Source organism: [Empedobacter] haloabium (assembly GCA_008011715.2).
GTDB lineage: Bacteria > Pseudomonadota > Gammaproteobacteria > Burkholderiales > Burkholderiaceae_D > Rugamonas > Rugamonas haloabia.
On the sequence record CP136508.1, the window covers coordinates 3,906,790 to 3,964,460 of the forward strand.

Consider the following 57,671-nt stretch of genomic DNA (forward strand, 5'->3'; position numbering starts at 1 on the left):
CCAGAACTCGGCCACGTCCTTCAGGTACTGGTAGCGCAGGTCATCCTCGCGCCGCGTCAGCGCCAGCTTGCCGTCCACGTAGTAGCGTGCCGTCAGCGCGCCCGGCTTGCCGTCCGCGTCCGCCAGCCGCAGGTCGCGCTTCATCGGCCCGTAGGGTCGCGCGTCGCCGAAGCGCGAGATGCCGTTGTTGTCCCACAGGACGCCGTAGTTCTTGTCCGAGACGACAAACGGCACGGCGATGTCCATATTATGCTGCTGCAGCAGCACGTCCTCGCCGTTCAGGTTCATCTGGCCGTTCTGGTGCTGGCCGGTGCCGTAGAAGGCATCCTTCGTGCCGTGGTTGAAGCCCTGCTTCACCGTGACGAAGGGCTTGCCGCCCAGGGTGACGGGTGCGATGCTTTCACTGGCCTGGCGCAGGAACACGCCGCCCTTCGGATCGGCGAAGCGCACCTGCCCATCCGCCAGCGAGACCGTGGCAACGACGCTCTTGGCCGCCAGCACCACGTCATTGCCCGCCTTCTTTACCGTGAACGCGCAGGCGCACGGCTGCGCCACCGTCATCATGGACGGTGTCAGCTGCTTGCCGGCCTGGTCCACCTTGACGACGTGGACGATATGGTCGGCCATGAGTTCCAGCCGGATTTCCTTCGCCGCGCCGCCATCCGGCAGCACCGTCACGCCGCTGGCCGTCTGCTGGAAGGTGCCGGCCCAGGCCGGGCCGCAGGCCAGCGCGAGCGTCGCGCAGGCCAGGCTGATCGTCTTCATCTGCATTGTCTGTTGTCCCCTGTTTTAATAAGTGCCCAGTTTCACGCGCAGCACCGCCGGGCGTGCCATGAAATTGAGGCCGTAGTCGGTCTGGTCGCCATTCCAGTTGCGCTCCATGACCCAGCGGCCCTGGCTGTCGAACTGGCCCTCCTCCACGCGCGCATACATCGACGGCTTGCCGGCATTGGCGCCGGCGCCCTCGAACTTGATACGGGCGTGCTGGCCGACGACGATGAATTCGTTGTCGCCGACCTGGGCGACGGCCACGCCGCCGTTCGGCGCCTCGGTGCCGGCCGGCTTGTCCTGGATGTGCTTGAAATACTGGGCCTCGCCGAACTGCCACTCGCGGAACGACACCGTGGCCTTCCAGCCGCGCAGCGCGATGGTTTGCGGGGCGCGATCGTCGCCCTCGGCCACGCCGCGCGTGCGTCCCTCGAACGCCCACTGTGCCCACTGCCGCGCCATCGGCCGGAACGCGCCGAAGATCGTGCCGAACGGGGCCACCATCGTGCGATCCGTCGCCTTGGAGCCCAGCGGGAAATTGCTGTAGTCGGCGTAATCGATGCCGAACGGCGCGAAGCCGATGCCGCCCCGTCCCAGCACGGCGAACGCGTAGCGCGGATAGACGGTGGAATTGCCGATCTCCGGCACGAACAGCGCGTTGTCCGGGCGCTGGAACTTGTCCAGCGTGGCCATTACCTTGGGCGAGGCCGGCTCATAGATATCCGGCCCCGCCACGTCGATGTGCGGCGCGGCGGCCTTGTAGATGCCGATCACGTCGTAGGTCGGTCCGCCGCTGGCGAAGTTCTTCCGCCACGGCGCCAGCGGCTCGACCGGATCACGCAGCGCGTTGTTGACGAACATCGGCAGGTCGTACACGGCGCGCCCGGCCTTGGCGATCTCCTCGATGTAGCTGGCGATGGCCCAGGTGTGGAAGTACTGCTCGGCGTAGTCGCCGTATACCTGCTGCCAGGTACCGCTGGCGGCGCCCTGCACGGGTGACTTCTGCTGCTTCAGCACCGCAGCCGGCACCGCGCCGGCAAAGGCCTTCTGGCCCGCCGGGCTGTAGTCGCGCGCGTAGCCGTAGGTGCCGACCTCGTTCTGCACCTGCACCATGATCACGGTATGACGGTCGCCGTCGATCTGCTTCAGGTGTGTCATCAGCCGCACGAACGCGTTGCGGTCGGCCTTCAGCGTCTCGGTCCCGTGCGGCGACAGGCAGTAGATCGGCTTGCCCTGCTGGTCGAGCATGCGCGGGAAGCGCGCGTTGTCGAACTTGACCCATTCCGGCACGTAGCTGGGCCCCGTGTTCTTCCAGGTGCCGAACCACAGCAGCACCAGGCGCACGTTGCGTTCGCGCGCCTGCTGTACCAGGGTGTCGACGTAGCCGAAGTCGAATTTGCCCTCGGCCGGCTCGATCTGCTCCCACGCCACCGGAATCTCCAGCGTGTTGGCGTTGGCGTCCGCCAGCGCGGCCCAGACCTTGGGCAGCGCCGCCACGTAGTTGCTGGAGTTGTGCGCCTGCGCGCCCAGCATCAGGTAGGGCGCGCCGTCGACCAGCAACGCGTGGCGACCGTCCTGCGTGACGAGACGGGGCAGCTCCACCGCCGCGGCCTGGAACGCAGCCGCCAGCGCGGCCGCGGCAATCAGTTTAGAAAACGTTTTCATACGCATCTCAGAAAGCATAGCGCAGTTGTGCCGTATAGCGCCGGCCGGACACGAACCAGGCCCGTCCCATCATGCCGATCCCTTGCTGCATCAGCTGCTTGGCCTTGGCGTCCGTCAGGTTCTGTGCTTCCACGCCCAGCGAGGTGCGCTCGTCGAGCTGGTACGACAGCGAGCCATCGAGCTGGCCATAGGCGTCGGACCACAGCGGCAGCGCCCAGCCGACATTGCGCTGGCCGAAGGTCGGGCTGGCGGGATTGGTGTCGGTGCCGTCGCCACCGCGGGTGCCGTTGACGTTCAGCCCCTGCAGGTTCTTCGAGCGCCAGCTCCAGGCCAGGCGCGCCGACCACGGCCCCTTGTCGTACAGGAGGGCGAGGTTGTACGAGTTGCGCGACAGGTATTGCAGCGGCAGGTTGCCGAAACCGCGGCCGTCCGTGTCGCAGCCGTTCTGGTTCAGGTTCAGGTTGGCCGCCGTGTTGCCGCCCGAGCAGTAAGGCGAGAAGGTGGGGCGGTACGGCTTCGTATTGCTGTCCACGAAAGTGTAGTTGACCTGCACCCCGAGGCCGGACAGCGCGCCGGGCAGCTTGTCGAAGTACTGCTGGTAGGCGATCTCCACGCCGGTGGCGCGGCCGCTGGCGCCGTTCACCGGCCCCGTGACCGTGAAGTTCTGCATCGTGCCGTTGACGTCCGGGATCTGGTAGTCATAGGTTTGCTGGACGATGACGTCCTTCAGCCGCTTGTTGAACACTGCGACCGTCAGCGAATTGGAACGGCCGAAGTACCACTCGGCCGTCAGGTCCACCTGCGTGGCCGTGGTAGGGCGCAGCAGCGGATTGCCCTTGCCCTCGCCCGTCAGGGTCATGCTGTTGACGACGGTGCGGTTCTCCAGCGGGAAGTTGGTCAGCTTGACGTCCTGCGTCAGCGTGGCGTAGCCCTGCAGGTCCTTGAAGTCGGGCCGCGAGATGGCTTTCGACAGCGCGAAGCGGAACTGCAGGTCGTCGCGCGCCTTCATGCGCAGGTTCAGGCTGGGCAGCACGTTGTGGTACGAGTTCTCGTATTGCTGGTCCGCGGAGAAGGCGGGAATCACCGGCACGGCAGGTCCCGGCACGGTGTTCCCCGGCGGGACCGTGACCGACGGCGGCGTGAACACCGTATAGCCGCGCGCCTCCATCTCCGTCTTCACGTAGCGCACGCCCACGTTGCCGTCGACCGGATACTTCCAGTCGTCGAAGCCGAAGCGCAGCTGGCCGAACAGCGCCTTCGTTTTCTCCGACTGCTCGTTGATGCCGGAGGGGTTGCCGCCGAACTTGGCCGGGCTCCAGGTGGCGCAGTTCTGTGCCTGGCCGGTGCGCGCGGCGCGCTCGGCGCACAGGATGTTGTGGAACTCGTGCAGCGCCGCGTACGAACCCGGGAAGCCGGTGGCCCACGAGGTATCCGGGAACACGAGCGATGGCACGTTCGCCTTGCCGTTGAAGAAGTTGGGGAACGTGGTCAGGTGCGTGGCGCCCGAGAAGCGCGGGTCGGCCAGCCAGGCCAGGTTGTCGATATTGTTACCGAGCTGCCAGGTCTGCGAGATCGGCGACCAGTTGTAGTCGGGGTTCGAGGTCTCGTTGACGGAGTCGCGTTTGGCAAAGCGCACGCCGAAGCGCAGGTCGCGCAGGAATGGATGGTCGAAGGTGTACTTGGCGTCGCCCTTCCACGCCTTCGAGCTGGCGTCGCTGCGGTCGAGGTGCTCCTGCGTGAAGGCCCAGTAGTAGCTGTTCGGATTGGCCAGGTAGGCGCGCTGGGCATCGGTGAAGACCAGGTTCGGCACATTGCCGGACAGGTCGATCTGCTGTTCCGGCATCAGCACGCCCGTGGCCACGGTGGAGTCCAGCCCGCGCGTCTTTGCCTTGATGCGCTGCAGGTCGGAGGTGAACGACCAGCGCTCATTGGCACGCCACGTCACGTTCCACGAGATGTCGGTGGTGTCCGACTTGCGGGTGGCGATGCGGGTGTCGTCGCCGAAGTTGATGCCAGGGTCGACGCGGTCGAACATCGTGCCGGTCAGCAGCGCCCCGGACGGGCTGTAGGTGGCGCCCGGCCGCAGGCCGATATTGTAGGGGTTGGACGCGGCGAACAGCGCCTGCTCGTCCCACTGCATCTCGTACTTCGACTTGAAGTACGTCAGGTGCGAGCGCAGGTCGGCGTTGGCCTTCCACTGCAGCGCGCCGTACAGGCCCTGGCGCTTGCGGTCGAAGTTCAGGGTGCGCCATTGCGTGCCTTTCGGCACCCACACCGTCTTGCCCGGCTCGATGTCGTTGCGCGGGTAGTACGGCTCGACCTGGAAGCCATCCGTGCGGGTGCCGCTCTCGGAGTAGGCGTAGTCCACCAGCGCGCCGATCTCGCCGATGCCGGTCTTCCAGCGGTTCGACAGCAGCGCCGAGCCGGACGGCGACCATTTGCCCTTCCGCAGTTCCGAATACGTCGACTGGGCCGAGATGCCGACCTTGGCGCCCTTGAAGTCGAACGGCAGCGCCGTGCGCAGGTTCACGAGGCCACCGATGCCGCCCTCGATTTGCTCGGCGGACGGGTTCTTGTAGACATCCAGGCCCGCCATCAGTTCGGGCGGCACGTCTTCGAAATTGAGCGAGCGGCCGCCGTTGGCGGAGAACGAGTCGCGTCCGTTCAGCTCCGAACGCACCAGCGACAGGCCGCGAATCGACACGCCCGAGCCTTCCACCGAATAGTGTTCCGGGTCGCCGCGGCTCATGGTGCGGTCGATCGTCACGCCGACCACGCGCTGCAGCACCTCGGTGACGGAGCGGTCGGGCAGCTTGCCGATGTCCTCGGCCACGATCGAGTCGACGATCTCGTCGGAATCCTGCTTGATCTTCTGCGCCGACTCGATCGAGCCGCGCTGGCCCGTGACGACGACGGTGACGGGGGCATCGGCCGCCTGGCCGGCCTGGGCATGGGCGCCCTGCGACGACATCATGGCGATCTGCGCGGCAGCCAGCGCGATCGCGGTCAGCTTGAACTGTTTCAAAGCGTCTCCTCGTTTTATTCGTGACGAACCTGCTGTTGTGCGCAACATTGTGTGTTCGCGGCTTGCATGGGGCAATTGCGAAAATCACCAAAGCTCGAAACGATATTTCACCGGGCTTGGACTCGGGCTGCCGTCGATGAAAACCGGGGTCAGTCCCCTGCGGGGACAGACCCCAAGCCTTGATGCGCCGGGGGATCCTCGCCAGCCGTCTCACTGGCGTCTCGGGCTCAGGGTCTGTCCCTCCAGGGACTGACCCTGGTTTTCATCACCGGCAGCAATGCAGCGTTCCCCGGCGTTACCCGCAGCCGCGTGGCCTTGCCGGCGTGGCGAACCAGTACGGTGCGTGGACCGCCGGCCACCGCCCGGATCGTCGCCGCCGTCAGCTGGCCACCCGCCCACGCGATATCGACCTCGTAGCCACCCCGTGCGCGCAAGCCGCGTACCGCGCCATCCGGCCACGCCGGCGGCAGCGCCGGCAGCAGGTCGATGGCGCCGTCATGCGATTGCAGCAGCATCTCGACGATCGCCGCCGTGGCGCCGAAATTGCCGTCGATCTGGAACGGCGGGTGCGCGTCCAGCAGGTTCGGATACACGCCGCCAGCGTTGTTGTGCTCCGTACCCTGCGACGCCTGCGCGGCAGCGCGCACACCGGGCTTGGCCAGCAGCCCGCGCAGCATCGTGTAGGCGCGTTCGCCGTCGTGCAGGCGGGCCCAGAACGCCATCTTCCATGCCATCGACCAGCCCGTGCCGGCGTCGCCGCGCGCAGCCAGCGACTTGCGCGCGGCCGCGGCCAGCGCCGGCGTGCCGAGCGGCGTGATCTGCCGGCCCGGGAACACGCCGAACAGGTGCGACACGTGGCGGTGCGTGTCCGTTGGCGTATCCAGCACCGGGTCGTGCTTCTCCTCCAGCCATTCCAGCAACTGGCCCCAGCTGCCGACACGCGGACCGGCCAGGCGATCGCGTGCCGCCGCCACTTGGCGCGCGAAGGCAATGTCGCCCAGGATGCGCGCCGCCCGCGCCGTGTTGTCGAACAGGTCCCACACCAGTTGCTGGTCGTAGGCCACGCCATCCTCGACGGGGCCGTGCTCGGGCGACCAGCCATTCGGCGCCACCAGCCGGCCATCCGGCAGGCGCTTCAGGTAGTCCAGCCAGAACCGGCTCACTTCCTTCATCAGCGGGTAGGCCGTGGTGCGCAGGAACGCCCGGTCCTGGGTGAAAGCGTAATGTTCCCAGAAGTGCTGCGCGTACCAGGCATTGGCTGTCTTGTTCCAGCGGTAGCCCGTGTAGCCGAACGGGTTCGATTCCGTCCGGACCGTCCAGCCGCGCACGGGCCGGCCGTCGGCGCGCCGGAACGACTCGACCGGCTCGGCTTCCGCTGGCTGGCTGGCGTCGCCCGCGTTCGACGGCGGCGGACCGTGGCGCGCGCTGTCGGCCACCAGTTGGCGATAGGCCGGTACCAGCGCCTGCACGAAGCCGAACAGGGGCTGCGCCAGCTCGGACAGGTTGGCCGTCTCCGCCGGCCAGTAGTTCATCTGGATGTTGATGTTGGTGTGGTAGTCGGCGTTCCACGGCGGCGTCAGGCTGTTGTTCCACAGGCCCTGCAGGTTGGCCGGCAGCGGCCCGCGCGAGCTGGCGATCAGCAGGTAGCGGCCATACTGGAACAGTTGCGCCTCCAGTTCCGGGTCCTGGCCCTGTGCCGTATAGGCTTCGATGCGGCGGTCCGTGCTGAGCGCGCGGCGCTCGGGCGCGCTGGCGCCGACATCGAGGGCGACGCGCCCGAACAGCGCGCGATGGTCGCGCTCGTGCGCGGCCTGCAGCGCTTGCCAGCCTTGCGCCGCCGCCCGCGTCACCTGGGCCGTCACGCGTGCCAGCGGATGTTCGCCCTGGAAGCGGCGCGCGGCGTCCGGCACGTAGCTGGTGCCGGCGCCCAGCACCAGGGTGACGCTGTCGCAGCCTTCGAAGCGGATGGCGGCTTGCTCCATCGTCACCTTGCCGCCTTGGTGCAGCACCTGCACCTGGCTGGCGTAGTCCATCGCATTGGCGGATGGCGGCTGATGCGCCGGCGTCCATTGGTTGCCCAGTTCCGGCGTGACGACGAAGCCGGCCAGCGAGCCGGTGGCGTAGAGGCGGTCGCCTGCCACGCGCACATGGGCGCCGTGCATGTCGGTCAGGCGCACCATGCCACTCTGGGCGCCGGGGCGGTCGGCCGTCAGGCGCACGGCGATCACGTCCGCCGGATGGCTGGCCAGCACTTCGCGCGTGTAGCGCACGCCGGCGTGCGTGTACGTGACCGTGTGCAGCGCGCGTCCCAGGTCCAGCGTGCGGCGATAGTCGGTGGCGTGCTCGTGGCCGGGCAGCTCGACGTACAGGTCGCCGAACGGCTGGAACGCGCCCATGGTCTTCTCGTCGCCGGTCCACAAGGTGATGTCGTTGAACGCCAGCTGCTCGCGGCCCGGCTGGCCGAACACCATCGCGCCGATGCGGCCATTCCCGACCGGCAGGGCCTCGCGCTCCCAGCCTTCGGCCGTCGCGGCGGCGGGGCGGTCGTAGCGCAGGGTCAGGTCGGGTGCCGCGCACGCCTGCGCCGCCGCCAGCACGGCGGCCGCCGCGAGCAGCCGTGCCGTCACGGTGCGACCACGCCATCCCGGCGCTGACTGGCCAGCAGTCGTTGCAGCACGGGTTCCATCGCCTCGCCCCACAGCGCGTAGCCGCGCGCGTTCGGGTGCAGCAGGTCCGGCATCACGTCCTTTGGCAGCACGCCATGCGCGTCCAGGAACGCAGGCGAGACGTCGTGGTAGAACACGTGGCGGTGGTCGGCCAGGCCGGCGATGATGCGGTTGATGTCGTCGTTGATGCGGCGCTGGCGGCTGTCCGGCCGGGCGTCGCGCGGGAAGATGCCCAGTACCAGCACCTTCGATTCCGGCAGCCGCTGGCGCAGCTCGGCCACGATGCGTTCCAGGCCGGCGGCGGTCGTGCGCGGGTCTTCCTGGCGGTGCCCCGTGTTGTTGGTGCCGGCCATCAGCACCACGACCTTGGGCGCCAGGCCGTCCACCTCGCCATGCTGGAGCCGCCACAGGATGTTTTCGGTGCGGTCGCCGCTATAGCCCAGGTTCAGAGCATGGTAGCGCGCGTAGCGGCGCGCCCACTCGTCCTTGCCCTCCTTTTCCCAGCCCTGCGTGATGGAGTCGCCCAGGAAGACGATCTCGGGCAGCGTGCCGCTGGCGCGGCGCGCGGCGATTTCCTGCAGCTTCTGCTGGTGGCGCGGCAGCCACCAGTCCAGCGACCAGGGCTCGCTGAGCGGCTCCGGCGTGACGGACACCGTGCGGTAGTCGGGGCAGCCGGCGTTGGGTTTGCCGTGCTGCCGGAAGCGCACGTTGGCGACGGCCACCTCGCCGGAGCCGTTGGCCTCGATCGAGAACGGCCGGCGGATCGCCGAAAAATCGTCGCCCGCGCGCATGAAGCAGGACAGTGCGAATTCGAGGTGCCGCCAGCCCTTGCCGGCTTGCGCGCGCGACTGCAGCACGTATGGCACCTTGCGCTCGCAGTCCTTGCCGCAGCCCAGCTGGATATGGATGCCGCCCTTGCTCATCGCGCGCACGTCCAGGTCGAAGGCCAGCACGCCATCCGGTGCATAAGGTCGCAGGTCGCGCGCGCCGGCCCGGTCGTTCTCGTCGCCTTCGATGCGCAGGCTGGCGTACCAGGTGTCGCGAAAGTCCAGCACCAGCGCGTCGCGCTGGCCGGCCTTGACGGCAGCGACGCGCACGACGGCGGACGGCTGCTTCGGGTTGGGCGGCACGGTGATCGAGCGGCCCGTCAGCACGGCCTGGCCCTCGGAATGCGCGGCGCTGACGTGCCAGCCGGGGGCGGGCTTGCCGTTGTAGACGTTCAGGTCGGGCGTCGCGGCGTGCGCGTGCAGTGCGGCCAGGGCGAGCAGGCCGGCTGGGAGGATGCTGGGCATTGCGTATCCAATGGATGAGAGAGAACCCGAGGGGTCGGGCACCTGATTGCGGCTCGCAGGGCCGCGATCAGGTGCCCGACCCCGGTGCTTCTTACTTGCCGGCGAGCTGCGCGCTGGTGTAGAAGCCGTCCTTGACCAGCAGGTCGACATTGTCCTTGGTCAGCGCGGTCGGTTTCAGCAGCAGCGAGTCGACCTTCTTGAAGCCATTGTCGTACTGCGAATTGAACGCCGGTTTCTCCTTGCGCACCAGCTGCACCGACAGCTTGGCGGCCTCGCTGGCGATGGCCTTCAGCGGCTTGTACACCGTCATCGACTGGGTCCCGGCCACCACGCGGCGCACCGCGGCCAGATCGGCATCCTGGCCGGACACCGCGACCTTGCCGGCAAGTTTCTGCGCGCCCAGCGCCTGGATCGCGCCGCCAGCCGTGCCATCGTTGGAAGCCACCACGGCGTCGATCTTGTTGCCGTTCGCCGTCAGCGCATTCTCCACGATCGCCAGCGCCTCGCTCGGACTCCAGTCCTTGACCCACTGCTTGCCGACGATCTTGATGGCGCCCTTGTCCACCAGCGGCTGCAGCACGGCCATCTGGCCTTCGCGCAGGATCTTGGCATTGTTGTCGGTCGGCGCGCCGCCCAGCAGGTAGTAGTTCCCCTTCGGTACCCGCTCCACCAGCGCGCGCGCCTGCATCTCGCCCACCGCCTTGTTGTCGAACGAGATGTAGGCGTCCAGGTCGGCGTTCAGGATCAGCCGGTCATACGAAATCACCTTGATGCCCGCTTTCTTGGCTTCCTTGATAGCGTTACCAAGAACGGTCGCGTTGTAGGGCACGATGACGATCGCGTCGACGCCGCGCGCGATCAGGTTCTCGACCTGCGAGATCTGTTTTTGCTCGTTGCCGTCGGCCGACTGCACGAACACCTTGGCACCCAACTGGGTCGCGGCCGCCACGAAATAGTCGCGGTCGCGCGCCCAGCGCTCCAGCCGCAGGTCGTCGATCGAGAACCCGATTTTCGGGTTTTTCGCGTCGGCGCTGGCCGTGCCGCTGGCCAGCAACAACATCGATGCCGCGACGGCGGCCGCCATGATTCTTTTCATGCTTGTCTCCTCTTGGGTTGGTTATTCAGCATTGCAGCGACAGCCGGTACACGGTGGTCTGCCGGTACACCTGGCCGGGGCGCAGGATCACGGCGGCCGCGAACTGGCCGTTGAGCTGGTCGGGATAGGCGCCCGCCTCCAGGCAGAAGCCGTCGTGGCGGGCATATGGCTGGCGGCTGCGTCCCTGCACGCCTTCCAGGCAGTTGCCGCTGTAGAACTGCAGTCCCGCCTCGGTCGTCGCCACCTGCAGCTGGCGCCCGGAGCCGGGGTCGTACACGCGCGCGACGGTGCGCAGCGCCTGGGCGCCGCCGGGCGCGCCGTCGGACAGGCAATAGCAATGATCGAAGCCACCGGCCAGGTGGATCTGCGCATCCGGCCAGCGCAGGCGCGGGCCGATCGCCGCCGGCTGGCGGAAGTCGAACGGCGTCCCCCCGACGGCGACGCGGCCGACCGGGATGCCGGCCGGATCCACCTGCAGGTAGTAATCGGCGTCGATCTGCAGCATGTGGTCGCCCACGTCGCCGACGCCGCCGTTCAGGTTGAAATACGGGTGCGACGTCAGGTTCAGCGGCGTCGGTGCGTCCGACGTGGCCTGGTATTCGATCGACAGGCAGCCGTCGTCGTCGAGCTGATAGAACACCTGCACCTCGACGTTGCCGGGAAAGCCGCCCTGCCCGTCCGGCGACACATGGCGCAAGGTCAGGCCGCCGTGCGCCAGCACGCCGCGCCAGTGGGCGCAGTGGAAGCCGGTATCGCCGCCGTGCAGGTGGTTGCCGCGGTCGTTGACGTCCGCCTGCACGGGCCGGCCGTCCAGCATGAAGCGGCCGTGCGCGATGCGGTTGGCCCAGCGCCCGATGATGGCGCCGAAGTACGACCGATTGTGGCGGTACTGGGCGTCGCTCGGATAGCCGAGCAGCACGTCGGCCATGCGGCCGTAGCGGTCCGGCGCCCACCACGACACCAGCGCGGCGCCCCGTTCGCTGACGGTGACGCGCATGCCGTAGGCGTTACGCAAGGTGAACAGCTGGGCCTCGGTGCAGGGCATGGGAACGGTCGGTGCGGATTTGAAGTTCATACCTGCGCTTTCAGGCTTGGAGATCGGGGATGCCCAACGTGGGCAGCCCCAGTGCCGGCGCGCCGCCGCGGGCGCGCTCCTGCCAGGCGCGCGGGGTGCAGCCCAGTTCGCGCTTGAAGACCGAATGCATGTACTGGCTGGACGTGAAGCCGCATTTGATGGCCACGTCGGTCAGGTTGCAGTCGCCCCGGTCGAGGTAGGCGATGGCCGCTTCCAGGCGCAGGCGCAGGATCTCGTCGTGCACGCTGCAGCCCAGCTCCTGGCGGAAGTAGCATTCCAGGGTGGAGCGCGAGATGCCCACGTAGTCGGCCACCTGGTCCGTCTTGATGCCCTGGCAGGCGTACTGGCGGATGAAATGGCGTGCCCGCATCACGTGCGGATGCTTGGCGCGTTCGTGCTTGCTGGAGGCCAGCACGTTGATGCCGGCCGGCGGCACCAGGATGCGGGTGTCGGCCAGGCGCACCCCGTGCAGCATCTGGTCCAGCAGGTGGGCCGCCGTGCGCCCCATCTCCTCGGCGCCCTGGATCACGGAACTCATCGGGATGCGCGTCAGCATGCGCGCCAGCGGGTCGTTGTCGATGCCGATCAGCGCAACCTGTTCCGGCACCTCGATGCCGGCCAGGGCGCAGGCCTGCAGCAGCTGGCGCGCGCGGGCGTCGGTGACGGCGATGATGCCGACGGGTTTGGGCAGGCTGTGCAACCAGGCGATCTGCTGCTCCACTGCCTCGTTCCACAGCGGCGCGCTGGTGCACTGGCCACGGTAGACCTCCGGTTCCAGCTTGTCGCGCTTCATCAGGCGGCAGAAGGCTTTTTCGCGTTCCTGCGCCCAGCGGTTTTCCTGCGCTTCGGGCAGGCTGAACAGGGCCAGGTTGCGCAGGCCGGCCTCGATCAGGTGGTCGTAGGCTAGCTTGATCAGCTTGAAATTGTCGGTAGCTACGTACGGTACGCCGGGCGGGTAGTCGGTAGCGCTCTCATAAGAGCCGCCCACCGCCACCACGGGCACGCGGCAGGCGGCCAGCGCGTCGGCCACGGCAGGATTGTCGAAGTCGGCGATGATGCCGTCGCCCTGCCACTGGTCGATGCCGGACAGGCGGGCGCGAAAATCCTCTTCCAGGAACAGGTCCCACGCGGTACGCGTGCTGGCCAGGTAGCCGGCGATCCCCGTGATGACTTCGCGGTCGAATATTTTATTGGCATTGAAAAGCAGCGCGATGCGATGCGTTCTCAGCATGGTTGTCTCCCCTCACTCCGAGTTGCACCATTGTAAAGTTTTATGCTGGTGCCGTAGCGGGCCGTGTTGCATTTTGCTTACATCGGGCGTGGGTTTCAATTATGAAATCCAACGACTGCCATTGCGATTCTGGGTACGCCTTCCAGCCTGGAATCGGCGCATTGGGCTGCTCAACCGTGCAGCCTTGGCCTGTGCGCCCAGGAGTGCTAGGCTTGACGGTGCTGAAACAATTCAGCAATGAATAACAAGACACAGGAGACAGCATGCAGCAATCCAGTTACGTCCATGGCGCCCACGACGTGCCGCTGATCGGCGCGACCATCGGCCGCCATCTGGCCGACGTGGCCGCGCGCCACGCCGACAACGAGGCCCTGGTGGTGCCGCACCAGGGTATCCGCTGGACCTACCGCGAGTTCGACGCCCGCGTGACGGCGCTGGCGGCCAACCTGCTGGCGCTGGGCCTGCGGCCGGGCGAGCGGATCGGCATCTGGTCGCAGAACTGCGCCGAATGGGTGCTGGTGCAGTTCGCCACGGCCAGGGCGGGCCTGATCCTCGTCAACATCAACCCGGCCTACCGCCGCGCCGAGCTGGAGTACGTACTGGACAAGGTGCAGTGCAGCGCCCTGGTCCTGGCCCCGTCGTTCAAGTCGAGCGACTACCTGGCGATGGTGCGCGATGTGGTGCCGGAGCTCGCTGCCGCGCGTGACGGCATGGTACGCAGCGCGAAGTTGCCGGCACTGCGCCACGTGATCCGGCTGGGCGCGGGCAGCACGCCCGGCATGCGCAACTTCGACACCCTGCTGGCCGCGCCGGAGGCCGCCTTGCTGGAGCGCCTGCGCGCGCTGGATGACGAGTTGCAATTCGACGACGCCGTCAATATCCAGTTCACCTCCGGCACCACCGGCGCGCCGAAGGGCGCCACGCTGACCCACCACAACATCCTGAACAATGGCTTCTTCGTCGGCGAGGCGATGCGCCTGACGCCGCGCGACCGCCTGTGCATCCCGGTGCCGCTGTACCACTGTTTCGGCATGGTGCTGGGCAACCTCGCTTGCGTGACGCATGGCGCCACGATGGTGTTCCCGGGCGAAGGCTTCGAGCCAAAGGCGGTGCTGGCGACGGTGCAGGCGGAGCGCTGCACCGGCCTGCACGGCGTGCCGACGATGTTCATCGCACTGCTGGACCATGCCGACTTCGGCCAGTACGACCTGGCGACCCTGCGCACCGGGATCATGGCCGGCTCGCCCTGCCCGGCCGAGGTGATGAGCCGCGTCATCGAACGCATGCACATGAAGGAGATCACGATCGCCTACGGCATGACGGAAACGTCGCCGGTCAGCTTCCAGAGCTCGGTGGACGATCCGGTGCTGCTGCGCGTCACCACGATCGGCCGCGTGCATCCCCACCTGGAAGTGAAGATCGTCGATGCGGACGGGCGCATCGTGCCGCGCGGCGCCACGGGCGAGCTGCTGACGCGCGGCTACTCCGTCATGCTGGGCTACTGGGGCGACGAGGAAAAGACGCGCGAAGCGATCGATCCTGCCGGCTGGATGCACACGGGCGACCTGGCCGTGATCGACGCGGACGGCTTCGCGACCATCGTCGGCCGCTCGAAGGACATGGTGATCCGCGGCGGCGAGAACATCTATCCGCGCGAAGTGGAGGAATTCCTGTACCGGCATCCGATGGTGCTGGACGTGCAGTGCGTCGGCGTGCCGGACCAAAAATACGGCGAGGAGCTGTGCGCCTGCATCGTCGTGCGGCCCGGCCACGTGGCCGACGAAGCAGCGATCCGCGCGTTCTGCAATGGCCAGATCGCGCACTACAAGATCCCCCGCTACATCCGCTTCGTCGAGGCGTTCCCGATGACCGTCACCGGCAAGATCCAGAAGTACCTGCTGCGCCAGCAGATGGCGGCCGAGCTGGAAAAAGCCCGCACTCCTTGAAGCATCGGGGACAGGCCCGCTTCTGCGAGTCTGTCCCTCGGGCTTCCTCCGCATGACTTCCAGCACTCCCAAGCCGGGCCGCGCGCGGCATACAATGCCGTTCCGCCAACGAAAGCCTTGCCCATGTACCGACTCGTGACCGACCTGCGCGTGCGCCGCATGCCGCCGTGGATCATCGCCACCGCGATCGCGGCGCTGTTCGCCCTCCTGCACATCGCCGCCATCCTGGCCGCCGGTCCCGGCCAGACCCCGCTGCACAACCCCATCGGCCTGGCCACCATCACGGTCGTGCCACCGCTGACGATCGGCAGCCCGGAGCCGGCCCGCATCCAGGCAGTGTTCCAAACCTACACGCTTGGCAAGCTGCTCGCGGTGCTGGCGATGACGGCCGCCGTGGCCGTGGCCTGCCGGGCGCGGGCCAGGCGCCGCACGATGGCGCTGGCGCTCCAGCTGGCCTGCGTAACGGTGCTCGACGCCCTGCCCTTGCACGTGGTGCTGGCGGTGCAGCTGGCGATGCTGCTGCCGTGGCGTGCCGGCCTGGCATGGCTGGCCGCGCAGTACCTGCTGGGCGTGCTGGTGGACACCGCGCTGGTGCTGGACCTGGCCGGCCGCGAGCACACGCCGCCGCAATGGGCGCTGCTGGCCTACCTGTCGGCCGAGCGCACCGTGCTGGCGGCCGCCTTCCTGATCGGCCGCCTGGTGCAGCGTGAACACCGCCTGCGCGCGACGCTGGCGCACGCGCACGCGCAGGTGCTGGCGACCCAGGCGCTGCTGGGCGAAACGGTGCGCGGCGCCGAACGCCTGCGCATCGCGCGCGACCTGCACGACAGCATCGGCCACCACCTGACGGCGCTGAACCTGCACCTGGACCTGGCTACGCGCCAGGCCGGCACCGGCGCGCCCGCACTGGCGACGGCGCGCGCCGTCAGCGCCGACCTGCTGGCGCAGGTGCGCAGCGTGGTCTCGCACACGCGGCACGACCAATCGATCGACCTGGCGGAGGCACTGCGCGCGCTGTGCGCCGGCCTGCCGACGCTGCCGGCCAGCTTGCATATCGAGCCGGCCGCGGCACGCCAGCCGGCGCCGGTGGCGCATGCGCTGTACTGCTGCATGCAGGAGGCGATCACCAACGCGCTGCGCCACGCCTGCGCCAGCCGCCTGACGGTGGAGCTGCTGCACGACGACAGCCGCACGCTGGCGCGTATCACGGACGACGGCCAGGGCGGGTCCGCTCTTGTCGAAGGCAATGGCTTGCGCGGCATGCGCGAACGGCTGGCCGAACTGGGTGGAGCGCTGCAGCTCGAAGCGCGCAGCCCGGGGCTGGCGGTCGTGATGACCGTGCCGCACCGCGGGAGCGCGGCATGATACGCGTTGCCTTGATCGACGACCAGACCCTGGTACGCAGCGGCATCCGCGGCCTGCTCGACCTGACCGAAGACATCCGCGTGGTGGCCGAGGGCGCGGACGGCACCGACGCGTCACGCCTGCTGGCCCGGCATGAGGTGGACGTGCTGTTGCTGGACGCGCGCATGCCCGGCTGCGGCGGCATCGAACTGCTGCGCGCGCCACCCTTGCCGCTGCCGCCGACGATCGTGCTGACCACGTTCGACGACGACGCGGCGCTGTTCGATGCGATGCAGGCCGGCGCACGTGGCTTCCTGCTGAAGGATATTTCGCTGGAGCGGCTGGCGGACGGCATCCGCGCCGTGGCGGCCGGGCAGACCCTGTTCCGGCCGGTGCTGACGGAACGCACGCGCGCCTCGTTCCGCCGCGCCCAGCCGGGCGAAGCGACGCGTGCCGTGCTGACGGCACGCGAAACGGAGATCCTGGCGCTGATGGCGGCTGGCCTGTCGAACGGCGAGATCGCCGCGCACGTGGGCTCCAGCGAGGGGACCGTCAAGAATCACGTGTCGAGCGTCTTGTCGAAACTGGGCGTGCGCGACCGCGTGCGCGCGGTGTTGCGGGGCATCGAGCTGGAACTGATCTGATGCCCCTGCCCCATCAGTAATCGAAGCGCAGGCCCAGCTGCAGCAGCGAGTGCGACATGTGCGAGCGGCGCGTGGCCACCTTGCCGTAGCTGGCCACTTCGGCGGTGGCCGCCACGTGCGGCGTGAACGCATACTCGACACCCAGCGCCGCCATCGGTCTGACCTTGTGCGCCTTCTCGGTCGCATTGCCCGTCTCCGTCACTTCCAGCGTATTGCGCGCGACGCCGGCCTTGGCATACCAGGCGACCGACTCGCTCAAGGGCCGGCGCCAACGCGCCGCCACGTAGCTGGCGCCCGATTCGGCCGACGACGACCTGCCGTCATGGGCGAAGTCGGCATCCATCAGGCGCGCGTGGCCCGCTTCCACAGCCCAGTGCTCGTCGATGCGCCAGCCGGCATGCACGATGACGGGCGACTTGCGCTCCGACGGGCCGACCGATACGCCGCTGACGGGGTCCCGCCAGTGCTGCGAGCCGCGCGAGCCGGTGGCGATGCCGCCGTAGGCCTGCGCCAGCGCGGCCGATGTCGAGAGAGTGAGTACGAGCGCGAGGGCGCCCTTGGCGTAGCGATGCATGATGTCCTTTCACGTGCGCCGCGACCGGACGTTCCGGCCGCACGGCTTCGCCAGTGTAGGGATGCCGCGGATGCGGCGCATGTGCCGTTCGTCATGGGTGCCTGATACCAGGGGTCTCGATGGCCAGCGGTAGACTCGACTACCTGTTGGCCAAGCACCACTGCCCGTCCTTCTTCTCGACCAGCTCGTGCCCCGCCCATCGTTCCAGGGCTGGCAGCAAACCAGCTTGCGAGAAAAAGTACATGCTGTCGGACGGTTTGCCATTATCGGCCCAACCGTGGATGCGGTTGTTCCGATGTTCGGCACCACCGAAGGTGAATCTGACCGTGGCGCCGTTGCGCAACTTGAGGAACACGCCGTTGCGCAGAACGAAGCGGGTGACGTCGCCATCGTCGCTTTGCAGGTTGCTCTTCAAGACATCGAGCAGCGCGGCGATCCGCCCAGGGTCTTCGCTGACATGGCAGCCGGATGCCAGCAAGGTCGTTTCCGTTGGCGCTTTCCTGTAGAAGACGCCCGATGGCGTCAGGGCGATCCTTGCGCTCACCACCTCGGCAGCATCGGGGATCAACTTCGCGACGTCCACGCCTTGCGCGCTTGCCGCGCCGGCGTTGAAGGCCAGTGCGATGGCGGCGCTCCCGACGCGCCAGGTTCGATGGATCGGCATACCTACCTTACTCAGTGAAAAATAAAGCATAGCATGCCGACCCCAGGGAAATTCTCGCCAAATATCCCGGTCATCCGCGCACGGACAACTCACGTGGCCGCAGGCTGAACGGCCTTACTGCACGTTCAGCGGCGCCGGCAAGCGCACCAGGATGAACTCGTCGTCATCCGGCCGGTTGCGCTTGCGCGAGCCGGAGCCGCCCGGGTAGTTGTTGTCGTTGACAAGCATCAGCGTGGAGCGATCGACGATGCGCACCGCTTCCACGCACTCCATCGGGAACGTGAAGATGCCGTCGATGGTGGCGGCGCCGCCCAGCTTGCGCGGGTCGGCGATGCGCATCAGGTCCACCACCAGTTCCTTGACCAGGTAGCCGTTCGCATCGACCTTGTTCAGGTCGATCTTGTAGACCTTCTTGACCCTGGCCGCGACCCGGTCGGCGCCGCTGGCCGGGAAGCCGGCACGGGCGTCGCCAGCGCCGCGGTCCTTCTCGACGACCAGGAATTCGTGATCGTTGATGGCCGTCATGTCGTTGACGCTGAAGATCTCCGGCACCGTGGCGCCGGCGGCATTGACGTAGCTGCCCGCATCCACGCGATACGAATACGCGACCGGCAGGTAGGCGTTGCTGGCGATGTCGAACACGTTCAGGATGCGGCGCTGCGGATCGGTATCGGTGCTCAGGTCCTTTTCCAGCAGCGTGTAGATACGCGTACGGGCCGGGTTGATCGTCATGCTCTCGAAGCCGCCGGAGTTGGGCAGGTTCGGCGCGGCGCTGCCCAGGGTGGGATTGCTCGGCGATTGAATGAACGGATTGCCGCCCAGTTTGAGCGTGTTCGGCAGCGGCACGGCCTTGGCCAGTACCTTGCCGGTGCGGTCGGTCTTGACGAGGAAGGGGCCGAACTCGTCGCCGAACCAGAAATTGCCGTCGGCGTCGATGACCATCGATTCCAGGTCGAGGTCACCGCCCGTCAGCAGGCGGCCCGCCTTGATCGCCGGGTCCACCGGCAGTACCGCGCCGGACTGCGTGGTGCCCGGGTAGTTGGCGCCATCGGCCACGATGGCGAAGCCCAGTTTGCGGTCCGGGTCGCGCAGGCGCATATGGCTGTTCGCATCGAAGCCGGCCAGGTTGTCGCAAGTGGTGAAGTTCGCCGGCGAGACCTTGCCGGACACCCAATCGGGCTTCATCGCGTACACGTGCAGCAGCGCGTTCGGCGAGGCCGGCTTGCTGCCGAAGCCATTGTCCTGCATGACGTAGAAGCAGCCGGCGGCCGGACCGTTGGCCAGCGCCGAGAAGCCCTGCATCGGCTGCTTGTTGGCGAACGGCAGCGTGTAGCCGTAGGTCGCGGTGGCGCTGGTGTAGTCGGCGCCGCTGATGTAGTTGCCGCTGGTGGGGCCATCGACATAGGAGTCGGCCGGCAGGCTGGCGAAGCCGATCAGCGTGGGAACGGCGACCGGCTCCGAACCGGCCGGCCCGTCGCCGCCGCAGGCGGCAAGCGTCATGGCGACAATGGCGGAGAGGATGATGGACGATGTGCGCAGTGTCGGCTGTTGCATGGTCACGATTGGTAGTTCACGGACCGTGCAGTCTAGGGCCGGGGCATGACGGTGTGATGACAGCCGCCCTGGTTTACGGTCAGAACACCACGCCCGCCACCAGGATGATGTTGGCGTACGGCGTGCATTCGCCGGTGCGCACGATGGCACGCGCGCTTGCGGTGAGGCGCTTGAACTCGTCGTGCGGCACGCTGTCGCGTCCCGGCAGGCCAAGCGCGGCGATCCCCGCGGCCACCTTCATATTCTTGGCGGCCAACTCGTCGGCCAGCACGTGACGCTCGACCTGCATCTCGGCCAGCACCGTGGTCAAGGTCTGCAGGAAGCCTGGCACGCCATGCGTCAACGCCAGGTCGATCACCGGCACGCCAGGGGGCACGGGCAGGCCGGCATCGCCGATGACGACCATGTCGCCATGGCCCAGCGAGGCGATCAGCCGCGACAGCGCGATATTCAGGACAGGGCCTTTTTTCATGTGGGTTCCAGCTCGTTCAGGTAAGGGATGGAAGTCTGGGCGCCGTGGCGCGTGACGCCGATGGCGGCGGCGCGCTGGCCCAGGTCGATGGCGCTGGCGGGATCGGCGCCGCCCGCCAGCGCGGCGACGAAGCCACCGATGAAGGTGTCGCCGGCGGCCGTGGTATCGACCGCCGTGACGGCGCGCGCGGGGCAGTCGCGGCTGCCGTCCGCCAGCGCCGCGTGCACGCCCTGCGCGCCCAGCGTGACCAGCACGTTGCGGCAGCCCATGGCCCGGAGGGCGGCGGCGCTGCCCGCATGGTCGTCGGACGCGGCGGCACCGAGCAGCATGGCGGCTTCGATCTCGTTCGGCACCAGGTAGTCCACCTGGGCCAGCAGGCCCGCCGGCAGGCGCGCGGCCGGCGCCGGATTGAGCACCACCGTCTTGCCCATGCCGTAGGCCGTGGCGATCGCGTGGCGCACCGTGTCCAGTGGCGTTTCAAGCTGCAGCACGACGATGCTGGCGCGCGCCAGCAGCGGCAGCGCGGCATCGATGTGCGCCGGGGTCAGCTGGTCGTTGGCACCGCCGGCGATGACGATGCTGTTCTGGCCGTCCGCATCGACCAGGATCGAGGCGACGCCGGTCGCCACGCCCGGCAGCACGCTGACGTGGTCGACGTCGATGCCGTCCGCGGCCAGCGCCGCGCGCAAGGTCGCGCCGAACGCATCGTCGCCGACGCAGCCGATCATTGCCACTGCGCTGCGGCCGAGGCGGGCGCAGGCCACGGCCTGGTTGGCGCCCTTCCCGCCCGGGATGGTGCGGAAGGCGCCGCCGCTCAGCGTCTCGCCCGGCAGGGGCATGCGCGGCACGCGCAGGACGAGGTCCATATTGATGCTGCCGATGACGACGATCATGGCTTGGTTCCTGGTGAAGTAGTCGAGGATGGGTGGGCGCCGGCCACGCTGGAGCCGCGCACGTTGAGCACGGGGACGATGCGGCGCCGCTGCGGCGGCTGCTCCGGCGTGGCGATGCGTTCGAGCAGGCAGGTCGCCGTGATGTTGCCCAGCGCGCGCGTGCCCTGCGACACGCTGCTCAGGGGCGGATGGACGAACTGGGCCAGGTCGATATCGTCGAAGCCCACCACGGCCAGCTCGGCCGGCACCGCGATGCCCAGTTCGGCGGCGGCGCGCAGCGCGCCGATCGCCATCATGTCGTTACAGCAGAACAGCGCGTCGGGACGCTGGCCGGCCGGCCGCGCCAGCAGGCGCAAGGCCGCCGCGTAACCGCCGGCGCTGCTGAAATCGGCCGTCTCGCACAGGCTGTCGTCGAGCGTGCCGCCCAGTGCGCGGCGCAGGCCGGCGATCCGCTGCTCGGACACTTCGAGCTCGCGCGGGCCGCCGATGCAGCCGATGCGTGCGCGGCCCAGCGCCAGCAGGTGCTGGCCGGCCAACTCGCCGCCGGCCAGGTTGTCGACGCCGACCACGTCGTACTCCAGCCCTTCCGGCGCGCGGTCGATGAATACGGCCGGCACGCGCCGCTGGCGCAGCAGTTCGGCGTCCGTCTGCGCCAGCGCCGCCATGATCAGGCCATCGCAGCGCTTGGTCAGCAGTACGTTCAGGTAGTCGCGCTGCTTGGCCGGATCGTCGTCCGAATTGCACAGGATGACGCTGTAGCCGGCCGCCCAGCAGGTGTCCTCGATGCCGCGCGCCACCTCCGAAAAGTACGGGTTGCTGTTGTTCGGAATGATCATGCCGATCGTGCCCGTGGTCTGGCTGCGCAGCGAGCGCGCCAATGCGCTGGGCACGTAATGCAGCGCCGCGGCGGCGGCCAGCACGCGCGCGCGCGCGGCCGGGCTGACCGGGCGGGTGTCGTTCAGCACATGCGAGACGGTGGTGTAGGACACCCCGGCCGCCTGCGCCACTTCCTTGATGGTTGCCATGTTCGGTTACACGTCAGGCGCGTTCGCCGCGGCGGCGGTAGGTGTCCAGCACCACGGCGGCGACGATCACCAGCCCCGTGACGATGCGTTTCATCGGCTCGCTGACGCCGATCTGCGCCAGGCCGGCCTCCAGCACCGAGATGATCAGCACGCCGATGAAGGTGGCGTAGACGGAGCCGCGTCCGCCCATCAGGCTGGTGCCGCCGATGACGACGGCGGCGATCACCTGCAGCTCCATGCCGACACCGCCGTTCGGGTCGGCCGCTTCCAGGCGCGACACCTGGAACAACGCGCCCAGGCCGGACAACAGGCCCATCAAGGCGAACACCAGGATCTTGGCGGGCCGCGGGTTGATGCCGGACAGGCGCACCGCTTCCTCGTTGGTGCCGATGCCGATCCACTGGCGCCCCAGCACCGTCTTGGTCAGCACCAGCTGGCCGATGACGGTCACCGCGATGGCGGTCAGGAAGGCCGGCGACATGCCGAGGAAGATCGGCGCGCTGATGCCGTCCACGGCGCTGCCGATGTATTCGGTGCGCGAATCGGTGACCTGGTAGGCGGCGCCGCGTGCCATCTCCAGCACGCCCAGCGAGACGATGAACGACGGGATGCGCCAGTGGACCGAGATCATGCCGGTGACCAGGCCGCACAGCGCGCCCACCAGCAGGCCAAGCAGGCTGGCCAGGTAGACCGGCCAGCCCCAGCGCACCGTCGCCATCGACAGGAACGAGGCCGCGAGCGCCATCACGGAACCGACCGACAGGTCGATGCCGCCGACGATCAGGATGAAGGTCATGCCGACCGCCATCACGACCAGGGTCGGGATGTCGTTGGCCAGCGTGCCGAGGGTGGAGAGCGTCAGGAAGTTCTCGCTCAGGTAGGCGAACAGGCAGCACATCAGTACCAGCGCGCCGATCAGGCCCGCGTAGTTCTTCAGGTCGGCCATGCCGCGTTTCAGGTAGGTAGTAGGCATAGTTCTCTCCCGCGGCGTGTCAGGCCGCGGCGGTGGAATGATCGGAAGGGGCGGCACCGCCCTGCGTCAGGTAGCCGCTGAAGGCTGCGGCCAGCAGCTGGTCCTGGCTCCAGGCGCCGCGCTCGAAGGTATCGGCGATGCGGCCCGCGCTCATCACCGCGATGCGGTCGCAGATCAGCATCAGTTCGCGCAGGTCGCTCGAGACGATGACCAGTCCCTTGCCCTGGCGTGCCAGGTCGGCGAGCACGTTGTAGATGTCGAACTTGGCGCCGATGTCGATGCCGCGGGTAGGCTCGTCGAACAGCATCACCGGGCAGTCGCGGTGCAGCCAGCGCGCGATCACGACCTTCTGCTGGTTGCCGCCGGAGAGTTCACCGACGGCCTGCTGGCCGTCGCGCGAGCGCACACCCAGCTTGCGGATGTAGTCGCCGGCCAGCGCGTGTTCCGCGCCATGGTCGATCCAGCCGGCCGTGCTGACCGCGCCCAGCGTGGCCAAGGTCGTGTTGACGGCAATCGACTGGCGCAGCAGCAGGCCCTGCCCCTTGCGGTCCTCGGTGACCATGGCGATGCCGGCGCGGACGGCGGCCCCGGGCGAGTCGAGGCGCGCCGGCGCGTCGTCCGCCCCGACGATTACGTGGCCGGAATCGGCCCGGTCGGCACCGAAGATCAGGCGCAGCAGCTCGGTGCGGCCCGAGCCGACCAGCCCGGCGATGCCGAGGATTTCGCCGGCGCGCAGGTCGAACGAGGTCGGGTGCACGACCCCAAGCCGGCCCAGCTCGCGCACGCGCAGCAGCGGCGCGCCCAGCGTGCGACCGGACAGGTCGATCTCGGCGTCGGCCGCGCGGCCCACCATCAGGCGCACCAGGTCGGCGCTGCTGTAATCGCCGATGGCGTCGTCGCAAACCAGTTCGCCGTCACGCAGCACGGCGATACGGTCGGCCACGCGCTTCAGTTCTTCCAGGCGGTGCGAGATGTAGACGATCGCCACGCCGGCCGCCTTCAGCCGCGCCACCTGCGCGAACAGCAGTTCGACCTCGCGATGGGTCAGCATGGCGGTCGGCTCGTCCAGCACCAGCAGGCGGCATTCGCCGATCAGGTTGCGCGCGATCTCGATCATCTGCTGGTGGCCGATGCCCAGCTCCCCGACCGGCTTCCACGGATCGATGTCGGCCAGGCCGACCTTGGCCATCTGCGCGCGCGCGTCGCGCTCCAGCCGGCCCCGGTCGATCCAGCCGAAGCGATGCGGCAGCTGGTTCAGGTACAGGTTCTCGGCCACCGACAGGGTCGCAATCAGGTTCAGCTCCTGCATCACCATGCGGATGCCGAGCGCCTCCGCCTCGGTACGGGAGGCCGGCCGGTACGGCGCGCCATCCAGCAGCATGGCACCCTGCGTGGCCGGCTCCAGGCCGCAGATGATTTTCGACAGCGTGCTCTTGCCGGCGCCGTTCTCGCCGGTCAGGGCCAGCACTTCGCCGCCGCGCACGGCCAGCGACACGTCGCGCAGCACCGGCTCGACATAGGTCTTGCCGATGCCGGCCAGCGTCAGCAGCGCGGCGCCCGCGCTTGGATCTGGGGTCATACGGAACTCTCGGAACAGAGGGAAATGATGCGCACCGGCGCGGTGACGTCACCGCGCCGGCGGGAGGCTTACTTGCTGTCCTTGTTGACCAGTGCGACCTTGGTTTCGACCAGGCCGCCCAGCGTGGCCTGGGTCTTCTTCTCGGCCAGCGCCTTCAGCACGGTCTCGATGCCGAACACGGCCTGCTGCGAGCCGAACTGGTCGACGGTGGCCAGCACGCGGCCATCGGCCAGCATCGGCTTGATCGCGTTGATGTTGTCGTAGCCGATCACCTTCACCTTGCCCAGCTTGCCGGCCGCCTTGATGGCGGAGACGGCGCCGATCGCCATATTGTCGTTCCCGCACAGGAACGCGGTGATCTTCGGATTGGCGTTCAGCATGGCGGCAGCCACCGTATTGCCCGGGGCAATTTCCCACTGGCCGGACTGCACGCCGACGACCTTGGCGCCGGCGGCCTTCATCGCGTCCTGGAAGCCCAGGGTGCGCTGCTGCGCGTTGTACGTCGTCGAGACGCCCTCGATGATGCCGACCTGGTCGCCGGCCTTGAGCTGCTTGGCCAGGAAATCGCCGGCCAGCTTGGCGCCCTTGCGGTTGTCCGGCCCGACGAACGGCACCGTGATGCCCTTCTCCTTCAGCGCCGCGTCGTCCAGCTTGTTGTCGATATTGACGACGATGACCCCGGCGTCCACCGCCTTCTTCAGCACCGGCACCAGCGCCTTCGAATCGGCCGGTGCGATCACCAGCGCATTGACCTTCGAGACGATCATCTGCTCGACCAGCTTGATCTGGGCCGACGTATCCGTTTCGTCCTTGATCCCGTTGGCCAGCAGGTCGTACTTGGCGGCGTTGGCCTTCTGATGCGCCTTGGCGCCGTTTTCCATCGTCAGGAAGAACTCGTTGGCCAGGGATTTCATCACCAGCGCCACTTTCGGTTTGGCGGCGGTTTGCGCCATGGCGGGCGCGGCGGGCAGCGCGCACAGCAGGGCGGCGGCGGCGATCAGTTTCAGGCGGGTGCGGGCGGTATTCATGGTCGTCTCCTGGCTTGCAAGCGCCTCAGTGGGGAGCTTGTCGGGCATCTATCGGGTAAAAACTGGGGGCGCAAACGTTTGCGAGTTGAATAATAGATCAGCTACCGGCTATTGAAAAGTGCTTTTCATGAAATGATGGGCCCTGCGAGCTGGACAGCTCAGGCCCTTGGGTGCCTGGCGCGTAATACCCGGCGGAGCTACGCTGTTGATCCGTACGATCCAGACGGCGACCTGACCAGGCGCGCATCCCGGACAACTACATCCAGCCGGAACTGATCCGGCTGCTCGAAATCAGGGCCGGCCGTTGCCTGCGGCCGTCGCAAGAGCGACCGTGCGGGACTTCACCTGGATTTCGTCATCGATGGCCAACTCCTCGATCCGCCTGCTCACGGTCGCGACATCCTTCTCGGTGGCGCCGCCTTCAAAGCGAAGCTCGATCATGACGCAGCCGGGACTTGCGACGGAGTTCATTTCGATGACTCCGTTGAGCCGTGTCAGCGCACGCTGGGCCGGCTCGACCAAGGGCTGCACCAGGCGCTCCGGGAATTGTTCACTCACGAGGAAACGGACTGCCACCACCGCGTCCGCCGGCCGGGTGTCGGACGCGCTTGCACTACCCGCAAGTAGCACGGCCGCCAGGGCAATCGCTGCAGGGTGTCGCATTGCATACCTGCTGCCAGGCGCCGCACGCCCGCTCATGGTCTAGCCGCCAGACCGGCATAGCCGCGGTTCAACGCGGCACCGGAGACCTGGGCGGCGACACGGGCTTGCCAATAGACGAACAACGGCGCCCCAACGATTTCCAGGGCCGTGAACGCGATGAAAGGCGCCGGCGGCCAACCCGCGAATCCCATCGAGAGCACGCGGCCGACGCCACCGAGGAAAATCATGCCCCACAGGACACGGAACAGGATGCCCTGCGATTCGATGCGCGGCACCAGCCACAGGACCGCGCAGCCCACGCCCAGCCAGACGCCACTCAGGAAGCGCAGATTGCTGTCGAGGACAGGCGCGTCGGGAATGCCGAGCGATGCGTACAAGGGATCGCTCAAGCCCATCATGCCGACCAACCCGGTGCCAAACGGCACCAGGCCCAGGAGCGCCGTCACCACCTGCAAAGCCTTTTTCGTCATGCATGCCTCATCGCTGGTACATGGGGTCGATCGAGCGCCGGTGTCCCGCAATGGACAGCAATGCCGGCCAGCCGGTCCGGTGCCGGCACCTGCGCGCAACATCCGCTCGAGCCAGCCGCCATCATACACGCGGATGCGCGGCCACCCAAGCGGCCATGCGGGGCGAAACGCCGGCGCGCACGGCGCGCTCACTCGCCGTCCAGCACCCGCAGCGCGCGCGCCAGCACTTCGTCCCTGCCGGCGCGCAGTCCGACGAAGGTGGGCGACGCGGGCACGTGTGGCTGCAAGCCCACGCGCTGCAACTGCCGCCCGTCGGCATGCACGACTTCGAGACCGGAAAACGAGACGGTCACCTTGCCCGGCAGGACGACATGACGCAAGTCGCCGTCGGCACCGACGGTGGGGCTGCCGACGAACGTTACCGCGCTCGCCGCTTCCAGCAGCAAGGCGGTATGCTCGGCCTGGCTCATGGTGCGTTCATCGATCAGCACGACGACCTTGCCGTTGTAGCGCGGTCCAGGCCAATTGTCGACGCCCTGGCTGCGCTCGAGCCGCATGCGCCCACCCCCGGCGACGCCGGTGACGAAGGTTTCGTACAGCCGCAACGCGCCAGCCGCGCCATGGGCCAGGCGCGGCGCGATCGACCACGCGGTCTGGCGCGGATAGCCACGCAGGTCGAAGATGACGGCCCTGGTCGTACCGATCGTGTCGAACATCGACGCGACCTCCGAGCGCTCCAGCCGATCGAGATCGACATACCCGACATTGCCCGGCAAGATCCGCACGGCGTCGCCGGCCGGTCGCTGCGGCCGCTCGTCATCGATGCGCCGGCGCGGCAGGGCGAATTCCCTGACCGCCCCTTCGCGCGCCACCCGCAGCAGCGCGACCGAACCTTCCGGACCCGCGGTCAGCCACTCGAGCGCCGTGCGCAGGCCGCCGGCCGCGGTGGACGCCGAAACCTGGGGCAGCAGTTCGTCGAGCCGCTGACGTACGCCGACGCCGTCGATGGCCAGCAGCTCGTCGCCAGCCAGCAGACCGGCCGCGGCGGCAGGGTCGTCGGCGAAGCCGGTCACCGCGATGCGGCCCTCGACCTGCGCCAGCCGCACGCCGGGTTGTGCCCTGCCGCGCGCCGTGTCGAGGGCGCGGCTGAACACCCGCACATGGCTGTCGCCGGCGGCGGCCGCCATGCGCTGCAGCGCCAGGCCATAGGCGAGTTCCGTGTCGGCGGCCGCCATGCCTTTCAGGCAGCGCAGCAGCGCTTCATCCCAATCGCCGGGGAACAGGCGGCGCGCCGGATGCGCCATGTCCAGCGCTGCCCATAATTCGATGGCGGCCGCCTGGCGCCACTGCGGCGGCGGCAGGCGCGGCCCGTCCCGGCCCTGCCGCACGACCGCTAGCGGCAGCCCGCCCGGCTGCGCCGCCGCCACCCGGCGCGAAGGACGCGACAGGGTCCGATAGGCCGCCCGCACGGCGGCGCTGCCGATGCCGCTCTCCGTCGCGGCCGGCACCGTGCCGTCGACCTTGCAGGGAACGAGACCGGCCGAGTCGACCAGGCTGCCGGCGCTGAACTCGACGCGCAACGCCCCCACGCGCAGCAGGCGTGACGGCCCGCACCGGCTGCGGCTGCCGGCGGGTGCCAGCAGTACTGCCTGGCCGCGCCGTTGCAGTGCCAGCGCCACCGCTGGCACTGCCGCCACATCGTCCACCAGGAAGGCGAGCGCTCGCCTGGCGGCGCCCGCCACCGGCACCAGGCGCGACGACTCCAGTGTCAGCAAGCCGCCGTGCAGCGCGGCGCCACCGCCGGTGCCCGCCAGCGGTCTTGTTCCGGCGGCGAACCGGTACTGCTCGGCGGGCAGCACGAGCGGGCCGTCGACGACGCGGGCGGCCATGGCGCTCAACGCATCGGCCGTTTCCCCCATGTCCCACGCCACGGCGCGCAGGTCGACAACGACGCGCCGCGCCGGACCAAGCTGGTCGAGCGCGGCGCGCCACCGGGCCGGATCGGGCGCGCGCCCGGCGTGCAGGTGCAGCAGCGCGGTATCAGGCGCCAGCCATTCGATCAAGGGCGCCGCCGCCGGCCAGGGCACGAACGACACATCGCGCCGGGTCCACAGTCGCACACCCGGATCGTGCAGGGGAGCCATCAGCCGGCGCACGCCCTGCTCCAGTTGTGCCGGCGTGCTGGCATCGAGCAGTGCCGGCATGGCGTCGGCCAGCGCCGCATCCCAGGCCACCTCGCCACCCGCCAGCGCGGGGTGCAGCGAACCGACGTCGCGCCACAACCTGGCGATGCCGAGCAACTCCTCGTCGGTCGGCGCGGCCGCGACCGGACCGCCGGCGCAGGACAGTGCGAGGCCGGCCATGGCTGCCAGCGCGCGGAGCCGGCCGGCCGGCGCACGCGCCTGGCGCCGCGCGCGCATGCTATTGCTCCCCCAGCGCGAGCGACACGCATGCCGCGATATCGCGGCGCATCAGGTCGTCCAGTGCCAGGCGCAGTTCGCTTCTGCCGATGTCGCCGTGCGCCGCCCGCAATGCGTCGAAGCTCAACGGCTGCGCCGCCGCGGCCAGTGTGCGGATCAGCGCCGGCCCGTGCGGACTGGCGCCGACATGGGTCCCGTTCAATGTGCGCGCCGTGCGTGCCGCATCGGCACCGAAGCGCGAATTGATCGTATAGTGGCCGGCCTCGATATCGGCGCACAGGCTGGCGCGAAACTCGCGCGCCACATTGAACGGCGAGGCGACCCGTTCGACATCGACCTGGTGACGCACGTATTGTGCGAAGCTGTCTTCGGAAAACAGCGCCGCGCAGAGCTCCTCGCGCGCTTGCGCGATCGTCTGCTGGCCAGTGCTGTCGTGCCGCACGGCCCGGCGGCACGACAGCTGTTGTGGCAGCAGATGCTTCACTGCCCACGTCACGTAGTCGGCCACGGTGTGGGGGTGCGTGCCGATGGCCACATGGAACGTCTCTTCCTGCAGCGGTATCGCGGTATGCCACCACCCGCGCGGGATGTACAGCACGTCGCCGGCGTGCAGGATCTCGTCGATGACGGGCTGCGGCGGACATTCGTGCTTGTGGTGCAGGCTGGTCTGTCCGCTCAGCGGCAGCGGGAAGGTCGGTTCATACACAAGCCAGCGCTTGCGGCCGATCAGCTGCAGCGCGAATACGTCGTGCGTGTCCCAGTGATTGCCGAACGTCTCCTTGTCGCCGAACGAGATGTAGCCGTTGGCCACCGCCGGGGCACCAGCGAATCGCGCCACCTGGTTGCACAGCGCGCGGATCGGTGGCGAGACGCCCTCGATCCGGTTGTAGATGATCGACGCGCCTTCCTCCAGCATCGCGCTCAACAGCGGCTTGATGATGCGATGGCGGATCACGCCAAGCTCCACGCAGGTCTCGGTATAACGGGATTCGTCCACGAAGCCGTCCTTGTGCACCCGGATGTTGGCGTTGCTGGTCTCGCCCACGTACAAGGCGCGATCGATCTCGCTCCAGTCGATCGCGCCCGCTGCCAGGGCGCCCCGGTGGATGAACGGTCGCTGCTCAAAATACTCGCTGAAAAACTGCTCTCTCGACAAGCCAAAATCCAACACGATATGTTTCCTCAAAGGTGATCCCGTGGCCAAGCGGCTCAGGCGGTCTGCATCTGCAGCGGGGTGAAAGACGAGACCACGGTGCCGCGATCGATCGTCAGAATCCGGTCGGCCGAAGCGATCGTCTCCGGCCGGTGGGCGATGATAATGCGGGTCATCTTCAGGGCCGCGACGGCCTCGTTGACCTGCTTCTCGCGCAACACGTCGAGATGGCTGGTGGCTTCGTCCAGGAACAGGATGCGCGGCCGCTTGTAGAGCGCGCGCGCCAGCAGGACACGTTGCTTCTGCCCGCCAGACAGCACAGTGCCCATGTCGCCGACCAGCGTATTGAAGCCCATCGGCATGGCCTTGATATCGTCCAGCACCGCCGCCACGGCGGCGCACTGCTCCACCCAGTGCATGTCGACTTGCGCGTCGAAGAAACTGATGTTGTCGCGGATCGATCCGGCGAACAGCACGTCGTCCTGCAACACGGTCCCGACCATCGCGCGAAACGCATCCATGCCGACCTGGCGCACATCGTGGCCGCCCACGGCAATGGTACCTTCCTGGGCCGGAACGATTCCCAGCATCACGCTCATCAGCGTGGACTTGCCGCAGCCCGATGGTCCGACGATCGCCACGGATTCCCCCGCATCGATGTCCAGGTCGACGCCGTTCAGGACCCATGGCTCCTGCTCGCCGTAACGAAACTTGAGGCCCCGCACCCGCAGCGAGGGATCGAGCACGGTCTCGTGTTCGCTCACGCCTCCCGCGTCCTCGGGCTCCGTCAGCACGATGTCGCCCAGGCGCTCGCCCTGCAGCTGCAGCATGCGGAATTCCAGCAGCTTGTCGATCAGCGAACTGGACCGATCGATGAACTGTGCCTTATAGGCGAGGAAGGCGACCAGGATGCCGACGCTGAAAGCCCCGTCCATCACATACATCGCTCCCAGTGCCGTCAGGAACAGACCTTCCAGGCCGAAGCCGATACCATTGACCACCCTGAAATACAGATTCAGTTTTTGTACGCGCAGGCCCGCATTGATCTCGTTGGTGACGAGCGACAGCCAGGATGCGCGCCGCTGGTCGTGTTTCGAAAACAGCTTGATCGCCTTGACCCCGCGAATGGTCTCGAGAAAGTGGGTATTCTGCTTGGCGGCGCTGATGATCTCCTTCTCGCTGGCGCTGCGAGTCGGATAGTACCAAGCCCAGCGAACCGCGCCATACAGGGCGACGGCGACGACGCACACCGCCGTCATCGCCGCGCTGTAGTACAGCATCAGGCCCAGCGTGATCAAGGCCATCAGGCCATCGAGCACCGCTTCCAGGAACGAGGTGGTGAGGGTACGCTGGATCTGGTCGGCGGCACCGAAGCGCGACACGACATCGCCCAGTGTGCGCTTTTCAAAGTACTGCAGGGGCAAGCGGACGAGATGAGTAAAGATGTTCGAGCGCCATTGCAGCCGGATCGACGTCGACATGTACATGATGATCCACGAGCGCATCGTGCTGATGGCAACTTGCAGAACGAGCAGCAGGCCGAACCCCAGGGTCAGCAGATACAGCAACGGCTTGTCGTGCGACATCAGCACATCATCGATAATCACCGTCATGAAATAGGGGCTGATGAGGGAAAAGACCTCGAGCGCCAATGCCAGCAGCAGGATCTGCACCGCGGAGCTGCCAAGTCCGTGCACCGAGCCGATCAGGTCGCGCATCCGCACGGCCGGCGCCGGCGGTTCACGACGGAACTGCGGATTCGGCCACAATTCCAGCGCGACCCCCGTGAACGACTTGGACACCTCGGCCAGCGTCAGGCGGCGCTCGCCGAACGCCGGGTCGAGAACGGTCGCACCCTGGGCGCTAACGGAGGTCAACACGACGAAATGGTTGAAGTTCCAGTGCAGGATGCACGGCAGGCGCAGTTCCCCCAGGTCCTCCAGGTCGAGCCGCAGCGGCCGCGTGCCAAGGTCGACCTTGGTGGCGATCTGCACCAGGTGCGCCAGCGCCGCGCCCTTGAGCGATACCGAGAACCGGCTGCGCATTGCCGCCAGATCGACCTGGTTGCCATAATGGTTGAGTATCATGGTCAGGCAGGCCAGTCCGCACTCGGCCGCCTCGATCTGCAGCACCAGCGGCACCTTGGGAGATCGCCCGAAGTTCAATTTGTCAGTCAATACCATCGTGCTTCCACATTCTTTCGCGTTGCCGGCGAGCGACGCATGCTAGCGGTCCGACCGGACCGCATTCAATTCGTAAAACGGTACGAACAACCACTGATACAGGCGGCGGGTTTCCGACAGAATATCGGCGTCCAGCAGCATCCCCGGCGGCAATGGCCGTTCGACTCCGGCGACGAGTATCGTCTGCCGTGCCAGTTCGACCACGATCTCGTACTGCGCGGCAGGCGGCTGTACGGTGCCGGCGTTCAGCGCGACCGTGACCGCGACCGGCGCGCGCGAGATCGAGACCACCCTGCCCTCGGCCAGCCCGAAGCGTTGATACGGGAATGCCTCGTAGCGCAGCTTGACCTGGTCGCCGACGGCGATAAACCCGATGGCCTTGCTGGGCGCATACAGGCGTGCCTGCAGCCGCGAGCCGGACGGCACGATGCTTGCCAGCGCCGTGCCTGCCGTCACGGTCTGGCCTGCCTCCACCGCGATCCCGGTCGCGACGCCAGCGCGCGGCGCGACGATCACTTCGCGGCGCCGCAATTCGGCCGCGCTCCAGTCCTGCCGGTTCTGCGACAGCTGCCGGGTCAGCGCAGCCGCGTCGCTGGCATGGCGGGCCTGAAGATCGGCCAGCTCGTCCTGCTTTTCGTCGATGCCGCGCGACACAACCATGCGCTCCCGCTGCAGCGCGGTCAGCCGGCTCTTCTGGTCAAGCAGCTGCCCCTGCTTTTCCTTCAGCAGTTCGCCCGAAACATAGCCGGTGTTGAACAGCTCCTGGTAACGCGCGGCGGTCGCCGCCTCCAGCGTCAGGCGCCGGCCCTGGTCGACGATCTGCTCGTCCGCCCTTGCCAGTTCATCGCGCAACTTGCCGATGGCGCGCCCGATACGGCGCTCCTGGTCGCGCAGCACCTCCTGTTTCGTGGCCAGTTCCGCCTGCACGGAGTCGCGCCTCGCCGCGAGTTCGCGGCTGATCGCCATCTGCGTGTCGGCCTCGGTGCCGCTCTGGCGTTCGCCGGAGATTGCGTACATCGCCTGGCCGGCCCGCACGGGCTCGCCTTCGGCAACGTAGCGCTTGACGACGATGCCGGCCTGGTTGGTGTAGACCTGGACCAGGCCCGCCGCCGGCACCAGCCTGCCGCTGACCGGCGTGCGGCGCGTGTATTCGCCGCATCCCAGCAGCAGCAACAGACCCGCCAGGACCGCCGCGGTCAGGCAGGACACCAGTCGCGCCGAAGGCGGCTGGATGACGACGATATCGCCCAGCCAGTGCGGCTGGTTGGCTTCGATCGCTTCGCGCCGGAACAGCGAACTCATGCCGCAGCCGCCAGTGCGCCCCGCTCGCGGCCCAGGGCGGAACGGTACAGCCGTTCCAGCGCGTCGTAGACCAGCACTTCGTAGCCGCGCGGATGGTGACCGAACAGACGGATGCAGCACATGTGCAGGTGGCTTTGCAGGACCCGCTCGAATTGCGGGGTGTCGAGCTCACCTGGTCGTGCCGTCCGTGCCTGCGCGAACAGCGCGCGCCGCCGCGCGCGCAACGGGGCCGCTGCCGCGAACGCCGCGGCCCACCGGGGCGCCGGCGGCTTGTCGTCCAGCAGGTCGAACAGCGCGGCGCGTTGCATGCGGAAATGACGTCCCAGCAGATCGCGCTGATAGCTGCCAAGTCCGAACTCGGCGCGATAACTCTCGGCCATATGCCGCGCGATGCGATGCCGCACGTCGGGCGCGCAGCCGAAGTCGGCGATCAGTGCGGCACACGACCACACGGCAGCTTGCCACCGCGCTTGCTCGCCCGCGGCACTGTGCGTCAGGAGCGCGAGAGCCAGCTCGCTGTCGATGCCGAACAGCCGTTCCGACAGCGGCAGCAAGGCCGCTCCGCCGTAGCGCGCCATTTCGCGCTGATACGGCGCGAACGCATATTGTGCAATCCGTCCGGCCCGTTGCTGCGCGTCCAGGGCGAGGACGAATTGCGCCATCACATGGGCCAGCGCAGCCGGCGTTGCGACGAAGATGCGCAGGCGCAGGTGGTGTTCCGGGTCGGCGTAGCGGATAAAGAACCAGTCCTGCAAGGCCCCGTCGCGGCGCAGTGCCCGCAGCAAGGGAGCGCAATGCTCGACCAGGAAGTCATCGGTGTCCGCCACGGCAAGGTAGATCTTGACGAAGACGACTTCGCCCATCGGCGCGAGCGGCAGGTCGCGCACCGGCAGCGGCGGAGCCGCCACCTGGGGAGCGACCTTGCTCGTGTGCGCGAACGGCAACAGCACCTCGTGCCGTACCGGATGGCGGCCTGACTGATGGCCGACGACCTCGCGCAGGACCAGCCGGCGCCGGCGCATCAGGATGCGGTAGAGCTGCTCCAGGTCGATCGGGTCGGTACGGTCGAGCAGCAGCGTATTGTCGAATTCCTTCAGTTCGACCAACGCCGGGACACCCTGGCTGTCGAGGTGTGCGGAGAAGGCGGCCCGGCTTTGTTCCGCCGTGGCGCCCTTCGCGACCTTGTATTGGCGCGGTTCGATCAGCCAGCGCGCCGGCGCCAGCACGATATCGTCATATTCGATACGCGGCAGGAACGGGTACTCGACAAAGAAATTGCTCCACCCGAAGTGAGCGAAGTAGCGCGGGTACATCCCGATATTGCGCAGGAATGCATAGGCCTTGGTGCTGCTGCTGTGCTCGACATTATGTGCGCAGGTCATGTGCGGCATGATGCGCCGGTCCAGGCTGCGCGACCACAGCTGCATTTCGCCACCCACGACGGCGACATCGATGTCGCTCAGCCCGATTTCACTGTCGGATGGGCGCGCATCGGCCTCCACCAGGTTGATGCGATAGGGCCACAACGCCGGACGCGTCATGATATTGGCCATATGGCCGGCTGGGCGGTAGCAGATTTCGGCGTGGATCCAGTCCGGATTCTCGTCCTGCGTGGCGCGCGCCATCGCTTGCAATGCATCGGCCATCGCCGGCTGCGCGTAAGCGAAGCGGCCCGACCACGAGCTGACCCCGGAATTCGAAATGCCCTGCAGCCAGGTGCGCGGCGCGGCGCCGTCTCCGGTGGGCGGCAACACGGTCATGATGGCGAACAGCTGGGAGGGGAAGACCTTGCCGCGCGGGCGCAGGGCCCGCACTTCCTCCGCTGTGATCCGGATGACCTGTTCGCCGGCCGTGCCGTCCATCCGCAACAGCTTTCCGACGAGAAAGCGGTCGAACGGTCGCATCGGCCCAGCCGGGGATCGTTCGCCAGCGCCGACCGGACTGTCGATGCCGAATTTGCGCAGCATCTCGTGGTTATGACTGTGGTCGTCCGATCCGAACAGCATGTCGTCTTCCAGCAGTTCGCTCAGCGGCACCCGGCTCTTGCCGTAGCGCCGCTCGAACTGCTGCGCCATGATGTCCAGCGACGTCTCGCGCTCGCTGAAGCGCGACACCAGCAGACCCAGCTCGTCGGTCACGTGATCACAGTAACCGCGGTCCAGGCGGAAGTCGGCATCGCGGAAGCTGTCCACGCGCAGGCATGTCTTCGCCGCGGTGGCGGGCAGAAGTGCCTGCAGCGTGGCGTCAAGCCGGCGGTAATCGTCCAGTTCGACATGTTCGGCACGGTTGAGCAGGTCCAGTTCCGCCAGCACGGCCAGCAGGGTGGCGCTGACATGGGCTTCGCCCGGTATCTCTCCCAGGGCCGTTGCCAGCGCCCGAGCCGGATCGTCCGCCAGCAGGTCCACGCCCAACGTGGGCAGCAACACGCGGGCGGCGACCAGGTCGTCGACCAGTGCGCGCGCCTGCTCCGGTGCGAGCTCCGGGCAGGCCTGCAGCAACCGTTGCGCCAGTTCAGGCGGCGTGCTTGCGGTCGTGGCGCTCAACGCCAGTACTTGCAGGATCGCGGGGTGGGCATCGATTTCAGCCAGCTGGTAATTGCGGCCGTTGGCCTGCGTCGCGACCCAGTCGGTATATTTCAGCTTGCCATGGGCGGCGTACACGGAGCGGTTGCCGAGATAACGCAGCGCCGATGCCCGCGCCGCGATCGCCCGGTCGCACAGCGCATGCAGGAACGCCGCGTCGATGCGCACGTGCCGGCGCCCGGAACCGTCGCCAGCGAAGCCTGCCACAGGCGTCGGCCCGGCCGCCGCCTCGACGCGCCCATGCGATACCGTGGCGAACATTCCGAACGGGGTGGCACGGAAGCACATGCGGTTCAAGTAGCGCTCGAACGCCAGCAGCACCTTGCGGCCGTTTTCCGAATCGGCATCCCAGCGACCTTCGCTCATGCGTGCATGCAGGTTGGCGCTGGCGAGGTAGATCGCTTCGCTGATGCGCGGCTGGCGGAACAGCTGCTGCGCCGCCGCTGCGCGCGCGGCCCAGCCCGGCCCCGCTGCGCGATACGCGGCCCAGGTTGCCGGCGCCAGGAATGGCGCGCGCAGGATAAAGAAATCTCCGTGGGAAAACCGTACTTCAGTAGTCATGTCGATCATCGATTGAGTGCGCGTGGCGCTTGTTCAGAAACCCATGCAGAGGCAGACGTCCCAGTGGTGACGCCCGCGTGCCACGCCGTCCTGCAGCGCCAGCAGGACACCGCCACTGCCTTCCAGCAAACCGGTGTGGCCGGCAAGTGGTTGCGCGCCGTCGGCGATGGCAGCACGCCACGCCGCCATGCGCCGCAGATAGACGGGTTCGGCCCGCTCGCGCGCCATCTTGCCGACCAGATGCAGTACGCCTGCGTGCCCATGGCACAGCGCGTGGTCGGCCAGCCCGAACGATTCGTCCGGCTGGGCCAGGCGCTCGGCCACGAGCACATGTGCCGTCTCGCCGAGCGCCGGGTCGGACAGCGCGGCGCCGGCGGCGTGCAGTGCGAAGCCAACGCTGAGGTCGCCATAGCACCAGGCAAGCCGGCTGCCGCCGCGCTGGCTGCTGTAGTAGGGATAGCACGCGCCGTCCACCGGCTCCCCCCGCAGCGCGACCAGGGCGGCAGCTCCCTCGCGCAAGTAGCGGGTGGTGTCGCCGGTAGCGAGGCCGTGGCGCAAGGCGCCCGCGAGCAGCAGCACGACGCCGGGCAGGCCATGCGCCACACCCAGGTCGACATGGCCATGCTTACGTGATTCGGCCGGGGCGAGCGGTCCCAGGAAACGGCCTGCAGTGCGCCATACGCGGCCGGCGGCGGCGCTTTCGGATTGTTCGGCCAGCACCGACTCGACGGTGCGGTACAGTTCGCGGGCAGCGCCGCCGTCGCTGCGCATCAGCGCATACGTACCGATGCCGGCGAGGCCGGTGATGAGGTCGAAGCCCAGCGACGCGTCGCGCCGCGCGACGTACCCGGCGAGCAGCTCGTCTATGTCCGCCACGAAAGCGGCGACCGGGGACGGCAAGAGCGCGGGATCGACGGCGTGCGCGTATTCGAATGCATACAGAATTCCCACCAGCCCCGTCCACAGCGTCACCGGCAAGTCGCGCGATTGGACCGCGGCCACCAGTACCTCGATCGTTTCGGCGATGCGCGCACGGCGCGCGGCGGTCGGCGCCAGGCCGTACAGGTGTGCCTGCAGCAGCAGCGTCCCGGCCGCGCCGTTTGCCAACGATATTTCTTCCGGCCGGGCCAGCATGGCGTCGTGCTGTGCCTCTTCGGTATTCAGGTCTGCAGGGCTCATTGCGTTGTCAACTTGGTTCTGCGGTGGTTCTCGAAAATTGCCGGATGCCGGCGCCAGCACCCGGCAGCTTGTTACCGATCAGTCACCCGAGTTCGGGCAGCAGACGCGGTTGGCCGTCGGCGGGCAATTCGTCGACCGCAGTGGACATTGCTCCGTCACGCAAGGGCAGTCCGACGGGATGGTGTTCGGCTTCGGGGGCGGCGGTGGCGGGTTCTTCGGCGCGCCGCCGTTCGGGTCCTCGTCGCCGTCTTCGCTTGCACCGCCCACCAGTTCAAGCTCGCTCATCGAAAGCGTACGCAAGGTACGCTTGTGCAGTTCAATTTTTTCCATTGGATACCTTAAAAGGTCTTTTCAAAAAGCGAACCAGTGCAGGCCACTCATCGTTTCTTCGATTCTGGCTTCCGACGAGCGGAACGAGTCAAAGCTCCAACTGCAGCCCGACATGGTCCACCGTGTTGCCCAAAAAATAATGGGCTGCGCATGCTAACAAACCCACGCCAGGAAGTAAATAAAATAATTACCGAAAGTCCAGGCATGGAAATTTGGGATTTATTCCAGTACTATAATGGCGCCTCCTGCCCCATACTAATCGAACCTTATTTATGAAACGTGAAACGCCGGCCGCAGACCAAGCTATCCAGATTCTCGATGATATCGTTCCCCGCGAACTTTACCGTTCACTCGTCGAATCCTCTCTTACACTGGACTGGCAATTCGGCTGGAAAACCATGTCGAACCCGCATATGCGTTACTGGCATCACGAAGTCGGCTATGGAACGAAGGAAAACACGGAAGACTGCATGGCCCAGGTCAGCCGTCACCGGCTGGCGGTGTTCGGGCTGTACCAGACATGGCTGACGACGCACGTCTTCCCGGCCGGCACGCGCATCCTGCGCTTCTATCTGAACGGCCATACGTACGGCTCGGAAGGCTGGCCACATACCGACAGCGACCGCCCCGGCGAAGTGACCACGGTGCTGTATCTGAACGAACAATGGCAAGCCGGCTGGGGCGGCGAAACAGTCATCTACGATGCCGCCGGCGATATCGCCTGCGCCGCGCTGCCCCGCCCCAATCGCCTGGTGATCTTCCCCTCCGACCGACTGCACGGGCCGCGGCCGCTGTCGAAGGCGTTCGACGACTTGCGCGTCGTGCTGGTGGTGAAGGTGGCGCTGCCAGCGGCCGACGCGGCAGACGAGCACGAGCCGGACCCGGCCCTCGTGGCATTCCTGCGCGATGGCGGCTGCGCGGGCCTGGCGCATTCGGGACGGGATCTGCTGACTCACCTCATCGGCACCTACCGGATCCTGCGCCGGCGCGGCGCGGCCGAGGCAGTCTGCCTTGCGGGTTTGTTCCACAGTATTTATGGGACGTCGATCATGCACTGCACGCTTCCGCTCGAGCGCGCCGCGGTACGGGTGCGGATCGGCGAACATGCCGAGCGGCTGGCCTGGTTGTTCTGCATGATGGACCGGCCGCGCTGCTGGGCACTGCCAGCCACGGCAGTGCCGCTGCGCACCGGTGCGCGGGTCGTGGTCGCCGCCAACGACTGGCGCGATCTACGCCTGATCGAGGAAGCCAACCTGACTGAACAAGGCGTGCTGGACACCCGGCGCTGGGACGCACTGACCCACGCCCCGGACACGGCGGGGGCGCAGTCGGATCGGACTTGATTTACGCGGCCGTGCCGTCGGCAATAACGGCTCGGCCGAACGGGACCGCACTGCCGATATTAATCTCGGCAATATCGCAATCCACTTGCATGGCGGCCAGGCAATCGCGCAACTGGCTTATCAGGGCGGCCTGATTTTTCGACGGGTGGTTTATCTCACCCCACCAATCGGCATAGGGAATAAACCTCCTGCCGGCACATGCAGCAATTAAATCGGCGACGCCCGACGGTCCTAATGTCAGGCATTCCGATTTCAGGTCCGCAAAATTCTCCGCGTCGGAATTTGTAAGGCATGCCCAATATGTTCCAGACCCTGTAATATAGGTAGGCATCCTTGCATGAAACTCGGCCAGATTCGAAGCGACATGGTCGACGGGGCCGAATTGGCGCAAAACACGGGTCGCCACATCTTTCATATTACCAGCCACCTCATTGCCGGTATCGACGACAAACCAGCTGCGGTCCACCGGCGTTTCGATCAAATAGGTATTGCCGATATTGCGCAGACGCGGATCGCGCATGCCTCCCCGCGAGCGCGGCTGTTCGCCGTAGAACGGCAGGGCCGTTACCGTCATGTCGCCCAGGCGGAGCGCGGTTTCCCACCAGCGGGCTTCGATGATCGTCGTGAAACCCATCGCGCGCAATGGCGCGACGAACGACGGCGTCAGGATATTGGTCTGCGCGACCCACGGCACCACGACCGGAATGTGGCGCGGGAAGAAGGCCAGCGACGACGGCTCGAAGTGGTCGCCATGGGAATGGGAGATGAGGATGGCCGAACAATGGCGCGCCGCCTGCAGCAGGGGCCAGTCGTCGGCGCCGCCGCCATAACCGATGGTATGCAACACGGGATCGATCAGCACCGATCGCCCGCCGTGCGCGTACAGCAGCGACGCGTGCTGCAGGCGGTGAATGCCCGCCCCGACAACCGCAGCTGGCGCCCGCTCCTCGGTCGGGCTCAGGCAACCCGCCTGCTCCAGTGACGCGACCAATGCCGCCGACGGCGGCTCCGTGCGCTGGTCACCTGCCAACCACAATAATGTGTCCGCCGCGAGCCTGACCATGGCGGCGTCCGGCAGCGACAAGTAAAGCCGTTCGGCGTAGGCATTGTCGCGGCGCTCGTCGACCGACACCACGAGCGTATCGAGCGGCGGGTCCTCGGGAAACAGCCAGGCCGGCCGCGGCGCGAACGTGGCGGCGGGATCGCGCGCATCGAACGTGAAGAAATGATCGAAACGGGGCAAGGTGGCGGCCGCCATGATTGCCGAACCGAAGTGTCCGGTCGCCACGGTACGGTCTGCAATAGCTTGCACGATCACGCTCAAGGCGGCCTGGTCATCCGTGTGCGCCTGGTTGATCAGCCGGAACGCACAATGGGGCGCCAGCCGCTTGCGCTCAGTGCTCATGCTTCGCTCGCGCTACCGGACCTTCACGGAACCACTTCGTCATGATCCATTTCTCGCCGCCGCGCACGGGATCGCCGCCGTGCAGGGTGCCGCTTTGCGCGCTGGGGATCGGGTAGGCAAAAAACAACGCGCTGCCCTTGCGTGGCATCACGCGCATGCCGAGGTTGGCGAAGTAGGTGGCACCGCCGGCTTCAGGCTGGCGCAGATAGATGATCAGCGTCGCCAGGCGCTGGCCGCCGAACTTGAGCTCCTTGTCATAGTAGCGCGACTTCTTCATGAAGAAATCGTAGTGTGGCTCGAACTTGCCGTTTTCCCGGTAGCGCTGCACCTGCAGCGGTTCGCCCCACGCTTGCGGCCACGCCGTCAGCTCCTCGATGCGGCGCTCGACCACGGCCACGACCGGCGAATCCGTCGTGGCCAGCCCCATCACGTCACAGTCGCGGACACTCTTGAGCAATACGCCCTCGACATGCCCGGCGTCGTAGACGGTGGCCTCTTCCAGGGACGCCTGCGCCACCTGGCAAAGCTCGTCGCACTCCTCGTCGCTCAAGAAGCCATCCAAGAGGACCATGCGCGGCGTGCATTGTTCGAAGGCGATGGTCACGCGACGATCCGCCAGCTCGATCACCGTGCGCTCGCCGCTCGTGTCTATTTCCGGCAAGGCGGAGCCATCGGCCGTGCAACCTGGCGGCAGTCGGCAATCGTTGCCGCCGCAGTCCAGAACCGCCTCGACGATGCGCTGCGCGACATGCTGCGAGTAGCCGCTCTGCACCGCCAGCGCGATGACGATCTGGGAAAAATTCTTGCCGTCGGCATGCTGCCGTTCTACGTACTGCTGCAACTCTTGAAGATAATGCAATGCTACCCCGTTGGTGGACGCCTCGCCCTTACTGCAAATGCAGTGGCGAATGAGAGTGATACGCATTCATTAAATGAAATGCGACTGCGCAGCGGCGCACCCGGTGACCTCATCTGAACACGTGGAACCGACGGCATTATGCCAGAGCAAAATAGCAATAATTCTATCGATTTGTCACGCGACAACATCTTTCGGGCCGGCTGGATTCGTGCATGCCACTGTCGCTCCACTCGAACCACCCACCGTCGTACACGGCAATGTCCGGCCACCCCATCAGCCACGCGTAGTAGAACGCCAGCGATGCGCGCCAGCCGGTGCCGCAATAGAACGCCGTGCGCAGGCCGCGGCGGATGCCCTGCTCGCGCCACATCGCCTCGATGGCTTCGCCCGGCAGCATGCGCCCGGCCGCATCCTGGTAGTCGCTCATGCTGTTGACGTCGCCCTCGCGCCCCGCCCTGCCCCAGCGCGCGCCGGGGATGTCGCCGCGCGCCCTGATGTAGCTGTAGCCGGACGTGACGCCCGTGTGCTCGCTCCAGGTGCGGATGCTGGCCAGCACGGCATCGTCGCGCGCCAGCAGTGCGCGGGCGCCGGCCATGTCGACCAGGAAGTCGGGGCGGCCGGGGAACGGCGCGCCGAAGCTGGTGGCGCGGCGTGGCGGCGGCTCGCCCCCGGCGGCGGCGCTGCGGCCCTCGGCCTGCCACGCGGCGAAGCCGCCATCGAGCAGGCGCACGTCCGCCACACCCGCGTACAGCATCAGGTGCGCGGCGCGCGCCGCCGCCAGCGTGCTGCGGCCGTACAGCAATACCGTGCTGTCGTGGCGGATGCCCAGCGCCAGCAGGACCTCCAGCAGGTCCGCGTCCGGCACCTTGTTGAACAGCGGTGGCGCCTCCAGCGCGGCGGTATCCAGATACCGGGCGCCAGGAATGTGCGCGGCCCGGTACTGGGCATGCGTGCCGCAACCCACTTCGATCAGCAGCGCGCCAGCCCGCACCTGCGCGGCCAGGGCGGCAGGCGTCAGCAGGTGCGCCAGGCGCGACGGCGGGTCATGGGGTGCGTTCACGGTGCGTCCGAATGCAAAAAGGGCAGCCACACCGGCTGCCCTTCTTCAATATGGAGCGGGAGAAGAGTCTCGAACTCTCGACCTCAACCTTGGCAAGGTTGCGCTCTACCAACTGAGCTACTCCCGCATGGAGCTGTTACCACAATAAAGCTTTTACCACGATGACCTTGGAGGCGAGGACGGGAGTCGAACCCGTCTAGACGGCTTTGCAGGCCGCTGCATAACCGCTTTGCTACCTCGCCAGAGGAAACTTTTACTGCCAGACCCCAGCGCGGTTAACCGCTGCGACCCTCTAAATTCTGGAGCGGGAGAAGAGTCTCGAACTCTCGACCTCAACCTTGGCAAGGTTGCGCTCTACCAACTGAGCTACTCCCGCTTGGAGTGTGTAACTTTTTTGCTACTCCGGTCTTTCGACTGGAGCGGGAGAAGAGTCTCGAACTCTCGACCTCAACCTTGGCAAGGTTGCGCTCTACCAACTGAGCTACTCCCGCATTTCAGGAACCGCATTATCGCAGAAACATCCGTGAATGCCCAGCGAATTGTTGCCATAACTGCTCGCAGACTTTGGAGCGGGAGAAGAGTCTCGAACTCTCGACCTCAACCTTGGCAAGGTTGCGCTCTACCAACTGAGCTACTCCCGCATCATCGCAGCACTTACTTCCTGCTACGCTTTTTTGCTGCGTCGTCATCAACAACAGGCCAGCATTATAGAGGATCAATTCCGGCTGTCAAGGGCAACATTGCATTCAATTCAAAGTTCCCGCTTTTTCCTTGATCAGTGGCCAGGCCTTCTTCAGGTAATAGAACATCGACCATACCGTCAGCACGCTGGCCAGCCACAGCAGCTTCTCGCCCCAGAAGCGCGTATCGATGGCGCCCAGCACGACGTCGTAGTACAGCAGCGCGGGAATGGCCGTCATCTGCGCGGCCGTCTTGATCTTGCCGATGGAATTGACGGCCACCGATTTCGACGCGCCGATCTGCGCCATCCATTCGCGCAGCGCCGAGATGGTGATCTCGCGGCCGATGATGATGAAGGCGATGATCGCGTTGCAGCGGTCCAGCTGCACCAGCACCAGCAACGCGCCGGCCACCATCAGCTTGTCCGCGACCGGGTCGAGGAAGGCGCCGAACGCGGAGGTCTGGTTCCAGCGCCGGGCCAGGAAACCATCGAACCAGTCGGTGACGGCAGCCACGATGAAGACCAGGGTGGCGGCCAGGTTGCGGTCCTGCAGCGGCAACCAGGCAGGCGGCAGGTAGTACACGCCGACGACCAGGGGAATCAGCGCGACGCGCAGCCAGGTCAGCAGGATCGGAATATTAAATGGCATAACGGCGGGGCATAAAGCAAGGCATGAGGGCAGCGTCTGTGAAATGGCGCATATGAAATTTTATCAATGCGCCGCTAGTCTACCCTGCCGCCGGGCACAATGCCAGCAAGCACGATACGTTGAGGTCCGCCTTGCCGTGTCCGTCAGTGCAGGCGGCGATAGATTTCCTCGGCCAGCTTGCCCGAGATGCCCTCGACCGACATCAGATCTTCCACGCTGGCATTGGCCACCCCGCGCAGGCCGCCGAAGCGGGCCAGCAGGCGCTGGCGCCGCTTGGCGCCGATGCCCTCGATCTCCTCCAGCTGCGAGGTCTGGCGCGCCTTGGCGCGCTTGGCACGCATGCCCGTGATGGCGAAGCGGTGCGCCTCGTCGCGGATCATCGCCACCAGCATCAGCGCGGCCGATTCCTTGCCCAACTCCTGCGGCGCGCGGCCGTCCACGAAGATCAACGTCTCGAGGCCCACGCGGCGGCCCTCGCCTTTCGCCACGCCGACGATCAGGCTGATGTCCAGCCCCAGCTCGACGAAGACCTGGCGCGCCATCTCGACCTGGCCCTTGCCGCCGTCGATCAGTACCACGTCCGGCATCACGCCATCGCCGTTTGCCACTTTCTCATAACGCCGCATCAGCACCTGGCGCATCGCCGCGTAATCGTCGCCCGGCGTGATGTCGTTGATGTTGTAGCGACGGTACTCGCCGTTCTGCATCGCGTGATGATGGAACACGACGCAGGAGGCCTGCGTAGCCTCGCCCTGCGTGTGGCTGATGTCGAAGCACTCGACGCGCAGGGTATCGAGGTCGTCGCATTCGATGCCCAGCGCGTCGACCAGCGCGCGCGTGCGCGACTGCTGCGAGCCCTGTTCCGACAGCAGCCGCGCCAGCGAGATCTCGGCGCCTTTTTGCGCCAGCTCCAGCCACTGGCGCCGCTGGCCCTGCGGCTGGAACAGCAGGTTGATGCGGTGGCCGCACTGCTCCTGCAGCGCGATCATCAGTTCCGGCTGATCGAACTCGATGTTCAGGATCAGCACACCCGGGATGTATTTTTCCGTGTAGTGCTGCACCAGGAAGGCGGCCAGCACCTCGACCTCGATGGCCTGTTCGGCCACCGCCTCCGCGTCCATCACGTGGGTGGGGAAGTAGGCGCGGTCGCCCAGGTGGCGCCCACCCCGCACCATCGCCAGGTTGACGCAGGCGCGCCCGCCCTGCACCACCACGGCGATGATGTCCACGTCGGCGTCGCCCGTCGTCTCCATGCTTTGCTGGTGCAGCACTTTCGACAGCGCCTGGATCTGGTTGCGCACGCCGGCGGCCTGCTCGAACTTCAGGTCGGCCGCGTAGCCGTGCATCTTCTGCTCCAGCTCGGCCATCACCTCGCCGGTGCGGCCGCGCAGGAAGCGCGCCGCGTTGTTGACGTCGGTGCGGTAGTCCTCGGGCGTGATGGCGCCCACGCAGGGCGCGCTGCAGCGGCCGATCTGGTTCAACAGGCACGGGCGCGTGCGGTTCTGGTAGACGCTGTCCTCGCAGGTGCGCAGGTGGAACACGCGCTGCAGGATCTGCATCGATTCCTTGACGGCCCACGCCGACGGGAACGGTCCGAAATACTGGTTCTTCTTGTCCACCGCGCCGCGGTAGTAGGCCATGCGCGGCACGTCCTCGCCCGTCAGCTTCAGATAGGGGTAGGACTTGTCGTCCCTGAACAGGATATTGAAGCGCGGCTGCAGCGTCTTGATCAGGTTGTTCTCTAGGATCAGCGCTTCCGCTTCGCTGTGCGTGACCGTCGTCTCCAGCCGGGCGATGCGCTCGACCATCATGGCGATGCGCGGGCTCGCGTGGTTCTTCTGGAAGTAGCTGGACACGCGCTTCTTCAGGTCGCGCGCCTTGCCGACGTAGAGCACCTTGTCCTCGGCGTCGAAGTAGCGGTACACGCCCGGCAGGTTGGGCAGCTTGGCCACGGTCGCGAGTACCTGTTCGCGCGCCGTGATCGAGGGTTGCATCGGTTCTGTCATTCGCTTGCCTGTTCCACGATCGCGAAGGCGACCGCGTAATCCTCTTCATCGCTGACGGAGACCTGGGCCGTCAACCGGTTCGCTTCCATGTAGTCCTTCAAGGCGCCTTCCCAGACGAAGGCGGGCTTGCCGTTGTCGCCATTGAGCAGCTGCGCCGCGGGCCACGTCATCGGCGCGCGCAGGCCGATACCGAGCGCCTTCGACAGCGCCTCCTTGGCCGCGAAGCGCGTCGCCACGTAGCGCACGCCCCGCTGCGGGTGGCCGGCGCTGCGCGCGCGATACACCTCCATCTCGCGCGGCCCCAGGATCTTCTGCGCGAAACGCTCGCCGTGCCGCGCCAGCGCCTGGGCGATACGGGGGATCTTGCAGATGTCGGTGCCGACGCCGTGGATCATCGCGCTCCCAGCCGCGTGGCGACCATGATCGCCTTCATCTCGCGCACGGCGTTTTCCCAGCCGACGAACACCGCATGGCCGACGATGGCGTGGCCGATGTTCAGCTCCGCGATGTCGGGAATGGCGGCAATGGCCTGCACATTGGTGTAGTGCAGGCCGTGGCCGGCATTGACCTTCAGGCCGTGCTGCACGCCCCAGCGCACGCCGCGCTTGATGCGTTCCAGTTCTTCCTGCTGCGCCGCGCCTTCGGCGTCCGCATAGGCACCCGTGTGCAGCTCGATGACGGGCGCGCCCACGTCCGCCGCGGCGGCGATCTGCGCCTCGTCCGCATCGATGAACAGGCTGACGCGGATGCCCTCGTCCTGCAGCTGCTTGACCGCCTTCGATACCTCGGCGTGGAAGCGCACCACGTCCAGGCCCCCTTCCGTCGTGATCTCGGTGCGCTTCTCCGGCACCAGGCACACGTCCGCCGGCTTGATGCGGCAGGCGAAGTCGATCATTTCCTGCGTCACGGCCGCTTCCAGGTTCATGCGCGTCAGCAGCTGCGGCGCCAGGTTGACCACGTCCGCGTCCTTGATGTGGCGGCGGTCCTCGCGCAGGTGCAAGGTGATGCAGTCGGCGCCGGCCTGCTCGGCCAGCAGCGCGGCGCGGATCGGGTCGGGATAGGCCGTCCCGCGCGCGTTGCGCAGCGTGGCGACGTGGTCGATGTTGACGCCCAGGTCGATGACCGGGCCGGCGGGATTGAGGAAGCTCATATTGTTCTTTTCTACAGTTGCATCAGGTCGATGAGAATCTGGCGGGTATTGAGCGGCGCGCCGTTCAGGTGGTACGCCAGCAGGAAGCGCATCAGCTGCTTGCTCTGGGCCTGCGTGGCCGCGTCGCGATAGTCCTCGCGTTCCATGTCGAGCAGCGTCTTGCCGGAGACGCGCGGCGCCGTGTCGTCCGGCTGCACCGGGCGCGGGCCCCGTTCGGGCTCCACCACGTACTGTACCTCGGCCAGCACCTTCGCGCGGGTGCTGGTGCAGCGCGTCAGGTCGGCCGCCACGCCCGTCTCCTTAAGTAGGGCCGTTTCGAATTTGCGCAAGACGATGGGCGGCGATTCCTGGTGCGCCAGCTGGTTCAAGGTGGCGACGTAATGGTCGAACAGCTTCGGGTGGGCATCGTCGCGCGCCAGCAGCTTGACCAGCAGCTCGTTCAGGTAGAAGCCGCACAGCAGCGCCGTCTTCTCCAGCGGCAGCATGCCGCCGACCCAGTCGGCGTCCGTCAGGGTACGCAGCTCGTTCTTGCCGGTCCAGCCGGCCGACAGCGGTTGAAACGTCTGCAGCACCCCGCGCAGCTGCGAGTGCGGCCGCTTGGCGCCCTTGGCGATCAGCGCCACGCGGCCGAAGTCGCGCGTCAGCAGCTCGACGATGAGGCTGGTTTCCTTGTACGGGTAGCTGTGCAGCACGAAGGCCGGCTGGCCGTGCACGCGGGTGCCGATGGTACGCGGTGGCGGGCGCTTGCGCGGTGGTTGGGGGGGCTGGGGCGCCGCCACGGCCGGGGCCGTGTCAACAATGGTGCCTGACCCGAAAGCTGACACGGGCTGGGCTGTAACGTCGTACGTAGCGGCGCGATCGCGGACCGCCACGGCCGGGCTCGTGTCCTCCGTGGGGGCAGAGGGGGAAATCCGGGTAGCAACGCTCCCCGCCTCCGGAGCGGCTGTTGGCTTGCAAGCCAATAGCCCTTCAGACCCCGACAAGGACACGGGCTCATCTATGGCCGGGCCGTCAACTGCTGGGTTCGTGTCAGTTTTCGTGCCTGACCCCGCGGTTGCCGAAATTGACACGGGCTCGGCCGTGGGGCGGCGTTTCGCCATGGACTTATTCGTAGCCGTATGCGCGCAGGCCGGCTTCGTTGTCGGCCCAGCCGGATTTCACCTTGACCCAGATCTCCAGGTACACCGGGCCACCGAACAGCTTTTCCATGTCCAGGCGGGCCTGGCTGGAAATTTCCTTCAGGCGGGCGCCCTTGTTGCCGATGATCATGGCCTTGTGGCCGTCACGCTCGACGAGGATCGCGGCAAATACACGGCGCAGGTCGCCTTCCTGCTCGAATTTCTCGATCAGCACGGTGCTGCTGTACGGCAGCTCGTCGCCGACGAAGCGGAACAGCTTTTCGCGCACGATCTCGGAAGCCAGGAATTTCTCGCTGCGGTCCGTGATGTCGTCTTCACCGAAGATCGGGTCGTTCTCCGGCAGGAAGCGCTTGATCTCGTTCTGCAGGCCGTCCAGCTGGAAGCGCAGCTTGGCCGAGACGGGCACGACGGCGGCGAAATCGAACTTCGACGCCACCTGCTGCGCGAACGGCAGCAGCACGGCCTTGTCCTTCATCCGGTCGGACTTGTTGATGACGAGGATCACCGGCACGTTCTTCGGCAGCAGGTCGACCACCTGCTGGTCGGCCGGGCCGAACGTGCCCGCCTCCACCAGGTACAGGATCACGTCGGAGGAGTCCAGCGTGTTCGTCACCGTCTTGTTCAGCGTCTTGTTCAGCGCGTTGGAGTGGCGGGTCTGGAAGCCCGGCGTGTCGACGTAGATGAACTGGGCGTCGGCCACGGTCTGGATGCCGGTGATGCGGTGGCGCGTCGTCTGCGCCTTGCGCGACGTGATGCTGACCTTGGCGCCGATCAGTGTGTTCATCAGGGTCGACTTGCCCACGTTGGGGCGGCCGACGATGGCGATATAACCGCAGCGGAAGGCGGTGGCGGGTGCGTCTGTCATGATTGAATCTCGGTTATTTGTTGGCGAGCTTGGGGTCCGCCGGCTGGTCGTTCTGGACCGTGGCGATGCCCGCCAGCTTCAGCTGGGCGGCGCGCGGCTTCGATTTGCGGGCCGCCGGCGGCGCCTTCAGCAGCGCCTGCTCGGCCACCTCCAGCGCCAGCTTGGCCGCGGCCTGCTCGCCGGCACGGCGGCTGCCGCCGCGGCCATACACCTGGATGCCCAGCTTGGGCACCAGGCATTCGATCTCGAATTCCTGGCTGTGCGCGGCGCCGTGCGTGGCTACCACATTGTACAGCGGCAGGGAAATTTTCTTACTCTGCAGGAACTCCTGCAGCAGGGTCTTGGCATCCTTGCCCAAGGTGCGCGGGTCGACGGAGTCCAGGATCGGGATGTAGAAGGCACGGATCACGGTGGCGGCGGCGTCGAAGCCGGCGTCCAGGAAGATCGCGCCCAGCAGCGCTTCGAGGGTGTCCGCCAGGATCGACGGCCGGCGGAAGCCGCCCGACTTCAGCTCGCCCTCGCCCAGGCGCAGGAATTGCGACAGGTCCAGCTTCTGGGCGATTTCGTACAGCGACTGCTGCTTGACGAGGTTGGCACGCAGGCGCGACAGGTCGCCCTCGTCGATGGCAAGGTAACGCTCGTACAGGATCGACGCGACCACGCAGTTCAGGATCGAGTCGCCCAGGAATTCCAGGCGTTCGTTATGCAGACTGCTGTGGCTGCGATGCGTCAGGGCCTGCTGAAGCAAGCCGGCATCCTTGAACGTGTGGCCCAGCCGGGTCTGCAATAACTGTAAATTCATCGTCTGGTGGTTTCCTGTCATTTCTTGGCGGTCGAGCCGCTGTATTCGAGCAGCAGGCTGGCCGGGCCGGCCAGGTGGATCTTGCGCTCGTAGGCGAAAGACACCTGCTGCTCACCGTCCACGCGCTCGATTTCCAGGTCGCGGCCGCTGATGGACGTAATGTAACCGGCCTCGGCTGCACGGTCGAACGCGGCGCGGATCTCCTGCGGCGTGCCGCCGGCGGCCTTGGCCTTGACGATGGCGGACGAGACGGCGCGGTATTCCGAGTACGCCGGTATGATCTGCATGGCCAGCAGCCCCAGCACACCCAGCAGCGCCAGCACGACGATCAGGCCGGTGAGGGAAATGCCGCGCTGTCCGGTCGTCCGCATCGCGGCTCCTTACTGAATGCCGCCGATGCGGCGCATGTTCGAGAAGTTCATCCACACGGCCACGGCCTTGCCGACGATGTTCTTGTCGGGCACGAAGCCCCAGTAACGGCTGTCGGCACTATTGTCGCGGTTGTCGCCCATCATGAAATAGTTCCCGGCTGGCACTACGCAGGTAAATCCTTCCGTCGTGTACGTGCAGGCTTCCTTGTTCGGGAAGTCGCGCACGTCGCCCAGGTTCAGGGTCGGCGCCCGGTCGTCGTTCAGGATGCGGTGCGACACGCCCGTCAGGTTCTCCTGGAACTGTTTCTTGTAGACCAGGCTTTCGTCGTCCAGGTAGTCATCCTGCGCCGTGTAGCTGACCGGCTTGCCGTTCACCGTCAGTTTCTTGCCTTCGTAAGTGATCTTATCACCCGGCACGCCGACGACGCGCTTGATGTAGTCCTGGCTCATGTCCATCGGGTACTTGAACACCATCACGTCGCCGCGCTGCGGATCGTTGATCTGGATGACCTTCTGGTTGATGATGGGCAGGCGTATGCCGTAGGTGAACTTGTTCACCAGGATCAGGTCGCCCACCAACAGGGTCGGCACCATCGACGACGACGGAATCTTGAACGGCTCGAACAGGAAGGAACGCAGCACGAACACCAGGGCAATGACGGGGAAGAAGCTGCCCGAGTACTCGATCCAGGTCGGCTGGCGCAGGTGTTCCGCTTCCAGCTTCTCGCGCGCGTTCAGTTGGCTGTCGAGGCGGATGCCGTCGGCCGTCAGCTTGGCCGTGCGGGCGTCGTATTCGGCCAGCGCCTTGTCGGCCGCGGCGCGGCGCTGCTTCGACAGTACGAACACGTCCAGGACCCAGATGATCCCCGTGACCACCATCAGCACGAACAGGATCAGCGCGAAATTGCCCAGGATGCTTTGCATTGTCATTTCTCTTCCACTTGGAGGATTGCCAGGAATGCTTCTTGCGGGATCTCGACGGAACCCACCTGCTTCATGCGCTTCTTGCCGGCCTTCTGCTTCTCCAGCAGTTTCTTCTTACGGGAGATGTCGCCGCCGTAGCACTTGGCCAGCACGTTCTTGCGCATCGCCTTGACGTTCTCGCGCGAGATGATGTTCGAGCCGATCGCGGCCTGGATCGCCACGTCGAACATCTGGCGCGGGATCAGCTCGCGCATCTTGGCCGCCACGGCGCGGCCGCGGTAAGGCGCATTGCTGCGGTGGCAGATCATCGCCAGCGCGTCGACCTTCTCGCTGTTGATCAGCATGTCGACCTTGACGACGTCCGCCGCGCGGTGTTCCTTGAACTCGTAATCCATCGACGCATAGCCGCGCGAGGTGGACTTGAGCTTGTCGAAGAAGTCCAGCACGATCTCGGCCATCGGCATCTCATAGATCAGCTTGACCTGGCGGCCGTGGTAGGCCATGTCCATCTGAACGCCGCGCTTGGCGATGCACAGCGTGATGACGGAGCCCACGTATTCCTGTGGCATGTACAGGTTGACCGTGACGATCGGCTCGCGCACCTCGTTGATGTGCGACGGGTCCGGCATGCGCGACGGGTTGTCCACGTGCATGACGGTGCCGTCGCGGCGCTCGACCTCGTACACGACGGTCGGTGCCGTCGTGATCAGGTCCATGTCGAATTCGCGCTCCAGCCGTTCCTGCACGATTTCCATGTGCAACAGGCCCAGGAAGCCGCAGCGGAAGCCGAAGCCCAGCGCCTGCGACACTTCCGGCTCGTACATCAGCGCGGCGTCGTTCAGCTTCAGCTTTTCCAGCGAGTCGCGCAGCGCGTCGTACTGGTTGGCTTCCACGGGGAAGAGGCCGGCGAACACCTGCGGCTGCACTTCCTTGAAGCCGGGCAGCGGCGCCGCGGCCGGCTTGGCGGCCGACGTGATCGTGTCGCCCACGCGGGCGGCCTTCAGTTCCTTGATGCCGGCGATGACGAAGCCCACCTGGCCGGCCGACAGTTCCGGCAGCGACACGGAACGGGGCGAGAAGATGCCGATGTCCTCGACCAGCTGCACCGACTCGGTGGCCATCAGCTTGATCTTTTCCTTCGGGCGCATCGTGCCGTTGACCACGCGCACCAGCATGACGACGCCGACGTAGGCGTCATACCACGAGTCGATGATCAGCGCCTGCAGCGGCGCTTCCGGGTCGCCCTTCGGTGCCGGCACCTTGGCGATGATCGATTCCAGCACGTCCTCCACGCCGAAACCGGTCTTGGCCGAGCAGTGCACGGCGTCGCCGGCCTCGATGCCGATCACGTCCTCGATCTCGGCGATGGCCGTCGGCGGGTCGGCGTTCGGCAGGTCGATCTTGTTCAGCACCGGCACCACCTCGACGCCCAGATCGAGCGCCGTGTAGCAGTTCGCCACCGTCTGCGCTTCCACGCCTTGCGAGGCGTCGACCACCAGCAGCGCGCCTTCGCAGGCGGACAGCGAGCGGCTCACTTCATACGAGAAGTCGACGTGGCCGGGCGTGTCGATCAGGTTCAGGTTGTAGATCTGGCCGTCGCGTGCCTTGTATTTCAGCGCCGCCGTCTGGGCCTTGATGGTAATGCCGCGCTCGCGCTCCAGATCCATCGAATCGAGCACCTGCGCTTCCATCTCGCGGTCCGACAGGCCGCCACAGAGCTGGATGATGCGGTCCGCCAGGGTGGACTTGCCGTGGTCGATGTGGGCGATGATGGAGAAATTGCGAATGTTGTTCATTAAATTAAAAACGTATCAGACGACAGCAATACAAAAAGCGCTCTGGGGCCGGGGCCCTGGCGAGCGCTTTGAGGAAACCTCTACACCAGTACAGGCCCGCTCATGCGGGGCTCAGGCCAGGCACGCGGCGCTTGGGAAGTCCCTGCGCGACGCTGCCTGGCGGCACGGCACACCACAGCGGCGCCGCGCCGGAACACGAAATCCGGGAATAACCCTCCGCATTTTACCGGATTTCAGAGGGGAAAGCCCGAATTCTGACGTCGCGGACGCGAAAACATGCAAACGTGGAAATTGTCGAGCGATTAACTGGCTTGCAGGACCGCCCTGACAGCGGCCTCATCGAGGAAGTAATGGCACAGCTCGGGCTGGTCCAGCGCGGCGAACAGCACGGGCACCAGCTCGTCGAAGCGCTCGACCAGCGCGGGGTCGGCGTCCACGTCGATCACCTCGACGGTAAACGGGTGCTCGGGCGTGCGCAGCTTTTCCAGGGCGGCGAGCATGTCTTCGCACAGGTGACACCAGCTGCGGGAATAGAGGGTGAAGTGGGTTGGCAAGTTGGCTTTAGAGGTGGCAGGGTCTGTCCCTCTGGGACTGACCCTGAAGTGGCGGTGTGAGGCTCCGGTAACGAACGCAAACTTCAGGGTCAGTCCCCCTTGGGGACAGACCCTTCGATCAGCGCGCGGTGGGCCGCAGCGACACGAACTGCGACGTATCGCCCCGGCGCACCAGCACCACCGACGGCTTCTTCGGATCGAGCTTGGCCACCAGCGCGGCGAACTGCTTGGCGTCGACGATGGCCGTATTGTTCAGCTGCAGCAGGATGTCGCCCTGGCGCAGGCCGGCCGCGGCCGCCACACCCTCGGTCGCGTCCACCTTGACACCCGTGCCGCCCAGCTCCTTCTTCTCGGCGGCCGACAGGTCGCTGACCTTGAAGCCCAGCGCGTTGGCGGCGCCTTCGGCTTTCGGCTTGCCGCGCTCGCCGCCGCGGCCCGGTGCGCTGGCCTGGTCGGATTCGCGTTCGGCCACGACGACCGGCAGGTCCACCAGGGCGCCGGTGCGCCAGACCGTGACCGTCGCCTTGCTGTTCGGCGCGGTATTGCCAACCAGGCGCGGCAGGTCGGACGACTTGTTGATCTCGGTACCGTTGAACTTGACGATGATGTCGCCCGGCTTCAGGCCGGCCTTGGCGGCCGGACCGCCCGCCTCCACCTGCGACACCTCGGCGCCGCGCGCGCCCTTGAGCCCCAGCGACTCGGCCACCTCGCGGCTGACCTCGCCCACCGAGACGCCGATGCGCCCGCGCGTGACCTTGCCGGACTTCTTCAGCTGGTCGGCCACGCGCATGGCCTCGTCGATCGGCACGGCAAACGAGATGCCGTTATAGCCGCCGGACAAGGTCGCGATCTGCGAGTTGATGCCGATGACTTCGCCGCGCATATTGATCAGCGGGCCGCCCGAGTTGCCGGGGTTGACGGCCACGTCGCTCTGGATCAGCGGCAAGTACTCGCCCGTATCGCGCGACTTAGCGGAAATGATGCCGGCCGTGACCGTGTTTTCCAGGTTGAACGGCGAGCCGATCGCGATCACCCATTCGCCCACGCGGATCTTGCTGGGGTCGCCCATCGTCAGGGCCGGCAGCTTGCCGCCGTCGATCTTCAGCAGCGCCACGTCCGTGCTGACGTCCGAGCCCAGCACCTTGGCCTTGAATTCGCGCTTGTCCGTCAAGGTCACGTAGACCTCGTCGGCGCCGGCCACCACGTGCGCATTGGTCAGCACGTAGCCGTCGGCGGAAATGATGAAGCCGGAGCCGACGCCGCGCTGCACTTCCTGCTCCTGCGGCACGGCGCGGCGGCCGCCACGCGGCGCCTGCGGGCCGCGCGGGGTCGGCATCTGGCCGCCGAAGAAGCGGCGGAAGAATTCCTGCATCTCGTCCTGGTCCGGACCGTCGTCGCGCATGCGCAGACGTTCGGTGGTGCGGATATTGACGACGGCGGGGCCGACCTTGTCCACCATGTCGGAGAAGTCGGGCAGACCCGCGACGGCAGGCGCGGCCGCATGGGCCGGCGCCAGGCCAACCATTGCGGGAGCGAACAGGATACCCGCGCTGACCATCAGCGCCGACAAGGTTTTACTTCCAGCAGAGAAATTGGTTTTCATAGGAATAGTATTGTTTTTCGTTGGGTCGATCGCCTGGCAAATCGCGCAGCTTCGCACATGGTAGACGAAATCCGGCGTTGCAGCACACACAAGATGTTGCAAACTGTTAGGAATTTCAAGAGGGGAAAAGCGCAGCTTGGAGCAGCCGTTTGTTGCAAGATGTTGCAGGCCGCTTACAGGGAAGCACTGGTCAATCATGGTGGCGATCCTGGTCCCGACAAACCGCGCCCGGCGCCCCCCTCTCCCCCCGCACACGCCGCCTTCCTGGCATGACGGCGCGCTTGCGTCTGGTTGGACAGGGTGTCAGGACTGATCTCATCCACCAGCGATGCAGCAGCGATGTCGCGGCGCCCCGCTAGCGCAGCAGCGCCGCGCCATCGCTCGCCGGCGCTGCCGCAGCCGGGTTGGGCGGGACGCCGCCGCCATGGGCGGCCAGCGGCAAGGCGCCGTCGCTCCCCGCCGCGCCGCCGCCGGTCGCGCCGGCGGCACCTGCACCTGCGTCATCGACCTGCTCCGCCACCGAGGCAGGGTCTTCGGCGGCGGCCTCGCCAGCGGCGGCACCGGCCCCGACCGCATCAGGCGCCTCCTCGGTTCCGGGCTGCGCGGCCAGCCGGGCGGCCAGCCGGGCGGCAAAGCCTGGCGACGGGTCGACCGCGGCCGCATCGGTGCGCAGCACGTCGCCGATCAGGCGGTACATATCCCAGGCAGCCCGGCCCTGCGGGTCGGCCAGCGCCGCCATCGTCAGCTCGATGTCGCAAGCGGGCAACTCGCCATCCGTCAGCGCCGAGATGTTTTCCTGCAGTCGAGTCGTGTTCATAAGCTACCGCCATTGTCGTGCTGCCGTCGTTCGTCCCGTCGCCCCCGCTCAGCGGTTCCGGTGCTTCCTGCTGACCGCCCCATGTAGCGGCCTCGGCCATGCGATCCGCACAGCGAGAGTGTTCGCCCGCTACCAGCGCTTGTCAATCGGCACATCGAGCAAGGGACGCAATTTTTCCGCAATCACCTCGCGGGCGCGGAAGATCCGGCTGCGCACCGTGCCGATGGGGCAGGACATGATGGCGGAGATTTCCTCATAGCTCATTCCTTCGATCTCGCGCAGGAGGATCGCGGTGCGCAGGTCCACCGGCAACGCATCCATCGCCGCGTTGACGGTCTGCGCGATCTGCTTACTGGCAAGCACCGACTCGGGCGTGTTGATGTCGCGCGGCCCACCGCCCCCCTCGCCCGCCTCGGCCGCGGCGGCTTCCACGTCCGCGGCGCCGGACGTGCGCCGGCTTTGCGTGCTCAGGTAGTTTTTTGCCGTGTTGATGCCGATGCGGTACAGCCACGTATAGAACGCGGCATCGCCGCGGAAATGGCGCAGCGCACGGAACGCCTTGATGAACGTTTCCTGGACCACGTCTTCCGCCTCCGCCGGGTCGCGCACGATGCGCGCCACCAGCCGCATCAGCCTGCGCTGATACTTCGATACCAGCAGATCGAATGCCTGCCGCTCACCTGCCTGGACTCGTTCGACCAGCAGCTGATCGCTTTCACGGTCTGTCGTCACACCTTCTGCCCTCGGTGGCGTGCGGCGCGGCGCCATACAGCTATGAGGCGACGTGCCGCATTTGGTTCAGGGGTTGCGAGGATTTTTTTTCGGGCATCCTCACGGGTTCGCCAGGTGCGCGTTACCGTCAGCCCGTGCCGTGCGCGGCCGGCGCCTGCGCCGCGACGGCGCGCACCGCCAGCGCCAGCCGCCGCCATGCTTCCGCGCCCACGCTGTCCGGCAGCACGGCCAGCCACTGCACGGCACCATCGTCGCCGCGCAGCCTTAGCAGCATCAGTCCGGGCCACAGCGTGGAACCGGGCAGCAGCCGCACCTCGCGCGCCTGGCCCGCCCAGGCGTCCGGTGGCGCGCGCGCCGCCGCATGCACCGCTGGCGCCGTGCCGCGCGTCGCCGGCGCACGCGCCGCTAACAATGGGTATACCGCCAGCCGCATCGCGCCGACACCCGAAATATCAAGTCGCGCGAGATTGACAAGGCCGTGTGCACGGCACGCCGCCAGCGCCGCTGCTGCCGCCAGCGCCAGCCGCAGTGCCGCATCCGGCGCGCAGGCCGCGGCC

At 66.9% G+C, this 57,671-nt stretch carries 48 protein-coding genes and 5 tRNA genes (2 of these 53 only partly in view); 4 read left to right on the forward strand and 49 right to left on the reverse strand.

Going from position 1 to position 57,671, the window contains the following annotated elements:
* From E7V67_016975 to E7V67_017010, 8 genes are all read right to left on the reverse strand, one after another.
* On the reverse strand, window positions 1-765 hold the start of the coding sequence (locus tag E7V67_016975) for a glycoside hydrolase family 31 protein (GenBank protein ID WUR11404.1). Its footprint begins 2,100 nt before the window's first position; only the first 765 of its 2,865 coding nucleotides appear in the window; it begins with the start codon at window positions 763-765; the stop codon falls past the left edge of the window.
* Between the two features lie 24 nt (window positions 766-789).
* On the reverse strand, window positions 790-2,433 hold the full coding sequence (locus tag E7V67_016980) for a DUF5597 domain-containing protein (GenBank protein WUR11405.1): 1,644 nt from the start codon (window positions 2,431-2,433) through the stop codon (window positions 790-792).
* 7 nt (window positions 2,434-2,440) lie between these two features.
* On the reverse strand, window positions 2,441-5,458 hold the full coding sequence (locus E7V67_016985; GenBank protein ID WUR11406.1) for a TonB-dependent receptor: 3,018 nt from the start codon (window positions 5,456-5,458) through the stop codon (window positions 2,441-2,443).
* Between the two features lie 227 nt (window positions 5,459-5,685).
* Window positions 5,686-8,085 (reverse strand): glycoside hydrolase family 95 protein, encoded by a 2,400-nt coding sequence (locus E7V67_016990; protein WUR11407.1) that lies wholly within the window; start codon window positions 8,083-8,085, stop codon window positions 5,686-5,688.
* Entirely contained in the window at window positions 8,082-9,416 is a 1,335-nt protein-coding gene (locus tag E7V67_016995) for a GDSL-type esterase/lipase family protein (protein ID WUR11408.1), read from the reverse strand. The genes E7V67_016990 and E7V67_016995 overlap by 4 nt, the downstream gene beginning before the upstream one ends.
* A gap of 91 nt (window positions 9,417-9,507) precedes the next feature.
* Complete coding sequence (gene xylF, locus E7V67_017000) at window positions 9,508-10,512, reverse strand: D-xylose ABC transporter substrate-binding protein (GenBank protein WUR11409.1); 1,005 nt, start codon at window positions 10,510-10,512, stop codon at window positions 9,508-9,510.
* A gap of 25 nt (window positions 10,513-10,537) precedes the next feature.
* Window positions 10,538-11,587: an aldose epimerase family protein gene (locus E7V67_017005; GenBank protein ID WUR11410.1), complete on the reverse strand. Its 1,050-nt coding sequence runs from the start codon at window positions 11,585-11,587 to the stop codon at window positions 10,538-10,540.
* Window positions 11,588-11,597: 10 nt separating this feature from the next.
* On the reverse strand, window positions 11,598-12,818 hold the full coding sequence (locus E7V67_017010) for a DNA-binding transcriptional regulator (protein ID WUR11411.1): 1,221 nt from the start codon (window positions 12,816-12,818) through the stop codon (window positions 11,598-11,600).
* Between the two features lie 263 nt (window positions 12,819-13,081).
* Here E7V67_017010 and E7V67_017015 point away from each other — a divergent pair, with 263 nt between their 5' ends.
* From E7V67_017015 to E7V67_017025, 3 genes are all read left to right on the forward strand, one after another.
* Window positions 13,082-14,764, forward strand: coding sequence for an AMP-binding protein (locus tag E7V67_017015; GenBank protein WUR11412.1), 1,683 nt, complete (start codon window positions 13,082-13,084; stop codon window positions 14,762-14,764).
* Between the two features lie 123 nt (window positions 14,765-14,887).
* The gene (locus E7V67_017020; GenBank protein WUR11413.1) at window positions 14,888-16,129 is read left to right on the forward strand and encodes a histidine kinase; all 1,242 of its coding nucleotides are present in this window, start codon (window positions 14,888-14,890) and stop codon (window positions 16,127-16,129) included.
* Window positions 16,126-16,752, forward strand: coding sequence for a response regulator transcription factor (locus tag E7V67_017025; protein WUR11414.1), 627 nt, complete (start codon window positions 16,126-16,128; stop codon window positions 16,750-16,752). Before E7V67_017020 ends, E7V67_017025 begins: the two co-directional genes overlap by 4 nt.
* A 13-nt stretch (window positions 16,753-16,765) precedes the next feature.
* Here the strand turns inward: E7V67_017025 and E7V67_017030 are convergent, their stop codons facing one another.
* The 18 genes from E7V67_017030 to E7V67_017115 form a co-directional block, all read right to left on the reverse strand.
* Entirely contained in the window at window positions 16,766-17,326 is a 561-nt protein-coding gene (locus E7V67_017030; protein WUR11415.1) for an outer membrane beta-barrel protein, read from the reverse strand.
* 139 nt (window positions 17,327-17,465) lie between these two features.
* Window positions 17,466-17,990 carry a hypothetical protein gene (locus tag E7V67_017035; GenBank protein ID WUR11416.1) on the reverse strand — a complete coding sequence of 175 codons (525 nt, stop codon included), beginning with the start codon at window positions 17,988-17,990 and terminating at the stop codon, window positions 17,466-17,468.
* A 114-nt stretch (window positions 17,991-18,104) separates the two neighbouring features.
* Window positions 18,105-19,544 (reverse strand): esterase-like activity of phytase family protein, encoded by a 1,440-nt coding sequence (locus E7V67_017040; GenBank protein ID WUR11417.1) that lies wholly within the window; start codon window positions 19,542-19,544, stop codon window positions 18,105-18,107.
* A 79-nt stretch (window positions 19,545-19,623) separates the two neighbouring features.
* Complete coding sequence (gene rbsD, locus E7V67_017045; GenBank protein ID WUR11418.1) at window positions 19,624-20,016, reverse strand: D-ribose pyranase; 393 nt, start codon at window positions 20,014-20,016, stop codon at window positions 19,624-19,626.
* On the reverse strand, window positions 20,013-20,909 hold the full coding sequence (gene rbsK, locus E7V67_017050) for a ribokinase (GenBank protein WUR11419.1): 897 nt from the start codon (window positions 20,907-20,909) through the stop codon (window positions 20,013-20,015). The genes rbsD and rbsK overlap by 4 nt, the downstream gene beginning before the upstream one ends.
* Window positions 20,906-21,934 (reverse strand): LacI family DNA-binding transcriptional regulator, encoded by a 1,029-nt coding sequence (locus E7V67_017055; protein WUR11420.1) that lies wholly within the window; start codon window positions 21,932-21,934, stop codon window positions 20,906-20,908. Before E7V67_017055 ends, rbsK begins: the two co-directional genes overlap by 4 nt.
* A 13-nt stretch (window positions 21,935-21,947) precedes the next feature.
* Complete coding sequence (locus E7V67_017060) at window positions 21,948-22,907, reverse strand: ABC transporter permease (GenBank protein ID WUR11421.1); 960 nt, start codon at window positions 22,905-22,907, stop codon at window positions 21,948-21,950.
* Between the two features lie 19 nt (window positions 22,908-22,926).
* Complete coding sequence (locus E7V67_017065) at window positions 22,927-24,486, reverse strand: sugar ABC transporter ATP-binding protein (GenBank protein WUR11422.1); 1,560 nt, start codon at window positions 24,484-24,486, stop codon at window positions 22,927-22,929.
* A 68-nt stretch (window positions 24,487-24,554) separates the two neighbouring features.
* Window positions 24,555-25,514 carry a sugar ABC transporter substrate-binding protein gene (locus E7V67_017070; GenBank protein WUR11423.1) on the reverse strand — a complete coding sequence of 320 codons (960 nt, stop codon included), beginning with the start codon at window positions 25,512-25,514 and terminating at the stop codon, window positions 24,555-24,557.
* Window positions 25,515-25,805: 291 nt separating this feature from the next.
* The gene (locus E7V67_017075; protein ID WUR11424.1) at window positions 25,806-26,177 is read right to left on the reverse strand and encodes a hypothetical protein; all 372 of its coding nucleotides are present in this window, start codon (window positions 26,175-26,177) and stop codon (window positions 25,806-25,808) included.
* A gap of 32 nt (window positions 26,178-26,209) precedes the next feature.
* Window positions 26,210-26,647 carry a DUF4345 domain-containing protein gene (locus E7V67_017080; GenBank protein ID WUR11425.1) on the reverse strand — a complete coding sequence of 146 codons (438 nt, stop codon included), beginning with the start codon at window positions 26,645-26,647 and terminating at the stop codon, window positions 26,210-26,212.
* Window positions 26,648-26,835: 188 nt separating this feature from the next.
* Window positions 26,836-29,067: a S41 family peptidase gene (locus tag E7V67_017085; protein ID WUR11426.1), complete on the reverse strand. Its 2,232-nt coding sequence runs from the start codon at window positions 29,065-29,067 to the stop codon at window positions 26,836-26,838.
* Window position 29,068: 1 nt separating this feature from the next.
* Window positions 29,069-30,223, reverse strand: coding sequence for a cupin domain-containing protein (locus E7V67_017090; GenBank protein ID WUR11427.1), 1,155 nt, complete (start codon window positions 30,221-30,223; stop codon window positions 29,069-29,071).
* Window positions 30,224-30,276: 53 nt separating this feature from the next.
* Window positions 30,277-32,403: a peptidase domain-containing ABC transporter gene (locus E7V67_017095; protein WUR11428.1), complete on the reverse strand. Its 2,127-nt coding sequence runs from the start codon at window positions 32,401-32,403 to the stop codon at window positions 30,277-30,279.
* 42 nt (window positions 32,404-32,445) lie between these two features.
* Window positions 32,446-33,705, reverse strand: coding sequence for an HlyD family efflux transporter periplasmic adaptor subunit (locus E7V67_017100; protein ID WUR11429.1), 1,260 nt, complete (start codon window positions 33,703-33,705; stop codon window positions 32,446-32,448).
* The gene (locus E7V67_017105; protein ID WUR11430.1) at window positions 33,702-36,848 is read right to left on the reverse strand and encodes a lantibiotic dehydratase; all 3,147 of its coding nucleotides are present in this window, start codon (window positions 36,846-36,848) and stop codon (window positions 33,702-33,704) included. Before E7V67_017105 ends, E7V67_017100 begins: the two co-directional genes overlap by 4 nt.
* A 33-nt stretch (window positions 36,849-36,881) precedes the next feature.
* Window positions 36,882-38,027 (reverse strand): lanthionine synthetase LanC family protein, encoded by a 1,146-nt coding sequence (locus E7V67_017110; GenBank protein WUR11431.1) that lies wholly within the window; start codon window positions 38,025-38,027, stop codon window positions 36,882-36,884.
* A gap of 78 nt (window positions 38,028-38,105) precedes the next feature.
* Window positions 38,106-38,357: a hypothetical protein gene (locus E7V67_017115; GenBank protein WUR11432.1), complete on the reverse strand. Its 252-nt coding sequence runs from the start codon at window positions 38,355-38,357 to the stop codon at window positions 38,106-38,108.
* 272 nt (window positions 38,358-38,629) lie between these two features.
* Between E7V67_017115 and E7V67_017120 the strand changes: the two genes are divergently transcribed.
* Window positions 38,630-39,700, forward strand: a complete 1,071-nt coding sequence (locus E7V67_017120; protein ID WUR11433.1) for a 2OG-Fe(II) oxygenase — start codon at window positions 38,630-38,632, stop codon at window positions 39,698-39,700.
* Window position 39,701: 1 nt separating this feature from the next.
* Here the strand turns inward: E7V67_017120 and E7V67_017125 are convergent, their stop codons facing one another.
* The 23 genes from E7V67_017125 to E7V67_017235 all read right to left on the reverse strand — a co-directional run.
* Window positions 39,702-41,105: an MBL fold metallo-hydrolase gene (locus tag E7V67_017125; GenBank protein ID WUR11434.1), complete on the reverse strand. Its 1,404-nt coding sequence runs from the start codon at window positions 41,103-41,105 to the stop codon at window positions 39,702-39,704.
* Complete coding sequence (locus E7V67_017130) at window positions 41,095-41,964, reverse strand: 2OG-Fe(II) oxygenase (GenBank protein ID WUR11435.1); 870 nt, start codon at window positions 41,962-41,964, stop codon at window positions 41,095-41,097. Before E7V67_017130 ends, E7V67_017125 begins: the two co-directional genes overlap by 11 nt.
* Window positions 41,965-42,127: 163 nt before the next feature.
* Window positions 42,128-43,024, reverse strand: a complete 897-nt coding sequence (locus E7V67_017135; GenBank protein WUR11436.1) for a rhodanese-like domain-containing protein — start codon at window positions 43,022-43,024, stop codon at window positions 42,128-42,130.
* Window positions 43,025-43,075: 51 nt separating this feature from the next.
* Window positions 43,076-43,151, reverse strand: a tRNA-Gly gene (locus E7V67_017140).
* A 41-nt stretch (window positions 43,152-43,192) separates the two neighbouring features.
* Window positions 43,193-43,266, reverse strand: a tRNA-Cys gene (locus tag E7V67_017145).
* Window positions 43,267-43,324: 58 nt separating this feature from the next.
* Window positions 43,325-43,400, reverse strand: a tRNA-Gly gene (locus E7V67_017150).
* Between the two features lie 39 nt (window positions 43,401-43,439).
* Window positions 43,440-43,515: transfer RNA gene (locus E7V67_017155), tRNA-Gly, on the reverse strand.
* Window positions 43,516-43,589: 74 nt separating this feature from the next.
* A tRNA-Gly gene (locus E7V67_017160) sits at window positions 43,590-43,665 on the reverse strand.
* 105 nt (window positions 43,666-43,770) lie between these two features.
* Window positions 43,771-44,355: a CDP-diacylglycerol--glycerol-3-phosphate 3-phosphatidyltransferase gene (gene pgsA / locus E7V67_017165; protein ID WUR11437.1), complete on the reverse strand. Its 585-nt coding sequence runs from the start codon at window positions 44,353-44,355 to the stop codon at window positions 43,771-43,773.
* Between the two features lie 143 nt (window positions 44,356-44,498).
* Window positions 44,499-46,349 (reverse strand): excinuclease ABC subunit UvrC, encoded by a 1,851-nt coding sequence (gene uvrC, locus E7V67_017170; GenBank protein WUR16302.1) that lies wholly within the window; start codon window positions 46,347-46,349, stop codon window positions 44,499-44,501.
* Window positions 46,350-46,357: 8 nt separating this feature from the next.
* A complete protein-coding gene (acpS, locus tag E7V67_017175; protein WUR11438.1) occupies window positions 46,358-46,756 on the reverse strand; it encodes a holo-ACP synthase in 399 nt (132 codons plus the stop codon).
* Entirely contained in the window at window positions 46,753-47,511 is a 759-nt protein-coding gene (gene pdxJ, locus E7V67_017180; GenBank protein WUR11439.1) for a pyridoxine 5'-phosphate synthase, read from the reverse strand. The genes acpS and pdxJ overlap by 4 nt, the downstream gene beginning before the upstream one ends.
* Before the next feature lie 11 nt (window positions 47,512-47,522).
* Window positions 47,523-48,290, reverse strand: a complete 768-nt coding sequence (gene recO, locus E7V67_017185) for a DNA repair protein RecO (protein ID WUR11440.1) — start codon at window positions 48,288-48,290, stop codon at window positions 47,523-47,525.
* 325 nt (window positions 48,291-48,615) lie between these two features.
* Complete coding sequence (era, locus tag E7V67_017190; GenBank protein ID WUR11441.1) at window positions 48,616-49,515, reverse strand: GTPase Era; 900 nt, start codon at window positions 49,513-49,515, stop codon at window positions 48,616-48,618.
* A 13-nt stretch (window positions 49,516-49,528) separates the two neighbouring features.
* Complete coding sequence (gene rnc / locus E7V67_017195) at window positions 49,529-50,317, reverse strand: ribonuclease III (GenBank protein WUR11442.1); 789 nt, start codon at window positions 50,315-50,317, stop codon at window positions 49,529-49,531.
* 17 nt (window positions 50,318-50,334) lie between these two features.
* Window positions 50,335-50,688: a DUF4845 domain-containing protein gene (locus E7V67_017200; GenBank protein WUR11443.1), complete on the reverse strand. Its 354-nt coding sequence runs from the start codon at window positions 50,686-50,688 to the stop codon at window positions 50,335-50,337.
* A gap of 9 nt (window positions 50,689-50,697) precedes the next feature.
* Window positions 50,698-51,618, reverse strand: a complete 921-nt coding sequence (lepB, locus tag E7V67_017205; protein ID WUR11444.1) for a signal peptidase I — start codon at window positions 51,616-51,618, stop codon at window positions 50,698-50,700.
* Window positions 51,615-53,408 carry a translation elongation factor 4 gene (gene lepA, locus E7V67_017210; protein WUR11445.1) on the reverse strand — a complete coding sequence of 598 codons (1,794 nt, stop codon included), beginning with the start codon at window positions 53,406-53,408 and terminating at the stop codon, window positions 51,615-51,617. Before lepA ends, lepB begins: the two co-directional genes overlap by 4 nt.
* A gap of 302 nt (window positions 53,409-53,710) precedes the next feature.
* On the reverse strand, window positions 53,711-53,962 hold the full coding sequence (locus E7V67_017215) for a glutaredoxin family protein (GenBank protein ID WUR11446.1): 252 nt from the start codon (window positions 53,960-53,962) through the stop codon (window positions 53,711-53,713).
* 118 nt (window positions 53,963-54,080) lie between these two features.
* Window positions 54,081-55,520 carry a DegQ family serine endoprotease gene (locus E7V67_017220; protein ID WUR16303.1) on the reverse strand — a complete coding sequence of 480 codons (1,440 nt, stop codon included), beginning with the start codon at window positions 55,518-55,520 and terminating at the stop codon, window positions 54,081-54,083.
* A 400-nt stretch (window positions 55,521-55,920) separates the two neighbouring features.
* Window positions 55,921-56,382, reverse strand: a complete 462-nt coding sequence (locus tag E7V67_017225; protein WUR11447.1) for a sigma-E factor negative regulatory protein — start codon at window positions 56,380-56,382, stop codon at window positions 55,921-55,923.
* Window positions 56,383-56,511: 129 nt separating this feature from the next.
* The gene (gene rpoE / locus E7V67_017230; protein ID WUR16304.1) at window positions 56,512-57,114 is read right to left on the reverse strand and encodes an RNA polymerase sigma factor RpoE; all 603 of its coding nucleotides are present in this window, start codon (window positions 57,112-57,114) and stop codon (window positions 56,512-56,514) included.
* Window positions 57,115-57,241: 127 nt separating this feature from the next.
* Window positions 57,242-57,671, reverse strand: partial view of a protein YgfX gene (locus E7V67_017235; GenBank protein ID WUR11448.1) — the 3' portion only. 83 nt of this gene lie beyond the right edge of the window; only the last 430 of its 513 coding nucleotides appear in the window; its start codon lies beyond the right edge, outside the window — the gene reads right to left on this strand; it ends in the stop codon at window positions 57,242-57,244.

What these genes read in the sequence shown, in the direction of transcription:
- E7V67_016980 (WUR11405.1), bottom strand. Translation starts at nt 2,433, where the DNA reads ATGAAAACGTTTTCTAAACTGATTGCCGCGGCCGCGCTGGCGGCTGCG.
- E7V67_016995 (WUR11408.1), bottom strand. Translation starts at nt 9,416, where the DNA reads ATGCCCAGCATCCTCCCAGCCGGCCTGCTCGCCCTGGCCGCACTGCAC.
- xylF (WUR11409.1), bottom strand. Translation starts at nt 10,512, where the DNA reads ATGAAAAGAATCATGGCGGCCGCCGTCGCGGCATCGATGTTGTTGCTG.
- E7V67_017005 (WUR11410.1), bottom strand. Translation starts at nt 11,587, where the DNA reads ATGAACTTCAAATCCGCACCGACCGTTCCCATGCCCTGCACCGAGGCC.
- E7V67_017010 (WUR11411.1), bottom strand. Translation starts at nt 12,818, where the DNA reads ATGCTGAGAACGCATCGCATCGCGCTGCTTTTCAATGCCAATAAAATA.
- E7V67_017015 (WUR11412.1), top strand. Translation starts at nt 13,082, where the DNA reads ATGCAGCAATCCAGTTACGTCCATGGCGCCCACGACGTGCCGCTGATC.
- E7V67_017020 (WUR11413.1), top strand. Translation starts at nt 14,888, where the DNA reads ATGTACCGACTCGTGACCGACCTGCGCGTGCGCCGCATGCCGCCGTGG.
- E7V67_017025 (WUR11414.1), top strand. Translation starts at nt 16,126, where the DNA reads ATGATACGCGTTGCCTTGATCGACGACCAGACCCTGGTACGCAGCGGC.
- E7V67_017030 (WUR11415.1), bottom strand. Translation starts at nt 17,326, where the DNA reads ATGCATCGCTACGCCAAGGGCGCCCTCGCGCTCGTACTCACTCTCTCG.
- E7V67_017035 (WUR11416.1), bottom strand. Translation starts at nt 17,990, where the DNA reads ATGCCGATCCATCGAACCTGGCGCGTCGGGAGCGCCGCCATCGCACTG.
- E7V67_017040 (WUR11417.1), bottom strand. Translation starts at nt 19,544, where the DNA reads ATGCAACAGCCGACACTGCGCACATCGTCCATCATCCTCTCCGCCATT.
- rbsD (WUR11418.1), bottom strand. Translation starts at nt 20,016, where the DNA reads ATGAAAAAAGGCCCTGTCCTGAATATCGCGCTGTCGCGGCTGATCGCC.
- rbsK (WUR11419.1), bottom strand. Translation starts at nt 20,909, where the DNA reads ATGATCGTCGTCATCGGCAGCATCAATATGGACCTCGTCCTGCGCGTG.
- E7V67_017055 (WUR11420.1), bottom strand. Translation starts at nt 21,934, where the DNA reads ATGGCAACCATCAAGGAAGTGGCGCAGGCGGCCGGGGTGTCCTACACC.
- E7V67_017060 (WUR11421.1), bottom strand. Translation starts at nt 22,907, where the DNA reads ATGCCTACTACCTACCTGAAACGCGGCATGGCCGACCTGAAGAACTAC.
- E7V67_017065 (WUR11422.1), bottom strand. Translation starts at nt 24,486, where the DNA reads ATGACCCCAGATCCAAGCGCGGGCGCCGCGCTGCTGACGCTGGCCGGC.
- E7V67_017070 (WUR11423.1), bottom strand. Translation starts at nt 25,514, where the DNA reads ATGAATACCGCCCGCACCCGCCTGAAACTGATCGCCGCCGCCGCCCTG.
- E7V67_017075 (WUR11424.1), bottom strand. Translation starts at nt 26,177, where the DNA reads ATGCGACACCCTGCAGCGATTGCCCTGGCGGCCGTGCTACTTGCGGGT.
- E7V67_017080 (WUR11425.1), bottom strand. Translation starts at nt 26,647, where the DNA reads ATGACGAAAAAGGCTTTGCAGGTGGTGACGGCGCTCCTGGGCCTGGTG.
- E7V67_017085 (WUR11426.1), bottom strand. Translation starts at nt 29,067, where the DNA reads ATGCGCGCGCGGCGCCAGGCGCGTGCGCCGGCCGGCCGGCTCCGCGCG.
- E7V67_017095 (WUR11428.1), bottom strand. Translation starts at nt 32,403, where the DNA reads ATGGTATTGACTGACAAATTGAACTTCGGGCGATCTCCCAAGGTGCCG.
- E7V67_017100 (WUR11429.1), bottom strand. Translation starts at nt 33,705, where the DNA reads ATGAGTTCGCTGTTCCGGCGCGAAGCGATCGAAGCCAACCAGCCGCAC.
- E7V67_017105 (WUR11430.1), bottom strand. Translation starts at nt 36,848, where the DNA reads ATGACTACTGAAGTACGGTTTTCCCACGGAGATTTCTTTATCCTGCGC.
- E7V67_017110 (WUR11431.1), bottom strand. Translation starts at nt 38,027, where the DNA reads ATGAGCCCTGCAGACCTGAATACCGAAGAGGCACAGCACGACGCCATG.
- E7V67_017115 (WUR11432.1), bottom strand. Translation starts at nt 38,357, where the DNA reads ATGGAAAAAATTGAACTGCACAAGCGTACCTTGCGTACGCTTTCGATG.
- E7V67_017120 (WUR11433.1), top strand. Translation starts at nt 38,630, where the DNA reads ATGAAACGTGAAACGCCGGCCGCAGACCAAGCTATCCAGATTCTCGAT.
- E7V67_017125 (WUR11434.1), bottom strand. Translation starts at nt 41,105, where the DNA reads ATGAGCACTGAGCGCAAGCGGCTGGCGCCCCATTGTGCGTTCCGGCTG.
- pgsA (WUR11437.1), bottom strand. Translation starts at nt 44,355, where the DNA reads ATGCCATTTAATATTCCGATCCTGCTGACCTGGCTGCGCGTCGCGCTG.
- uvrC (WUR16302.1), bottom strand. Translation starts at nt 46,349, where the DNA reads ATGCAACCCTCGATCACGGCGCGCGAACAGGTACTCGCGACCGTGGCC.
- acpS (WUR11438.1), bottom strand. Translation starts at nt 46,756, where the DNA reads ATGATCCACGGCGTCGGCACCGACATCTGCAAGATCCCCCGTATCGCC.
- pdxJ (WUR11439.1), bottom strand. Translation starts at nt 47,511, where the DNA reads ATGAGCTTCCTCAATCCCGCCGGCCCGGTCATCGACCTGGGCGTCAAC.
- era (WUR11441.1), bottom strand. Translation starts at nt 49,515, where the DNA reads ATGACAGACGCACCCGCCACCGCCTTCCGCTGCGGTTATATCGCCATC.
- rnc (WUR11442.1), bottom strand. Translation starts at nt 50,317, where the DNA reads ATGAATTTACAGTTATTGCAGACCCGGCTGGGCCACACGTTCAAGGAT.
- E7V67_017200 (WUR11443.1), bottom strand. Translation starts at nt 50,688, where the DNA reads ATGCGGACGACCGGACAGCGCGGCATTTCCCTCACCGGCCTGATCGTC.
- lepB (WUR11444.1), bottom strand. Translation starts at nt 51,618, where the DNA reads ATGACAATGCAAAGCATCCTGGGCAATTTCGCGCTGATCCTGTTCGTG.
- lepA (WUR11445.1), bottom strand. Translation starts at nt 53,408, where the DNA reads ATGAACAACATTCGCAATTTCTCCATCATCGCCCACATCGACCACGGC.
- E7V67_017220 (WUR16303.1), bottom strand. Translation starts at nt 55,520, where the DNA reads ATGGTCAGCGCGGGTATCCTGTTCGCTCCCGCAATGGTTGGCCTGGCG.
- E7V67_017225 (WUR11447.1), bottom strand. Translation starts at nt 56,382, where the DNA reads ATGAACACGACTCGACTGCAGGAAAACATCTCGGCGCTGACGGATGGC.